Origin of the sequence: Janthinobacterium sp. SUN211, from assembly GCF_030587315.1 — a bacterium.
Taxonomy (GTDB): Bacteria; Pseudomonadota; Gammaproteobacteria; order Burkholderiales; family Burkholderiaceae_D; genus Janthinobacterium; species Janthinobacterium kumbetense.
In genome coordinates this window covers 1-57671 of the sequence record NZ_JAPWIC010000011.1, presented here as the reverse complement: position 1 = coordinate 57671, position 57671 = coordinate 1, and the positions used below count along the sequence as shown (strand labels likewise).

Here is a 57671-nt window from a genome sequence, read left to right as displayed (position 1 = left end):
AGTTGTAGTAATGCGGGCATGGATACTCCTTGTACGTGCAGACAGGGCTGGCGAACCCGCGCGGCGCAAAGGCGCTGTGGCGGGAGGGGCGAGGCCGTGCACAGCACGGCAGTATCAATGGCGCATGTCGAAGTGTCCGGAATGAATAGTGGAAGAAACCGGAGTTTAGCAGAAGATGAAAGCTATTGCCCGATGCGGGCCACGCGGAATTTTTGTCATATCGATCAGCATTTGTCGCACAGATTCAATCTTATTCTCCACGGCTGCGGTATTTTTCATCTTGTCGCAAAGCAAGAATTTCATCGTCTGCCCATCGCAGCGGTGGAACCCGATGCTGGAGCGGCATTCGATGGCAAGACGATGTTATGCGCGAGTCATGCAATGGCTTCGCAGCAGGACTTTTCTTATCAGCATGTTTCCCTGAGGAAATTTCCAATAGAGACGCCTTTCCCGAATCCGCGCAAGGATGCAAGCGGAAAAGAGGGGCGATTTATTTATGATTAGCAAATGAAGAGGTGTCGGTATGTTTAATTATCCACGTAGTGGCCCGGCGCGGCGCACAAACCAGCTGGCGATGGCAGCCGCTTCGTCGCCTGCGCTGCCTGCCATGCGTCCCGCCATCCTGGCATGCCTGCTGGGTATTTTCTCCCCTGCTGCCCAGGCAGGCCTGGGCGACGTCATCTCGCCGGCCCAAGGGCCCGTCGCCGATGCCAGGGCCATGCATGCGCGCTCCTTTTCAGCCGTCCTGGACGCATCGGCCTCGACGAGTTTGCCGTATTCCAGCCACAGGATCGTCCTGCCCGATGGAGGTGTCGCCACGGAGTTTGCGGATGCCGGCGGCTTCGTATTCGCCGTGTCGTGGGCCGCCCCAACCATGCCTGACCTGGCATCCCTGCTGGGCGCCTACAAACCCTCCCTCGATCGCGCCCAGGTCGCCCAGCGTTCGTCGCGGATTCGTTCGCCGCGCCTGCTCAATGCCACCGCCGGCGACTGGACCATCGTTTCAAGCGGACACCTGCGCGCCTATTCGGGCTACTCCTACCTGAGTTCCCGGCTGCCGGCAGGCTTCGACCTGGCGACACTGCGCTAAGCGCCTCCCCCAATTCACCCCCTCAAGGATTCCATGAAAACGCCCCCCTTCGCGCACCGCTTCCGCCTGCCATTGATGTCCGCGGCATTTGCCCTGTTCGCCACCCTCGCCCTGAGCGCCTGCGGCGGCGGGTCCGGCTCGTCAGCCCCTCCTTCCGTGCAGACTAACCCGCCCGTGACCCCGCCCGTGGTGGTGCCCCCCGTCGTCAACCCGCCTGTGGTGGTGGAGCCTCCGGTCGTCACCAATCCGCCCGTCACCCCCGTCGATCCGCCGATCATCATCAAGCCTCCGGAAAACAAGCCCGGCGGCTCGCCGTTGAATCCGGTCGCCGCCGTCATCGGCGACGACAATGTCGCGCCTATCTATGTCGATGCCGGTCCCGCGAACGGCAACGGCAACACGCCGAACGCGATCTTTGTGGATGTCAAAATTTGCGCTCCGGGCAACACCAACAACTGCGCCGTCATCGACCATGTCCTGGTTGACACCGGCTCGGTCGGACTGCGCGTGTTTGCCGCCGACATGCCCTCCCAGCTGCTGGGCAGTCTGGCCAGTGCCACTTCAGGCGGTGAACCGTTGGGCCAGTGCATTTCCTTCATTTCCGGCACCACCTGGGGCAGCGTCCGCAAGGCCGACATCCGCATGGGCGGCACCAATCAAGGCGGCAAGCTGGCCACCAACATGGCCATCCAGATCATCGCCGATCCGGGTGCCAAATTTGCCAGCATCCCTGCATCGTGCCAAACCCAGGGCACCATGCTGAAAACGGCTGCGGACGTGGGCGCCAAGGGCATCATTGGCGTGGGCTTGTTCGCGCAAGACTGCGGCTCCGCGTGCACGGTCTTTGCCGCGCCCGTCTACTACGCGTGCTCCTCGGTTCCATGCCGCCAAATTCCAGTGCCGCTGGCGGACCAGGTTGGCAATCCCCTCACGGGCTTTGGTGCCGACAACAATGGCAACATCATCATCCTGCCCCCCTTGTCGAACCACGTTGCCGAGCGCGCCGAGGGCATGCTGATCTTCGGCCTGGGAACCCGCTCGAACAATGCCCTGCCAGCGGGCAGCTCGGTACTGGGCGCCACCAATCTCGGCTACTTTTCGTCGGACTTCAATGGCCGTACCTTGAGCAACAGCTTCATCGACAGCGGCTCGAGCATTAACTTCTTCCCGGCTGGCGGCAACTTCATCTCTTGCAGTGGAGCAATCTCCTCCTTCTTCTGCCCCGGCGGCGCCCTGTCGCTCACGGCCTCGAACACTGGCCGCGCCGGCACGGTCTCGAGCGTCTCCATCCTCACCGTGGACGCATTGGCCGCGTTCACCGCGCATCCGACCGCCCATGCGTTCGAGGGCTTGGCCGGCGCCGTGGGCGCGCCTTACCTGACCTTGAACATGGGGGCGAGCTTCTTCTTTGGCCGCTCGGTTGGCATGCTGATCGATGGCCGCTCTGCAGTGGGGGTGAGCGCCACGGGACCCGCCTTTACGCATACGCCTTAGCCCTCCAGCCGCCGGCCGCCAGCGGAAGACGCTCCCGGCCGGGACTCCTAGCGCTGGCCCAGCGTCGTGTCGCCGAACAGGTGCTTGTACTCGCGCGGCTGCGAACGCCAGTACTGCGGTGGCGCCTGCACCTGTGCGCCCAGCTGGGCCGCCGCATGCCAGGGCCAGCGCGGGTCGAACAGGATGGCGCGCGCCAGCGCCACCATGTCGGATTGACCTTGCGCAATGATGTCTTCCGCCTGCTGCGCTTCCGTGATCAAACCCACGCTGATGGTGGGCAAGCCGCTGTCGCGCTTGATGCGCTCGGCAAACGCCACCTGATAGCCGGGACTCACGGGAATTTGCTGCTGTGGCGAAATGCCACCGCTGGAGACGTGGATGAAGTCGGCGCCCAGCTGCTTGAGTTCCTGCGCGAAGCGCACGCTTTGTTCGATTTCCCAGCCGCCCTCGACCCAGTCGGTGGCGGAAAGGCGCACGCCCACGGCCACGCTGTCGGGCACGGCGGCGCGCACGGCTTCATACACTTCCAGCGGAAAACGCATGCGGTTTTCCAGGCTGCCGCCGTACACGTCGGTACGGTGATTGGACAGGGGCGAGAGGAACTGGTGCAGCAGATAACCGTGCGCCGCATGCAGTTCGATGCCTTCGATGCCGAGCGCATGCACGCGCTGGGCGGCCGCGACAAACGCGCCCTTGATCTGCAACAAACCCATCTCATCGAGGGCGATCGGCACGGTTTCGCCGGGAGAGTGGGCGATGGCGGACGGCGCCACCGTTTGCCAGCCGCCCTCGGCCAGGTGCACGCAGGCGCCGCCCTGCCAGGGCGCGCGGCTCGACGCCTTGCGTCCTGCGTGACCCAGTTGCACCACCAGCGGAATCGGCGCGTGGCGGCGGATCGCCTGCACCACGTTGGCCAGCGCCGCCTGGTTCGCGTCCGACCACAGGCCCAGGTCTTCGGCCGAGATGCGTCCCTCGGGCGAGACGGCCGTCGCTTCCGTCATCAGCAAGCCCGCCCCGGACAGGGCCAGGTGGCCCAGGTGGATCATGTGCCAGTCGGTGGCGTTGCCGTTGTCGGCCGAGTACTGACACATGGGCGCGATGGCGATACGGTTGGCCACGAGCAGCGGCCCCAGTGCATATGGCGTGAATAACTGGCTCATGGCGGACTCCGGAAAAGGGAATGCACCGATTCTACTGTGCTTTGGAAAGCGCGGCTTACACCTGCTTACGTTTGATACAGCGCAAGGGCTAGCCTTGGACCGGCGCGACCGTTAATCTGGACACATCAACAACAGCGCAACACCTTGCCCCCCCAGGAGAACACATGAACACGACGACTACCGCCAGCCGCATCCACCCCTTGATAGCCGGCGCCGCCATTTCCGTGACCGTCCTGTGCCTGGTGGGCGCGGCGTCCATCGCCGGCATCCTGCCCAATTCGCGGGCGAACGTGCCTGCCACGCCAGCCATCCCTGCCGACGTGGCCGCCATGACGCCGGCCAGCGCCGCTGCCCTGGCAGCGCCCGTGGCGGCCCCGCTCGCCGCGCCTGTCGTCGCGCAAGCTGCCCCGGCACCAGCTCCGGCGCCCGTCGTGCACAAGCGCGTCGTGCACCACACGCAAGTGGCGCAGGCGCGTCCTGCCTACAACGATAACAATGATGGCTACCGCGACACGGCTTACCGCGAACCCGTACGCCAGCCGCAGCCAGTGCCTGCACCGGCGCCGGCACAACCGAACTACGTGGGCATCGGCACGGGCGCCGTCATCGGCGGCTTGATCGGCAATCAGGTCGGTGGCGGCCGCGGCAAGGCGCTGGCGACGGTGGCCGGCGTGATCGGCGGCGGCATGCTGGGCAACGCGGTGCAGAATCAGGTTCAGCAGCAGCCACAGCGATAAAAAACCTGCTGCGCGTCGCGCTTTGCGGCCTGCGATGCTCACTGTGCTTCAGCACAGTTGCGCTTCTCGGCCACAAATCATCGCCGCTCGCGACGGTTTTTCAGGCCTGTCAATCGTAAGGGCCAAGATAGTCGAGCTTGCCCACGGCCACGCCATTGTTTCTCAGGATGGCATGGACCATGGAGACGTGGAAATAAAAATTCGGCAAGGCAAAGCTGAGCAGGTAATTGTCGCCCGAGAATTTCTTGCCCTCGTCGGTCCAGTTCAGCACGACTTCCTTCTGTGCGCTGCCCGCCATCTGGCCCGCATTCACGCTGTCGATGTAGGCGATGGTGTTGGCGATGCGCTCTTGTAACTGTTCGAACGACGCTTCGTTATCCTCGAACTTCGGCGCCGGCACGCCGCTCAGGCGTTCGACCGACATCTTCGACGTGTCGCTGGCGCGCTGCACCTGCGCCGTCAGATCCAGCATGTCGGGCGCCAGCTGCGCGCCCAATAAAATCTCGGGCACGATGCCATCTTCCTCCACATGGGCTTGCGCCTTTTCCAGCAAGGCCGAAACGACCCGCAAGCCGCGGATGAAGACGGGAATGGTTGCCTGATACATGGACACGGACATGGCGGACTCCTGAGAATGAACGATGAGCCAGTGTACCCGAGGCGCCGTCTTCCGGCAGCGCGCACCATGCCACTCCTGTGCGCCAGCGCACCGAGCGGCCCAGTTGCCCTTACTTGTCCAGGTTCACCTTGCCATCCGGCGCATGGCCGGGCTGTTCCGCCGCTTCCGGCTGCGGTACTGGCTGCGGCTGCGGCGCCGGCTTGTCCTTGCGCTTGCCGCCGAAAAACTTGACGATGGCCGCACCGCCGCCCACCACGGCCAGGATCAGCACTTTCTTAAAGGCCAGCAACAGCGCCAGCAGTTTGCCAAACAGGCCCAGCTTGCTGGCCACGCCGCCCGCCACCAGCGCCGCCAGGCCATATTCGGCCACCTTGTCCGTCTTGCTGTCGAAATCCGTGTAGCGGTTACCCTCGGTAAATTCCGTGAACGCCGTCACTTGCTGCATCTCTTTCTTGATCGCCTCGATCTGCTGCATGCTGGCGATCGCGTTCAGGTTCAGCACGCCTTCGCGGCCCAGCACGCGCACGTTGTAGTTGAGCGAGTGTTCGCCGCCATCGACCATCAAGTCCTTGGCCCAGTACAGCTTGTGCGTATCCTTGGCATAGCTGGGTTTTTCCGCCCAGCCCATCAAATGGATACCGGGATAGCCCTGCTTCTTGCGCTCCGCATTGTTTTCCAGCACGGATGCCTGCATATCCTTGAGCAATTCGTCGTACTTGATGCTGTCCGCATCGTCATCCTTGATATGCCCTTCCTTTTCATATGTGACGATGACACCCCAGCTGTCGCGCTCGAGCACGCTGGTCTTGGCGGGCACGATCATGCCCAGCGACTCCATGCCCGGTGGATTGCCCCAGGCATCGACCAGCACGCGCTCGGCGTCCGTCGGCGACAAATAACGGAAGTTGGCGGGCAAATCCAGGGTGGCGATGCCGCCAGGCAAGGTGATCTTGCCGCGCTGCAAGTGCAACTGGGCGAGGAATTGCTCGGCCGTCATTTCCGGCGCAGAAGCCTTCTCATCGGCGGGGGCGGCAGCCGTCAGGCCGGAGAGGGTCAGGCACAGCAGGGCTGTCAGCAGGCGTTTCAACATGAACGGTCCAATAAATTGCAAAAGGGAAAATATTTTAAACCAATTGATTGCTTAATGGATAATTATTTCTGTGCAGCATCTTTTTTGCAAAAAAAACGCCAGGCGGGTTTCCCCGGCTGGCGCCTGATGCTATGCATGACTGAAAGATCAGGAAGTACGCACCACCATCAAGCCCGCGCGCAAGCCCACGCGCACGTCCGGGTTCGGGAACACCACCAGCTCTTCCGCGTGCTGCACCGTGTAGACATGGTCGCCATCGCTGGCGATCACGGCGTGCTGCGGCAGGGACGTGAAATTCTGCGTGCTGCGATCAAACGCCATGCGGAATTCATCGCTGTGCTTGATGATTTCCTGCGCCACCTTGAACACGTGCGGTTGCGCCTTGACGGGCTGCGCAGGCAAGCCGCGCAGCAAGCCATCGAGCGCCCGCGACACATCGTCGAACAGGGACAAATCGTTCTGCCCCAGGGTACCCACGCGGCCCAGCTCCACCGTACTGGCGGCCGCGCCGAAATGCTCGGCCGAGTAATAACTGTAGGTGCCGGCCGACTGCGGGTTCATGATGATGGCGCCGATGGCCGCCTGGCCCAGCCAATCGATCAGCTGTGCCTTGGCGTCGTCGGCCACCAGGTCGGGCACGATGGCAAACGTGGGGTACACGGAAGGCCGGATGGCCGTGTGCAAGTCCAGGTGCCAGCGCACGGGGCCCGCCGCTTCAAAGAACGCTGCTGTCGCAGCGATCATTTCATCGGCACGCGCGCTTTCCGCCGCTTGCGCCAAACTCCCCCGCACGGGGCGGAACATGCGATTCAGGTCGGCGTCGATGAAACGCTTGCCGGCCCGGATCGCATCGACATTGCCCACGCAAACGAGCAGGTCGACGGCCAGTGTCGACGCATCGCGCGACAGGGCGTCGAGCAGATGCGCCAGCACTTCGATCGGCCCCGTTTCGTCGCCATGCACGCCCACCGAGACGGCCACGCTGGCGCGCCCCGCATCGGCCTGCGGCTTGACGACTTGCAGCATGCCGGGCGCCGGCAAGGCCACCGTGAAACCGGCGTTGGCGAACAGCTGCGCCACGCCGCTGAAATCGGCCTGCGCCAGCGCCTGCACGGCTGGCGGCAAGCCGCCAGCGCTCGCTACTACCTGGGTTACTACCTGCGTCATTACACCGCCGCTTCCGCTGTGGGTTTCGCCGTGATTTTATTCACGGCTTCCGACAAGGTCCACACGTCCAGCATGGCTTGCTCCAGTTCCGTCGCCGCCACATAGGCCGACAGGCCCAGCGCGCCCGTCACGGCATCGACAGCCTGGCCTGCATTGCCTTGCTCTGCGCGCGCCAGCACCTGCGTCAGCAGACGCTGTTGCGTGCGGCGCAGCGCTTGCTGCGCGTAGTTGCGCAACTGCTCCTGCGACTTGCCTTGCGCGGCCAGCTTCAAGCCACGCTCCAGCGTGCCGATACCCGCCTGGCTGCGCAGGGCCAGGCCCACTTGCAGGAAGGCCGCCAGGTCCATCGCCGCAGGACGGGGCACGGACAGGGCCGGGAACAGGAAGCCGGCGACGACTTCCAGCGCATCGACCGCATCCCACGCCTGCACGAAGGCTGGCGTCAAGCCCGGCACCAGTGCCGCTTCCGACTTGATGCCGACGGCTTTCAGCAGGTCGCGCTTCGATTCCGCGCCAAACAGGCGCGTGAGTTCGGCCAGGCCGGCGCCGCGCAACTGTTCGGCAGGCACCGACAGCACGCCGGCGATCATCGTCTGCTGCAGCACGCGCGTTTGCGCATCGACCTTGATCGACACGTCGCGTGGGATCGTCAGCGCGTCCGCATCGAGCGCGTCGAACACGGGCGCCAGGTTCAGCGCCACCCAAGCCTGCCCCCAGGCCAGGATCACGGTCGATTCGTCCACGCCGTGTTCCGCCGCCAGGTTGCGGATCATCAGCGGACCGCAGCGGTTGATCACTTCATTGGCCAGCACGGTCGCCAGGATGGCGTTGGCCAGCGGGTGGTCGAGCGCCGAACGCGTTTCCACCAGCAAGGACGGGAAGTACGGCTTCAGGACCGGCTCGGCCCAGGTTTCACCGGTCAACGGCAGGCTTGAGAGGATGCGCTTGAAGCGGTTCTTCACGTTGGCGATCACCACGGCCAGTTCCGGCGTGGTCAAGCCACGGCCGTCGGCCTTGCGGCGCGCCAGTTCGGCCACCGACGGCAGTTGCTCCAGTTCGCGCGACAGGGCGCCCTCTTCTTCCAGGCTGGCGATCAGTGCGGCATAGCCATCCTGCACGGCGCTTTCGCTTTGCGCCTGCAATTCGCGCACCAGCAAATGCGTCTGCTGCGTGTTGTCGCGCAAGACCAGGCGCTCGACGTCGTCCGTCATCGCATACAGCTCGCGATTGCGGTCGGCTTCCGTCAGCTTGCCCGCATTGACTTCCACGTCCAGCCAGATTTTCACGTTGACTTCATGGTCCGAGCAATCCACGCCGGCCGAATTGTCGATCGCATCGGTAAAGATGCGACCGCCCGTCAGTGCAAACTCGATACGGCCGGCCTGGGTCGCACCCAGGTTGCCGCCTTCGGCCACGACTTTTACGCGCAGCTCATTGCCGCTGACGCGGATATGGTCATTCGCGCGGTCTTTCACCTGTGCGTGCGTTTCCGTCGAGGCCTTGATGTAGGTGCCGATGCCGCCGTTGTAGAACAGGTCCACGGGCGACTTCAGGATGCGGTGCATCAGTTCTTCCGGCGGCAGCGAGGTCTCTTGAATATCGAGCGCGGCGCGGATTTGCGGCGACAGTTCGATCGTGCGGGCGGAGCGCGGATACACGCCGCCGCCAGCCGAGATCAAGTCCTTGTTGTAGTCATCCCACGAGGAACGCGGCAAGGCGAACAGGCGCGCGCGTTCGTCGAACGAGACGGCGACGTCCGGTGTCGGGTCGAGGAAGATGTGACGGTGGTCGAATGCGGCCACCAGTTTCAGCTGGCGCGACAGCAGCACGCCATTGCCGAACACGTCGCCCGACATGTCGCCCACGCCGACCATGGTGATCGGGGTGGTATTGAGGTCGTGGTCCATTTCATAGAAGTGGCGCTTCACGGCTTCGAATGCGCCCTTGGCCGTGATGCCCAGTTTCTTGTGGTCGTAGCCGTTCGAACCGCCCGAAGCGAACGCGTCGCCCAGCCAGAAACCGCGCTGCACGGCGATGCCGTTGGCGATGTCCGAGAAGGTGGCCGTGCCCTTGTCGGCGGCCACCACCAGGTACGGGTCGGCGTCGTCGAAGCACACGGTGTCGACTGGCGGCACGATATTGCCAAGCGAGCGGTTGTCCGTCACTTCCAGCAGGCTGGAAATGAACAGGCGGTAGACGGCTTCGCCTTCGGCCGCGATGGTTTCGCGCACGGCGTCCTTCGGCATCATCTTGCAGACAAAACCGCCCTTCGCGCCGGCCGGCACGATGACGGCATTCTTCACCATCTGCGCCTTGACCAGGCCCAAGACTTCGGTGCGGTAGTCTTCCATGCGGTCGGACCAGCGCAAGCCGCCACGGGCGACAGGGCCGCCGCGCAGGTGCACGCCTTCGAAGCGGCGCGAGAAGACGAAAATCTCGCGGTAAGGACGCGGTTCCGGCACCAGCGCCAGGCTGCTGGTATCGAACTTGAAGATGATCTTGTCGCCGGCTTGATTGTTCTGGAAATAGCTGGTGCGCAGCGTGGCGGCCATCAGGTCGGCCAGCGCGCCGAGGATTTCCTCGGTATCGGCGTGGTTCACGGAAGGCAGGCCGGCCTTGATGGTAGCGATGGCCTCCAGGGCTAGCGCGTGCTGCGCGTCGGACAGCGCCGGATCGAAGCGCTGCAGGAAAGCGTCGACCAGGGCTTTGACCTGGGCCGGCTGCTTGCGCAGGCTTTCGGCAATGTAGCGCACCGAGAATCGGCTGCCCGTCTGGCGCCAGTAGCTGGTGTAGGCGCGCACCAGCTGCACTTCACGCGTCGACAAGCCGCCTTCGATGACCAGGCCATTCAGGCGGCCATCTTCGGCCGTGTCGTTGAACAGCGCGGCAAACAATTCCTGCGCCACGGCGACGACGGATGGCTGCGCCAGTTTCGCCGCGCTGGCGGCATCGACCGTCAGGCTGGTGACGAAATAGCGCGTGCCGTCGGACAGCGAAACCGAATACGCCTGTTCGCGGTCGATCGCCACGCCCGCATTGTGCAGAGCCGGCAGGATGGTCGACAGCGGCGGCACCTTGTTGGCCGAGTACAAACGGATCGTCGTAACGGCGCCCGTCTCGATGCGCACGGCCACATGCGCCGGATCGGTGTTGCGCAGGATGGTGTCGAGGTCGCGGAAGGCGACGGCCGGCGCGGTGGCGGCCACGTAATCGAGCGGCAAGGTAGCGCAGAGTTTACGCAGGCTGGTGCGCAGGGCCACGTCGGGCACGGCGTCGGCCACGGCGGCAAAACCGTTATGCCAGCCATCGAGCACGCTCAGCAGCGGCTGTTCGATGTCCGTTTCCAGATCCAGCGGGTAGCGCGCGGCGTGGGCGATCAGGTAGACGCGCGCCAGGGGGCCGTCGGCCACCAGGGTCTGCATGCTCACATGCGTGGCGCCGGAACTGGCTTGCAGGGCTTTTGCCAGGCTCGATGCCACGCTGGCGCTGTAGCGCTCACGCGGCAGGTAGACCAGCACGTTCAGGTGGCGCGCATACACGTCGCGGCGCGCGAAGACCTTGGTACGCGGCTGCTTGTACAGCGAGACGACGGCGCCGCACACTTGCGCCAGCCAATCGAGGTCCGCTTCCAGCGCTTCCGTGCGCGGCAGGGATTCGAGGATTTCGCGGAATTTCTCGGCGCGGAAGCCTTGCTGGCGCACGCCTGCCAGGCTCAAAACCTTGGCCACGCGGCCGCGCGCAAACGGCAGCGCCGCCAGCGGGGTAGAATTACCGGCGCGGGTGAACAGGCCGACGAAGCAATGCTCGCCCAGGATCGCGCCTTGCGCATCCATGTCGCGCACGCCGATGAAGTCCAGCTGCTGGTCGCGGTGCAAGGTGCCCGCCACGTCGGCCTTGACGATGGACAGCGCCGAGTCGCGCTTGGCCAGGGTGTCGAAGTCGCCCGGGATGTTCGCCAGGCAGGTGCCGTAGACCGGGTGCGCCGTATCCTGCAGCACGCCGACGCGGCTCGGGATGTCGCGTTCGAGTTCGCGCACGCCCGGCTTGACGCGGTAATAGGCGTAGCCAAACACTTCAAAGCCGCCGCTGCGTGCCCATTCCAGGAAGGCGGCCACTTCCGCGCCTTCTTCGCCATGCTGCGATGCAGCCGTGGCGACGGCGGCCAGGCGCTCGCTCATGGCGGCGCTATCGCGGCGCACGATGGCGGCGTCACGCGCGACCGTCTCCAGGGCGGCGACCAGCGCGGCCAGGGCGGCCGGCGCCAGCTCTTCGTCGAGCAGCACCAGCACATACGATTCGAGCGGGTCGCCCGGCTGGCGCACCGCTTCCACGCTGCCGTCGGCGGCGCGGCGCACGGGCAGCACGGTGTTCATCACGCCGCGCACGGCCAGGTGCTGGCGGCGCATGGCCATGACGATGGAGTCGACCAGATAGGGCATGTCTTCATTCAGGATCAGCAAGGCGCTCGCCATGCCGCCACGGCCATCCGCATAACGCAGGGTGGCGATCTGGCAGCCGTTGCCGGTGCGCTTGGCCGCTTGCGTGAAGCCGTCGACCAGCACGGGCGCCAGGCTGTCCGGCGCGATGTCGGCCAGGTCTTCGGCGTCGAGCGAGTCGAGCCATGCCTGCACCAGTTGCACGACAGGCGCTGCCGCCTTGCCTGCATTGCCAGCCGCGTTAATCAACTCCAGCGTTTGTGTACGCAAATCTTGTGGCGTGTGATTCATCTTGCATCTCCATTACGGTAATGTGAATGTCCAACGCTGTCGTTCGGGCTTGTGGCTGGGCGGCAGCGGTGTCAAGAGACGGGGGTCGCCCGTCCAATTCTGTCTGTGCTACGGATAGTCTGTCTCGGATTTTTTCTGTGTATTGTCTATCGCCTACAAGTCGTACAATCCTGGTAAGTTGAGGATGATCGTCAATTCTTCAAGCGCCGCATGCACTTCCAGCGCCAGTTGCGGATCGGCCAGGTCGCCCGGCTCCAGATGGTCGCGGTAGTGTTTTTCCACCCACTGCACCAGCCGATGGTACAGCGTTTCCGTCATGATCACGCCCTGGTGCATGGCGCGCGCTTCGGTTTCCGTCAGGGCCACGCGCAAACGCAGGCACGCAGGCCCACCGCCGTTGCGCATGCTCTGGCGCAGATCGAAATGTATCAGTTCATCGATGGGACCACCGCTGGCCACCAGGCCATCCAGGTAGCGCGACACGGCGCGGTTTTCCTGGCACTCCTGCGGTATCACCAGCGCCATCTTACCGCCCTCTTTCGTCAGCAACTGGCTGTTGAACAGGTAGCTGCTGACGGCGTCCGCGATCGGCACCTGACCCGTGTCCACGCGCAGCGCCTGCAAATCGGCCCCCGTGGCGGCGACGGCGCGGTGCAGCTGCGACAGGCTTGCCTCTTCATCGGCAAACGCCTGCTCGTGATAGAACAGCACATTGCCATTGCCGACGGCGATGACGTCGTTATGGAACACGCCCTGGTCGATCACGTCAGGATTCTGCTGCACGTACACGGTGCGCTTCGCATCCAGGCCATGCAGGCGCACCACGGCTTGCGACGCTTCCAGGGTCTGGCGCGCCGGATAGCGCTTCGGCGACGGCGCCGATGGGTCGAACTCCACGCGACCATACACGAACAGTTCAACCGATGGCGCGCCGTGGCTTGCGCCCAGGCGCGTGTGGTTGGCCGCACCCTCGTCGCCAAAGGCCGGCGTCGAGGGCAGCGCCTCGTGCACGGCGAAGTGCCTGTCGTCGCTGAAAATGGCGCGCAGGCTGCGCGCCGACTGCGCGTGCTCGAAGGCGCGGTGCAGCTTGTTATTCAGGTTGGCGGCCGTGAAATGCACGCGGCCATCCTGCGTGTCGGCCGACGGACTGACCGTGGCGGCATTCGCCGTCCACATGGGCGAGGCGGAATACGCGCAGGCCAGGATGACGGGCGACTCCTTGTAGGCGCGCGCCAGCACTTCGGCGTCCGTCCCAGTGAAACCGATGGAGCGCAGCAGGCGGAAATTCGGCCGGTCCTGCGGCGGCAGCAAGGCTTGCGCAAAGCCGCGCGCGGCCAGGGCGCGCATCTTGGCCAGGCCCTGCAAGGCGGCCTGCTTCGGATTCGAAGCGCTTTTCACATTGCTGAACGAGGCCACGTTGCCGAACGATAGTCCGGCATAGTTATGCGATGGCCCGACCAGGCCGTCAAAGTTGTATTCGCGCGTGCTGTGCATGGGATTTCCTTAAAAATTCAGGCCGGGCGACAGCTTGGTCGGCATTTCCAGCGCGCTGTTCTCGATCGAAGCGACCGGGTAGGCGCAGTAATCGGCCGCGTAATACGCGCTCGGACGGTGGTTGCCCGACTTGCCGATGCCGCCGAACGGCGCCGTGCTGGCCGCTCCCGTCGTCGGACGGTTCCAGTTGATGATGCCGGCGCGAGCGCGCGTTTGAAAAGTTTGCCACAGGGCCGGATCGTCGGACAAGAGCGCCGCGGCCAGGCCAAATTCGGTGGCGTTGGCCACCTTCAGGGCCGCATCGAAATCGGCCACGCGGATCACCTGCAGCAGTGGACCGAACCACTCTTCGTCGGGGATACCGGCGGCATCGGTGACGTCGACGATACCTGCCGTGACAAAACCCGCCTGCGGATTGAGCTGGCGCATCTGCAGCAAGGTGGTGCCGCCCTTGGCGACCATATCCGCCTGCGCCTGTACCAGGCGCGCGGCCACGGCACTCGACACCACTGGGCCCATGAATGGCTGCGGCTGCGCGTCGGAAGCGCCGATGCCCAGTTTCGCGGCCACTTCCACCAGGCGCTCGACAAACGCGGCACCGGCGGCGTTGTCCTGCACCACCAGGCGGCGCGCACAGGTGCAGCGCTGGCCGGCGGAGACAAAGGCGGAGAAAATCGCGTGGTGCACGGCCGCGTCCACGTCCTTCACGTCCCACACGACGAGAGCATTGTTGCCGCCCATTTCCAGCGCCAGCATCTTGCCCGGCTGGCCGCCGAACTGGCGGTGCAGGCTGATGCCCGTCTGGCAGGAACCCGTAAACAGCACGCCGTCAAGGTGCGCATTGGCGCCCAACGCGACGCCCGTGTCGCGCCCGCCGTTGACGAGGTTGACGACGCCATCCGGCAAGCCCGCCTGCTGCCACAGCTGCACGGTTTTGATGGCCGTGCGCGGCGCATATTCGCTGGGCTTGAAGACGATGGTGTTACCGGCGATCAGGGCCGGCACGATGTGCCCGTTCGGCAGGTGGCCGGGGAAATTGTACGGGCCGAAGACGCCGAACACGCCATGCGGACGGTGGCGCAGCACGGCGTCGCCGTCGGCGATCTTGCTTTGCGTGATGCCCGTGCGCGCGTTGTACGACTGCACCGAGATATCGATCTTGTTGGCCATGGTGGCCACTTCCGTGCGCGATTCCCACAGCGGTTTGCCCACTTCTTCCGAGATCAGCAGCGCCAGCGCTTCGGCGTGCTCCTTCAGCAGCTCGCGGAAGCGCACGCAGATGGCGATGCGTTCTTCGACGGGCGTATCGGCCCATGCTTCAAAGGCGGCGCGGGCGGCCTGGCAAGCCTGCTCCACTTCGTTTTCCGTCGCTTCCAGGCTGGCCCAGGTCTGCTTGCCGTTCGACGGGTCGATGGTGACCAGTTCGCGGCCCGTGCCTGGCAGCCAGGCGCCGTTGATGAAGTTCGATGCTGCGGTAGACGAATTAAATACGTTAGACATGGGGATGCTTCCTCGGGTTGAGTGACAAGGTGCGCACGGTGTCGCCGTGATGGCAGCGCAGCAAATGCAGTTCATCGTCGTCCAGCGCGATCTTGCCGCTGTGCGGATTGGCGCTGGTGACGATCATGCGGAAATCTTTCAGGTCGGTATTCGACACCAGGTAAGGCTCGGCCTGGACGGCATCGCCGCACACTTCAGGCGCAGCCTCGGCGTCAAGCACGGCCGGCATGCTGTCGCGCATGGCGCGCAGTTCGGACACGCGCGCCTGCAGCACGGGACCGGCGTCGAAAATGTCAACATAGCCCTCGAAGTGCAAGCCTTCCTGCTCCAGCAGGCGGCGCGCGGGCGCCGTGCTCAGATGCACCTTGCCGATGACTTCCTGCGCTTCGTCGGGCAGGTAGGCCACGTACATGGGCTGGCGCGGCATCAACTCGGCGATGAAGGATTTTTTGCCGAGGCTCGTCAAGTCGTCGACGTGGTGGAAATCCATCTTGAAGAAGTGGCGCCCCAGGCCCTCGTAGAATGGCGAGCTGCCGTCCGGCGCCTGGTAGCCGCGCATCTCCGCGATCAGTTTTTCCGTGAACAGGTGCGGGAACTGGGCGATGAAGAGGAAGCGGCTTTTCGACAGCAGCTTGCCGTTATTGCCGCTGCGGTAATCGGGATGCAAAAACAGCGAGCACAGTTCCGTGCTGCCTGTCAGGTCGTTCGACAGGTACAAGGTTTCCATGCGCGTAAACACGTCGAGTTCGCGGCTGGAATGGACCAGGGTGCCGATGCGGTAGTTATAGAACGGTTCTTCCAGGCCCACGGCGCCCTTGATGGCGCACACCCCGGCCAGGCGGCCGGTATCCGTATCCTCCATGACGAACATGTAGTCGCGCTTTTCGGGCGGGATGGTTTCGGCGAACGAGGCGCAGGCGATGGCCAGGCGGTCGCCCAGCATTTTCATGTCCGGCTTGAGGGTGGTCATGCCGGTGCCGACCTGGCTGGCCAAGCCGTACAGGGCGTCCAGGTCAGAAGCGTTGATGGCGCGTACTACTAGCATAATGTTCTCTCGGTTAAATGCGCACGCAAATGACGCTGTCGCCTTCGGCCACGGCCAGCGCCTCCAGCAGCTCTGGCGGCAAGCCGACGGTGTCCTGCGCTTCGAGCGCATCGCAGGTAAAGGTGACGGCGCGGAAGTTGCGCTCTGCGCCCGAAGCGACCGCGTAATGCACTTTCAGGCCCGTGCGGCTGGGCGTGACGCCTGCGACGACGCGGCGCGTGAGCGAGCCCGTAAACGAGCGTAGCGCATGCTTGTGCGCCTGCAGGATCGGTCCGCCATCGAAGATGTCGATGTAATCGTCGGCTTCAAAGCCTTCTTCCGTCAGCAGATTGAAAGCCAGTTCGCCGCTCGGGTGGATCTGGCCCATGGCCGCCTGCGCGTCGCCGGGCAGCAGCGGCACGTACACGGGGTAATGCGGCATCAGTTCGACGATCAGGGTGCGGTTGCGGGCACCGCCGATGACTTTTTCGGCATCGAGGAAATCCATCTGGAAGAATTTTCGGCCCAGCGCATCCCAGAACGGCGACTGGCCGTCGGCATCCGTGATGCCGGCCAGCGGCACGAAGAAGCGGTCGCCGAAACGGTGCGGCGCCAGCACGGCAAACAGCAGCCGCGCGCGCGACAGCAAGGCCGCTTCCAGGCCCGCCTGCTCCATGTTGCGCACATAGAAACCGGACAGCTGCGAATACGCCGTCAGCTCCGAACACAGGGTCAGCGCATGCACGCTGTGGCTGATATTCAGGTCGCGCGAAACTTGCTGGATGACGTCGTTGCGAAAGGAAAAATAGGTGCCGTTCGAGCCGGCCGAGGCAAAGATGGCGGCCGTACCGGCGATGCTCTTGTCGAGCAGGGATTCAAGCACGAAGAGATACGATTCTTCGCTGGGGATGTCGACATGGGCGGCAAACGAGGCGATGGAGCGCTCGACGGAGGCGGCGATTTTTTCGCGCGTCTTCGGCAGGGTATGGACACCCGGCATGGTTACCGCGGCCAGCGCTTCGAGGGCTGCAATATCCGCAATTTCTACCGGACGGACAACATACATGGGTACTCCTTCAATGCTGACGATACATGGGCTGAAAACCCGGGTAGAACCAAGCCGGCCCGCAGCAAAGCGGCGGGCCGGTGATCAAACAGGGCGCGAGGCTAGCCTCAGGCTTTCAGCATGCCGTCGATGGCGACGCGCAGCAGACGGCCCGCTTCGGCGATCTGTTCGTCCGAGACGATCAGGGCCGGCGCCAGGCGCACCACGTCCATGCCGGCGATCAGCACCATCAAGCCTTGCGCTTCGGCCGCTTTCTGGATGTCTTTCGCGCGGCCTTTGAAGGCATCGCTGACGACCAGGCCCAGCAGCAAACCGCTGCCGCGCACGACGGAGAACACTTGCGGGTAATCCGTGATCAAGCCTTGCAGCATGGCGATGGTGTTGACGCTCGCTTCTTTCACGCGCGCCAGGAAGGCCGGCGTGTTGATCGTTTCCAGCACGGTCAGGGCCACGGTGGCGGCCAGCGGGTTGCCGCCGTAGGTGGTGCCGTGGGTGCCGACGGCCAGGGTTTGCGCCAGTTCATTCGTGGTCAGCATGGCGCCGATCGGGTAGCCGTTGCCCAGCGCCTTGGCGGCCGTCAGGATGTCCGGCGTGACGCCGTAGCCCATATAGGCGAACAACGCGCCAGTGCGGCCCATGCCGCTCTGGACTTCGTCGAAAATCAGCAGGGCGCCCGTCTTGTCGCACAGGGCGCGCAGCTCCTTGAGGAATTCCGGATTACCTGGCACCACGCCGCCTTCGCCTTGTACCGGCTCGACGATCACGGCGCACACGTCATCGCCGATGGCGGCGCGCGCCGCTTCGATGTCGTTGTAGGCGATGTGGTCGATCGACGGCGGCAGCGGCTCGAAGCCTTCCGTGTACTTGGCCTGGCCGCCGACGGAGACCGTAAACAGGGTGCGGCCGTGGAAGGAGCTGAAGCACGAGATGATGCGCGACTTGTGCGCGCCAAACTTGGTGTGCGCATACTTGCGCGCCAGTTTCAGGGCCGCTTCGTTGGCTTCCGCGCCCGAGTTGCAGAAGAAGGCGCGGTCGGCGAAGGTCGCTTCCGTCAAGGCCAGCGCCAGGCGCAGGACGGGCTCATTGGTGTAGCCGTTGCCCAAATGCCACAAATTATTGATTTGCTTGGTCAACACGTCGACCAGGGCCGGATGGCAATGACCCAGGCTGTTGACGGCGATGCCGGAGGTGAAATCGAGGTAATGCTTGCCTGACTGGTCCCACAGATCCAGTCCGGAACCGCGCACGGGCACCATGGCAGCAGGGGCGTAGGTAGGAACGAGGACCTGGTCAAAGGTTTCCCGGGTGACTGGACGAGCCGTTACGGTCGAATCAAGCTTGGCATTCATAGCATTTCCCCATCAATATGTTAGGTACTCCGCAGCTACGACAGCTACGTGTGTACTGCATTATAAAAAGCGGGATGCTAAAACTCTTTTGAATCTGCGACAAGGATTTTCACAATTCATCACAGCTGCCTTGACACGGGGCTAGGCCGGCGGCATCAGCTTGCGCTGCCGCTCTTCACGGGGGGTGTTGCCAAATAAAGTGCCAAACGCCGTGGAAAAGTGGGAACCGGAGGAAAAGCCGCACATCAGGCCCACTTGCACGATGGAATAATGTGTATCGAGCAATAGTTGCCGCGAGCGCTGCAGGCGCAGCTCCAGGTAGTAGCGCGACGGCAGGCTGCCCAGGTATTGCTTGAACAGCCGCTCGAGCTGGCGCCGCGACAGGCCCACCAGGCTGGCGATGTCGTCGGTCGACAGCGGTTCTTCGATATTGGCTTCCATCAAGGTCACCGCTTCGGACAATTTCGGCTGCAGCACGCCGAAACGCGCCTGCAGGGCCACGCGCTGGCGCTCTTCCTTGCCGCGCACCTTGTCCACGCACAACGCCTCCTTGACGAGCGCCTGCACGTCGGCGCCAAAGATGGTCTCGATCAGGGTCAGCGAAAAATCGATGCTGGCCGCGCCGCCGCAGCAGGTGACGTGCGGACCGTCGATATCGAACAAATGCGGCGTCAAGATGGCCCGTTCGGCCTTCGCTTCCGCATCGGCGTACAAGGCCCACGGCAAGGCGATGCGCACGCCATCCATGACGCCCGCGTCGGCCAGCCACAGCACGGCAGCACCCACGCCGCCCCAGAATGGCGCCGAGCGGCAGCGTTCGATCACGGCCCGGCACAGCTCGGCGCGCAGCGGCGCCTCCGTTTCATCGGCCACCAGCAGTGCGATATGCCAGTTGCCGCCCTGCGCGGCCACCTGTTCCGGCGTGCGCACGTCCAGCTGCAGTGCCTCCGGTCCCAGCGCCCGCGCGCACAGGCGCAGCGGCTGCACCAGGCCTGCCCAGGTAATCGATTCGGCATCGCCGGCATGCACCAGCAGCAAACGCAGCGGTTTGTCGAGGCCGATACGGGAAAGATTAGCGAAGGACATCGGCGAGGCGGGCCAGGGGGCAAGGGCTGAGTTGCCCACATGATACCGGACTTCCGCCCCATCGAGCCCCTCATGCAAGGGCACATCCTGGCGCGGCGGAAAAAAGCGGGGCGGAAGGATATAATCCCCCCCATGGGTGAACGATATTTAAAAAGTATCCGGCTGCTGGCCGAATGCATGCAAGGCTTCGAGCGGTTTTCTGGCGACTTCGTGCGCCAGTACGGCTTGACGCATGCGCAATTCGACATCATCGCCACGCTCGGCAACACCTGTGGCATGTCCTACAAGGAACTGGGCCAGAAAACCCTGATCACCAAGGGTACCTTGACGGGCGTGGTGGACCGGCTGGAACAAAAGGGGCTGGTAATCCGCGAACGTTGTCCACGCGACAAGCGTTCCTATTACGTGCGCCTGAGCTGCGAGGGCGAACACGTGTTCCATGACGTGTTCCCCAAACTGACAAAACAGGGCCAGCGCCTGTTCGACGGCTATACCGAAGACGATTTCATGCGCCTGGAAATCACCCTGGCGGGCTTGAAGCACGCCATCGCCAACGGCCACGGCTGACCATACACCAAGCACAGACATTCAAACAAGACAAAGGAAACCAAGTTGAAAACCACACTGCTCGAAGGCAAAAAGCCAGCTCATTTCGATAAACACATCATCGGCAACCTGCTGCTCAACGCCAGCACGCCGGAACTGGTGCGCCAGGAAAAACTGATCATCGGCGTGCGCAACGAAGACGGCGAAATCTACCGCCTGATCGGCGCCACCAAGCACAACAGCTTCATGAACGCCGTCGAGGAATTGTTCGACCTGGGCCTGACGGATGAACTGGAAGACAGCGACGAGCTGGTTGAAGGCTGCGACGCCATCTTCAGCGAAGCTCTGTAGCAGCGCTTTCGACAGGACCTGCTGCGCGATGGTCCTGTCCAGCGCTGTGACGAACGCTGTCGTTAAAAAAAGGCATGCCACCGATACAGGGGCATGCCTTTTTTCGTTTACGGGGGCAGTTGCTTGCCTTTTGCCAAGCTGTTTGCGAAAAGATCATGGTTAAAAAGTTCCGCACGGAAATATTGCGAGTATAATTTTTTCAATGAACAGACTCGACGCCTTTAAAAGCATCGCCGCACAAGCCGCTCGTGGCGAGCTGACCTTTCCTGCCAATGTGGACGCTTCGCTCAAGCTGCAAGAGGCGCTGGCCGATCCCGACTGCCATATCGAAGCCGCAGCCAAGCTGGTGCAGGCTGACCCGCTGCTGGCCGCGCGCACGGTGGCCATCGCCAATTCCGTGGCGTTCAACCGCTCCGGCAATGAAATCACCAGCGTGCGCAACGCCGTGCAGCGGCTCGGCGTGCGTACCCTGCAGTCGGTGGTGGCATCGCTGATCGTGCGCCAGCTGGGCAGCACCATCACCGATCCCGTGCTGCAAGCGAAGGCCAACCAGTTGTGGGAGCATACGGCGCATGTGGCGGCCCTGTCGCAGGTACTGGCCCGCCGCGTCACCAAGGTGGACCCCGATACGGCCCTGTTTGCCGGCATCATGCATGAAGTGGGCGGGTTTTATCTGCTGTCGCGCGCGGCCGAATTCCCCGGCATCCTCGACGGCGAACCAGAGGACTGGGTCGAACATGGCGAACAAGCCATCGGTCATGGCGTCCTGACCAAACTGAAGGTGCCGGAAGCGGTGATGGGCGCCATCGATGCGCTGTGGGAAGGCTTGCGCGCCATCCCGCCCGAATCGCTGGGCGATACCCTGCTGCTGGCGAATGACCTGGCGCCTGTCTCGTCGCCCCTCAACGAAAGCCCGGCCGCCATCGCCGTGCGGGCCGCCCGCGCCGCGCGCAGCATCGATTGCCTGATCGGCGACGATGCGACCTTGTCGAGCATCATGGAAGAATCGGACGATGAAGTGCAGTCGCTGCTGAAGGTGCTCGTGCACTAGCCTGCCGGCTTGCTGGCCGCTGGCGGCGGTGCCGCCGGCTTGACCGTGTCGACGATCAGCACATGCTTGTCCATGGCCTGCGTTCCCTGCTTTTGCTGGGCGACTTGCGTGGCAACCGCCCTGGTACTCAACAGGGGTTTCGGATGGCGTGGCATGAACATGGCGTACCTGCTGGCAGTGGGATAGGCCCCATATGTGCAGCAAGTATCAAATTATCAAGCCACCCTCAAACACCGGACAAAAAAAACCCGCTCGAAAGCGGGTAAAGTCCAAAGCTAGGGATGTCCTGAAAGAGACAGCCCTATCTTATGCGGTGCGCCGCGCCAGCTCCGTGCGCTGGCACACTTAGCGCGCAGATTATCCCGGCAATAGCTGCACGTCTGTTTCCTGCCAGGCGCGCAGCTGCCGCACGCGGGCAAACCACGCCTGGATATGCTGGTACTGCGCCAGCGGCAGCCGCACGGCCTCGCTGTACATCAGCGGCGCGGCCACGGCGAAATCGGCCAGGGTCACGTCTTCTCCGCTGAGCCAGCCGCGTCCCGCCAGATGCGCGTCCAGCACCACGGCGCACTCACGCAGATCGCGCTCGCCGCGCGCCTCTTCCAGCGGATCCGCCGGACCATTGCCCGTCATGCCCTTCCAGGCGCGTTCCCAGGCCAGCACGCTGATGGCGGGCGCGAAGTGCTGCGCGGCCCAGAACAGCCAGCGGTTGACGTCGGCGCGGGCTTGCGGCGCCTGCGGATAAATCGTCTGGCCCGGCACCTGCTCGGCCAGGTATTGCATGATGGCGCACGATTCCCACAGCAGAAAAGTGCCATCGGCCAGCACGGGGACCTTGCCGTTCGGATTCAACTCGGACAGACGGCGGCGGTCATCCGCATTCATCAGGTCGACTTCCGCCAGTTCCAGCGGCAGGCCGAGGTGGATCGCCGTCATCAGGGCACGGCGGGCATTCGAGGACATGGGGTGGTGGTACAGGCGCATGGCAGATGGCTCCGGTGAGTGAAGAAGCCACCATCGTAGTCGCCGTCACTGACAGTTTTTGTCAGGAGCGGATGTCAGGATTCCGGGGCGCTAGCTTTCCGGATCAATCTCGTGCGCCTTGCGCCAGGCATCCAGCAGCACATGGCGCCGCGTGGGATAGCGTTCGTCATGCTGCTGCACGCTGGCGATGCGGTCGATGCGGAAATGCCGGTAATCGCCACGCAGCTCGCACCATGCGGCCAGCAGGCGCTTGCCTTCGAAAAACGCCAGGGCAAACGGCCACACCGTGCGCGAGGTGGCGCTGCCATGCTCATCCTGGTAGCCCAGGGTGAGCTTTTGTTCGTAGCGGATGGCCTCGCGCACGGGCTGCACATAGCGGTCGGCCGGCTGCGTGCCATCGGCGGGGTGTCCCAGCGGTACCCACAAGCTGGTCTCGGCCATGCTGTCGCGCAAGTCGCGCGGCGAGGCGGCCGCGATCTTGGCCAGGGCATTGCTGGCCGCCTGCGCCAGGCCCGCATCACCCTGCCGGCGCACCCAGCGCGCACCCAGCACCAGCGCTTCCAGTTCATCGGCGCCAAACATCAGCGGCGGCAAGAAGGCGCCACGGCGCAGCACATAGCCGATGCCGGCCTCGCCCTGCAGGGGGGCGCCCAATTCGGCCAGGGTCTGGATATCGCGATAAATCGTGCGCTCGGAAACGTCCAGCTGCTGCGCCAGCTGGGCCGCCGTGACGGGCACGCGCCTGGCGCGCATGGCGTCCATCAGCAGGAACAGGCGGCCGCTGCGGCTCATGGACAGGCCTGCAAAGCCTGGTCGCCCATGACCAGGGCCGACAGGGCCGGCACGTACAGATAGCCGTCGGACGCCAGGCGCGCCGCGCGCGTCCCCTCTTGCACGCCGGTGATGCCGTAGCAGCGCTGCAGCCGGCCGGCGGCTGGCCACCAGTAGACGGCCGCCTCCTGGTCGGGAAAGCGCTGACGCACGCTCTCGGCCTGCTCCGCCACTTGCCGGAAATCGCGGTAAAAGGCGGGCGAGATGCCCAGCTCCGCGGCAAACGCCGTTTCCAGCGCTGCCGTCTCTGCCAATTGGGCCGCCAGCGTCGCCGTTTCACGGTCAAGCGCATCGGCCGGCACGCCCGCCTCGACCAGGCTGCGGCGCATGCGCTCCGGGCCAGCCTGCGCGCGCAGGAACGCCGATTCCTGCAGCGCCAGCACGGCACCGGCGGGGATATGCACATGGCGCGCGGCCGGGAAGACGTACAGCGCGCAGCTGCCCGCGCAGACGGTGTCGACGGACAAGTCCCACTGCTGCTGACGCAGGTAGCGCCCCAGCAACATGGCCGCCTGCGGATCGCCGCCGTCGCTATTCACGCGCAACAACACGGTGCCCGGCGTGGCCAGCAGCCGCACCTTCTCCACATCACCGCCAGCGATGGCGCCGCGCAGGACGATGACATCGCCGGCCACCCGGCTGACATCCGCCGCGCCGGCCAGCGCGTTCACGCCCATCATCGCCGCCATCCATAAAAAACGCTTCATCATCATCCATCACAAAAAAAAACGACCACCGCGAGGGGTGATCGTTCTTGGGTTCGCTGTGCAAAAACCTGCGTTTACACCACGGCGCCGTCGGTTTCGTCTTTTTCCTTGATCGGCTTGATCAAGTCTTCGCGCTTGACGCCCAGCCACATGGCGATCGAGGCCGCGACGAACACGGAGGAGTAAATACCGAAGCAGATACCGATGGTCAGCGCCAGCGCGAAATGGTGCAGGGTCTGGCCGCCGAAGACCAGCATCGACAGCACCATCATCTGGGTCGAGCCGTGGGTGATGATGGTACGCGAAATGGTGCTGGTGATCGCGTTGTCGATCACTTCATGCACGGAAGCCTTGCGCTGCTTGCGGAAGTTTTCGCGGATACGGTCAAAGATCACCACCGATTCGTTGACGGAATAACCGAGCACCGCCAGGATGGCCGCCAGCACCGTCAGCGAGAATTCCCACTGGAAGAAGGCAAAGAAGCCCAGGATGATCACCACGTCATGCAAGTTGGCGATAATCGCCGACACGGCGTATTTCCATTCGAAGCGCACGGCCAGGTAGATCATCACAAACACGACAACCATCACCAGCGCGTTCAAGCCGTTCTGCGTCAGTTCCTCGCCCACTTGCGGGCCGACGAATTCGACTTTCTGCAGTACTACCGCTTCGTTGCCGGCAGGGTCCACGCAGGCGGTCTTGATGACGTGCTCGCCCTTGTCGGTGACGGTATCGATGCCCTTGGTCGTGCCTTGCTCGGCCTTGCACAGCGTTTCAAACACGCGCTGCGAGGTATTCGCGGCAGTCACGCCCTTTTCCACCGGCAGGCGTATCATCACGTCGCGCGCCGTATCGAAGCTGGTCACGCCCGGCTCTTCATAGCCGAGGCCGATCAGGGTGCCGCGTATGCCTTCAAGGTTGGCCGCTTTCGGGTATTTGACCTCCATCAGGGTGCCGCCCTTGAATTCCACGGACAGGTGCAAGCCCTTGTGGAACAGGAAGAAGACGGCGGCAATGAAGGTCACGGCCGAAATGACGTTGAAAATCAACGCATGGCGCATGAAGGGAATATCTTTTTTGATCCGGAAAAATTCCATGAAATCCTCTGAGTTCTATTCTGTGCGTCCGGCGGCTGGGCCGCAGGACGCTATCGCTGTTGACGCTATTCGGTAAGTCGGAGCCCTGGCTTATTTGCTCGTGCCCGGTACCCAGACCGTGCCGATCGACAAGGTCGTCAGCTTTTTCTTGCGGCCATACCAGAGGTTGACCACGCCGCGCGAGACGAAAACGGAGGAGAACATCGAGGTCAGGATACCCAGGCAATGCACAACAGCGAAGCCGCGCACGGGACCGCTACCGAAGGCCAGCAGTGCCAGGCCGACGATCAGGGTGGTCACGTTCGAATCGAGAATCGTGGCCCAGGCGCGGTCGAAGCCGGCGGCGATCGCCGCTTGCGGCGTATTGCCGGCGCGCAGCTCTTCGCGGATACGTTCATTGATCAGCACGTTGGCGTCAATCGCCATGCCCAGCGCCAGCGCGATAGCGGCGATACCTGGCAAGGTCAGCGTCACCTGGATCATCGACAGCAAGCCGACCAGCAGCAGCAGGTTGGTGGCCAGGGCCAGTACGCTGAAGGCGCCGAACAGCATGTAATAGGCGATCATGAAGATGGCGATGGCGATGAAGCCGTACAGGGTCGAGTGGAAGCCCTTGGCGATGTTTTCCGCGCCCAGCTGCGGTCCGATCGTGCGTTCTTCGATGACGGTCATCGGTGCGGACAGGGCGCCCGAGCGCAGCAGCAGCGCCAGTTCATTCGCGTTTTCCGCGCCGCCCATGCCTGTGATCTGGAAGCGCGAACCGAGTTCCTGCTGGATCGTCGCAACCGACAGCACTTCCGGCTTGCCTTTTTCAAACAGCACGATGGCCATGCGCTTGCCGACGCGTTCGCGCGTCGCTTCGCGCATCTTGCGTCCGCCGTCGCCATTCAGGTCGATCGACACGGCCGCTTGCTGATTCTGGTCGAAGCTGGCCGTGGCGCTGGAGATATAGTCGCCCGTCAGGATCACGTCTTTCGCCAGCACGACAGGGACGCCCTTACCGACGGTGAACAGTTCCGAGTTGAACGGGATGGCGCTCGACAGTTCTGTACCAGGCACGATGGTTTCATCGACCAGGCGCACTTCCAGGGTGGCCGTGCGGCCGATGATGGCCTTCGCGCGGGCCACGTCCTGCACACCAGGCAATTGCACCACGATGCGGTCAGGGCCTTGCTGCTGGATCAGCGGCTCGGCCACGCCCAGCTCGTTGACGCGCTTGGACAGGGTGGAGATATTCTGTTTTACGCCTTCGTCGATGGTTGCCTTCAGGGCCGCCGGTTTCAGGGTGATGTTCAGTTTCAAATCGCTGCCTTCGCCCGCATCGGCGAACGCCAGCTCCGTCATCTGGTCGGACAGGACATTTTTTGCCTTCAGGCGCGTCTCGGCGTCACGGAAGTTGATTTGCACGCTGTCGCCCACGCGCTCGATGCCGGCGTGGCGGATATTCTTGTCACGCAACACGCTACGCGCGGCGGACTGGACGCCCTGGACTTTCTTGTTCAGTACGGCTTTCGCATCGACCTGCATCAGGAAGTGCACGCCACCGCGCAAATCCAGGCCCAGGAACATGGGCAAGGCATGCAATTTTTGCATCCACATCGGCGTATTGGCTTGCAGGTTGACCGTCACGATGAACGCGGGATCGGTGGAATCGGGATTCAGATCCTTTTCCAGCACCAGTTTTGCCTTGAACTGGGTATCGGGATCGGCAAAACGCACGCGCACGGAGGCGAGATTGCCGGCGCCATCCATGGTGACGCCTTCCGACTTGACGTTCTCTTTCGTCAATATTTGCTCGACTTGCGTCATCAGCTCGCCCGTCACTTTGACGGTCGACTTGCCGCTGGTTACTTGCAGCGCCGGTGACTCACCGAAATAGTTGGGCGCCGTATAGAGTGCGCCCAGCAATAAGGCGACGACGATAATGATGTATTTCCAGGCAGGATAGCGATTCATAGTGATTCAGCGTTCAGTGTTGAGCGTCGGAGGCGTCGCGAGGGGCGGCCGATAGCCGCCCCGGATCTGTCATTGCCGAGGCAATGACAGCGAGGAATTACAGCGCCTTCAGGGTGCCTTTAGGCAGCAAGGTGGTGATGGAGCTCTTTTGCACCGTGATTTCGGTGCCGGCCGCCACTTCGATGGTGACGTAAGCGTCCACTACCTTGGAAACACGGCCCAGCATGCCGCCGGCGGTGACGACTTCGTCACCCTTGGCCAGCGCGTCCATCATCGCCCGTTGTTCTTTGGCGCGTTTTTGCTGTGGGCGGATCATCAGGAAATACATGACCACGAACATCAATACCAGCGGCAGGAAGCTGGTCAGGTTGCCGCCGAGGCCCAGGGCTTCGGTTGGGGCTTGCGCATAAGCGTTGGAAATGAAAAACACGGTGACTCCAGTTCTAATCAGTTTGAAAAAATAGCGCTGTATTCTAGCATTGGCTATACGTCATAACCCGAATTGCAGGCATGGCAACTTTAAATGGGGCTAAAAAAGCATTATGCAATGCTTTATCGCCCCAGTCCAAGCACCAATACACAAAACTTCCGGCCATGCCGCGGCCAAGGCTCAAGCTAAGCTTTTCTTAAGTTCCGCGTGCGCGTTCCGCATGGAATTGCAGGGTAAACGCGTGGAAACGGTCTTCGTCCAGCGCCTCGCGCATCTGGCGCATCAAGTCCAGGTAATAATGCAGGTTGTGGATGGTGTTCAGGCGCGCGCCGAGGATTTCCTTGGACCGGTGCAAATGGTGCAGGTACGCGCGCGAGAAATTGCGGCAAGCGTAGCAGCTGCAGGTCTCGTCCAGCGGCGCCTGGTCTTCCTTGTACTTGGCGTTCTTGATCTTGATGTCGCCAAAACGGGTAAACAGCCAGCCATTGCGGGCGTTACGCGTCGGCATGACGCAGTCGAACATGTCGATGCCGTTCGACACGCCCGCCACCAGGTCTTCCGGCGTGCCCACGCCCATCAGGTAATGCGGCTTGTTGGCCGGCAAGCGCGGACCCACGTGGGCCAACATGCGCATCATGTCTTCCTTCGGCTCGCCGACGGACAGGCCGCCGATGGCGATGCCGGGGAAATCGATCTCTTCCAGCTTGGCCAGTGACTCGTCGCGCAGCATTTCGAACATGCCGCCCTGCACGATGCCAAACAGCGCATTTGGGTTTTCGCCGCGGTGGAACTCATCCTTCGAGCGCTGCGCCCAGCGCAGGGACATGCGCATGGACTTGGCCGCTTCCTCGATGGTGGCCGGACGGCCCTGGATTTCGTACGGCGTGCATTCGTCGAACTGCATGACGATGTCGGAATTCAAGACGCGCTGCACCTGCATCGACACTTCCGGCGAGAGGAACAGTTTATCGCCATTGATGGGCGAATTGAAATGCACACCCTCTTCCGTGATCTTGCGCATGGCGCCCAGCGAAAACACCTGGAAGCCGCCCGAATCCGTCAAGATCGGCTTGTTCCAGCCCATGAAGCCATGCAAGCCGCCGAATTTCTCCATGACGGTGTTGCCTGGACGCAACCACAGGTGAAACGTGTTACCCAGGATGATCTGCGCGTCGATCTCGTTGAGTTCCAGCGGCGACATGGCCTTCACGGAACCGTAAGTGCCCACTGGCATGAAGATCGGCGTCTGCACGATGCCATGGTTGAGTTTCAAGGTGCCGCGGCGTGCCTTGGTCAGGCCGCTCGTGTCGGTCTTGAGTAATGTAAATTCCAGCATGTCAGTCTTTCACGGGAGTATCAAGGTTCAGCGCAGCGCGCGATTGCGTGGTGAGCAGCATCGCGTCGCCATAGCTGAAGAAACGGTAATTCTGCGCGATCGCATGCGCGTAGGCGCTGCGGATCGGCTCATAGCCAGCAAAGGCCGACACCAGCATCAGCAGGGTCGATTTCGGCAAATGGAAGTTGGTGATCAGGCGCGTTACCGTTTTAAATGCATAGCCGGGCGTGATGAACAGGGCCGTATCGGCGCTGCCCGCCACCAACTGGCCGCTTTGCGAGGCCGATTCCAGCGCACGCAGGCTGGTCGTGCCGACGGCGACCACGTCGCGCCCGGCAAGCTGGGCGGCGCGCACGGCGTCGACGGTTTCCTGCGGCATGGTGTACCACTCGGTATGCATCTTGTGTTCGGCCAACACCTCCGTGCGCACGGGCTGGAAGGTGCCGGCGCCCACGTGCAGGGTCACATAGGCAAAGTTGACGCCCTTCGCTTTCAGCTGGTCGAGCAGGGCCTGGTCGAAATGCAGGCCGGCCGTCGGTGCCGCCACGGCGCCGGGCACCTTGTTGAACACGGTCTGGTAGCGCGTTTCGTCAAATTCGTCCGCATCGTGCTCGATGTAGGGCGGCAGCGGCAAACGGCCATGCGCCTCGATCAGCTCGAACACGTCGGCGTCGAAGTGCAGCGTAAAAAATTCGCCGGCGCGCTGGCCGACGGTCACGTCGAAGGCATCGGCCAGGCGGATGCGGCAGCCGGGCGGTGGCGACTTCGAGGCGCGCACCTGAGCCAGCACGGTGCGGTCATCGAGCACGCGCTCGACGAGGGCCTCGATCTTGCCGCCGCTTTCCTTGACGCCAAAGAAGCGCGCTTTGAGCACGCGCGTATCGTTCATCACCAGCAGGTCGCCCGCCTGCAACAGCCCGACGATATCGGCAAAGCTGCGGTCAACCAGGGCGTCGCCGTCCAGATGCAACAGGCGCGAGGCGCTGCGCTCGGCCAACGGAGTTTGCGCAATGTTTTCTTGCGGCAAATTAAAATCGAAATCGGAAAGCGAATACATGCGTTTTGCTTCAAAAGTACGTCAAAAATGATTAGGAGTGCGCAATGGAACATCTGGCACTATACTGTGCGCCTATACAGGCATTACAATAATCCGCCGCAACAACTACGACTGCGGTACGCACAGGGTGTGCCGGACAACCCTCTATTTTACGCTAGCGGCACCAAAACCTTGCATATGTCCGATCCAAAGCCCGATCTTCCTCCCGCAGCCAAGCCCGCCGCGAAGCCGAAAGCCGCCAAAAAAGTGGTCAGCACGGAAAGCCGGCTGGCCAAACTGGGCTTGCGCACGGATATGGACCTGGTGCTGCACCTGCCGATGCGCTACGAGGACGAAACCAAGGTCTACACGATACGCGACGCCTGCCTGCGCGGCGGCGAGTCGTGGCAAGTCGAGGGCGTCGTCACCAAGTGCGAAGTCAATTTCAAGCCACGCAAGCAATTGCTGGTGACGATCGCCGATGAAACGGGCAATTTGCTGCTGCGCTTCATGAATTTCTATGGCAGCCAGGTCAAACAACTGGCCGAAGGCACGCGGGTACGCGCGCGCGCCGAACTCAAACACGGCTTTTTCGGCGCCGAGATGGTGCACCCGACGTATAAAGTGGTCAACGAAGGCGCGCCGCTGCCCACGGCCCTGACGCCCGTGTACCCGTCCGGCGAAGGCCTGTCGCAGCACGTCCTGCGGCGCGAAATCGCCGATGCCATGCGCCGCATCGACTGGCAAGACACCTTGCCCGATCATCTGCTGCGCGAGATGCAGCTATCGCCGTTCCGCGCCGCCGTGCACCTGCTGCACTATCCGCCGCAGGATATCGATGAAAGCGCGCTGATGGACCGCTCGCACCCGGCCTGGGTGCGCATGAAGTTCGATGAGCTGCTGGCGCAGCAGCTGTCGCTGAAACGCGCCCAGCGCGCGCGCCGCTCGAAAGGCGCCGCCTCGCTGCCCGTCGTCGGAACTTTATCGAAGGCCTTCGGCGCCGCCCTGCCCTTCAAGCTGACGGGCGCGCAGGCGCGCGTGCTCGAGGAAATCCGCGCCGACCTGCGCCAGCCGTATCCGATGCAGCGATTGCTGCAAGGCGACGTCGGCAGCGGCAAGACGGTCGTCGCCGCCCTGTCGGCCACGCAGGCCATCGACAGCGGCTACCAGGCCGCGCTGATGGCGCCCACGGAGATCCTGGCCGAGCAGCACTTCCGCAAGATCGCCGCCTGGATGGAGCCGCTGGGCGTGAAGGTGGCCTGGCTGACGGGCAGCCTGAAGAAAAAGGAAAAGACGGCAGCGCTGGCCCTGATCGAATCGGGTGAAGCGCAGCTGGTGATCGGCACGCATGCGCTGATCCAGGAGAATGTGCTGTTTGCCAAACTGGGCCTGGTCATCGTCGACGAGCAGCACCGCTTCGGCGTGGGCCAGCGCCTGACCTTGCGCAACAAGGGCGACAGCGCGGCCGTGCCGCACCAGCTGATGATGTCGGCCACGCCGATTCCGCGCACCCTGGCCATGACGTATTACGCCGACCTGGAAGTGTCGGTGATCGACGAGCTGCCGCCCGGACGCAGTCCCATCGTCACGCGCGCCATCGACCAGAACCGGCGCGACGAAGTCATCGCCCGCGTGTATGCGGCCGCACTGGAAGGCCGGCAGGTGTACTGGGTCTGCCCGCTGATCGAGGAATCGGAAGCGCTGCAGCTGCAGACGGCCACCGACACCTACATGATGCTGGCCGAAGCCCTGCCCGCGCTACAGGTGGGTCTCGTGCACGGCCGCCTGAAGCCGGCGGAAAAGCAGGAAGTGATGGACGCCTTCATCGCCGGGCATATCCACGTGCTGGTGGCTACCACCGTCATCGAGGTGGGCGTCGACGTGCCGAACGCCTCGCTGATGGTGATCGAACATGCCGAGCGCTTCGGCTTGTCGCAGCTGCACCAGCTGCGCGGGCGCGTGGGCCGCGGCTCGGCGGCCAGCGTCTGCCTGCTGCTGTACCAGGGTCCGCTAGGCGGCGTGGCACGCCAGCGCTTGATGACCATGCGCGAAACGACGGACGGTTTTGAAATTGCCCGCCGCGACCTGGAAATCCGCGGCCCCGGCGAATTCCTCGGCGCGCGCCAGTCCGGCCAGGCCATGCTGCGCTTCGCCGACCTGGAAACGGATCAATGGTTAGTAGATCAGGCGCGCGACGTGGCGCACGACCTGCTGCACGCCACCACGACGGCCGCCGCGGCCACCGTGGAAGCGCACCTGGCACGCTGGCTGGGCGGGAAAGAGGAATTCCTGAAAGTCTAGGAGCGCCCTACATGCACATCCAGAAGCGGTTCGCCAGGTCCAGCATGAAATCGGGCCGCAGATAGGCCAGGAAGACGAGAGCCAGCAGCGCGGCGCCAGCCAAGCGCCATAGCCATGTGCGCCAGCTGGCCATTACGCGGTCACCTCCACGCGCTTGACGGCGCGCTCGTCGATGGGCAGGTTGATCAGCGCAGCCAGCAAGCCCAGGCCGATGGTGATCATCCACACGACGTGGTAGCTGCCCTGGTGCTCGTACAGATAGCCGCCCAGCCACGCGCCAAGGAAACTGCCCACCTGGTGCGAGAAGAACACCATCCCGGCCAGCATCGACAGATGCTTCACGCCGAAGATGCCGGCGATGATGCCGTTCGTCAGCGGCACGGTCGACAGCCACAGCACCCCCATGCCGGCGGCGAACAGGTACACGGACCACGCCGACAAAGGCGCCAGCAGGAACACGGTGATGACCACGGCGCGCGTCACGTAGATGGCCGACAGCAGGTAGCGCTTGGCGATCTTGCCACCGAGTTTGCCCGCATAGTAGGAGCCGACAATGTTGAACAGGCCGATCAGCGCCAGTGCCGTGACGGCGATATTCGGATTCATCAGGCCCTGGTCCTTCAGGTAGGCCGGCAAGTGCACGCCGATGAACACCAGCTGGAAGCCGCACACGAAATACCCTGCCAGCAGCAGCCAGAACGAACGGCTGGCGATGGCTTCGCTGAAGGCGGCGCCCACGCTTTGCTGCGGGCCGCTGGCGTGCGACACGGGCGGCTCGCGCAAGTAGAAGGCCATCGGGATCATGGCCAGCAGTACCAGCGCGGCCAGCACATAAAAGGCGTTTTGCCAGCCCACGGCGGAAATCAGTTGCTGCTCGACCGGCATCATGAGGAACTGGCCGAACGAGCCGGCCGCCGACGAGATGCCGAAGGCCCACGAGCGCTGCTCGGGCGGCGCGCTGCGGCCGATGATGCCGCTGATGGCGCCAAAGGCAGTGCAGGCCAGTGCCAGGCCGATGAAGATGCCGGAACCGACGATGAACAGCGTGGGCTGCGTCACGAGCGCCATCCACACCAGGCCCGCCATGTAGCTGATGGCGCCGACGATGACGACGCGCATGGTGCCGAAACGGTCGGCCGCCATGCCGGCGAACGGGCCGAAGACGCCCCACATCAGGTTTTGCATGGCCAGCGCCAGCGAATACGTTTCGCGCGTCCAGCCATTCGCTTGCGAGATCGGCTGCATCCAGAAACCCAGGCCATGGCGCACGCCCATCGCCAGGGTCAGCACGACGCCGCTGGCGATGAGGACAGTTTTCAGGCTGGGACGGGATGAATGCAATGTCATGGGATTCCTGTTCACGCCTGGTCGGCTCGGTACACGAGGCCGATCTGGCCACGCATGGTGTCAAGGTTGTGCATCAGCGCCACGCTGTCCGCGTGCAGCATGACGGGACTTTCCAGCAAGCCGGCGCGGATGCAGCGCATCGCTTCGATCGCTTCGTGCGCATAGCCGTTGCCCAGATGGGGCGCGGCGACGACACGGCGCTCGCCATCCATCGTTTCGACGATCAGGTGGTCGGGTTTGTAAAAACGGTTGGGCAGCCGAATCCGGCCCAGGCAGCCGGAAATGGTCATTTCCGTCGGCGTCTGCGCGCGCAGGCTGCAGGCGCAGGACGAGGTGCCCCCGCCCGCGTGCCGCAGCGAGAACACGACCTGCTCATCGACGCCTGTGGCGCCCATCTCGGCCAGCGCCTGTACCTGCGATACGGGGCCGAGGAAGAAGGCCGCCATCGACAGCGGATAGATGCCCACGTCGAGCAGCGCGCCGCCGCCGAGTTCGGGATTGAACATGCGGTGCTCGGGCGGGAAATTGGCGACAAAGCCGATGTCGGCCTGCACCTGCTGCAGCACGCCGATTTCGCCGCTGGCGATGATGCGCTGCGCTTCCTGCACGGAGGGCAGAAAACGGCTCCACATGGCTTCCATCAAAAACAGTTTTTTGTCGCGTGCCATATCGACCACGGCCTGCGCTTCGCGCGCGTTCATGGTGAACGGTTTTTCGCACACGACGTGCTTGCCGGCGGCCAGGCACAGCAAGGCATTTTCAGCATGCAGGGTGTGCGGCGTGGCGATGTAGATCACGTCCACGTCCGGATCCATGGCCAGGGCCTGGTAGGAACCGTGGCAACGCTCGATGCCGAATTCGGTGCCGAAGGCCTGTGCGCCAGCCTCGCTGCGCGAAGCCACCGCCACCAGTTGCGCACCGGGTGCATCGCGCAGGCCATTGGCCATCGCGCGGGCGATCTTGCCGGTGCCGAGGATGCCCCAGCGGACGGTATTTTCCATGCTATTGCTCTCTTTCTGCGCCAGCCACCTTGCGCTTCGGGCGGAACACCGCCGCGTCATTGTAAAAATCGTCGTCCTGGCCCTCGCACCAGCCGGGCAAACCGAGCACGGGCAGCGGCGTGAAGTCCGCCGTGGTGAGGCCTTGCTGCGCAAGGTCCTGCGCCACCCGCTCGTCGAGCCAGGCGCGGCGTGCCGCATCGTCCAGGGTGAAATAGGCGTCGCCGGCGAAGATCACGCGCGTATGCGCCGTGATGGCCTTGCGCGGCACCACCAGTTTTTCCATCAGCGCGTGGCCGAACAGCCAGACCTCGGCGTCGCCGCCGGCGTCAAACTTGTCGCGCTGCGCAATGAACGCGCTGCGCCAGTCATGCCCGCGCAACGCCGCTTCCAGTGCGCGCCCCGCATCGCTGTCGCGCAGCACCAGCAGGGCGGAATTTTCGTCAAAAATCGTCGCGCCATCGCGTGCGGGACCGCGCGATTTGCCGACGCCGGACAGGGCGATCTGCGCCGCCTGCAGCGCGTTCAATTGCCGCTTGATGCGCGGGAAAGTGAGCCACACGAGCGCGTTGAAAAAATCGTGCAGATTGTCGCGCGTGGGCACGCCGCCCGTCGCGCCGATGAACTCCTCGTAGGCGACGCCTTCGGGCAGGTCCGCTTGCGGCACGAAAGCCAGCGGCAGGCCGGAGGGATTGCGCAAGTCCAGCGCCCGTGCCCGGCCGTTCAACGCGGCGATCACCGTGTCGCGCTGCAGGTCCAGCTGCCGTCGCGCCGGCAGCACCGTGGCAAACCAGGGGCGGGTCCAGTCTATCGATGGCAGCATGGAGTGATTACACCATTTTCCAGTTGATCTGCTCGCCCGCATTGAGCGGAATCACATGGCTGTCGCCCAGCGGCAGCGAAGCTGGCAAAGTCCAGCTTTCGCGCTTCAGGGTGATGGTGTCCGTGTTGCGCGGCACGCCGTAGAAGGCGGGGCCGTGGAAGCTGGCGAACGCTTCCAGCTTGTCGAGCGCGCCGGCCCGTTCGAACGCTTCGGCATACATTTCCATCGCGTGCAGGGCCGTGTAGCAGCCGGCGCAGCCGCAGGCCATTTCCTTGGCGCCTTGCGCATGCGGTGCAGAATCCGTGCCGAGGAAGAAGCGCTCGTCGCCGCTGGCGGCCGCCGTCATCAGCGCCAAGCGGTGCTCTTCGCGCTTGAGGATCGGCAGGCAGTAGTAATGGGGACGGATGCCGCCCTTGAAAATCTCGTTGCGGTTGTACAGCAAATGGTGCGCCGTGATGGTGGCGGCGATGGGACCTTCCGCTTCGGCCACGTACTGCGCCGCATCCTTGGTGGTGATGTGTTCGAACACGACGGACAGGGCCGGGAAGGCGCTGCGCAGCGGGCGCATCACGCGCTCGATGAAGACGGCTTCGCGGTCGAAAATATCGATTTCCGGATCCGTCACTTCGCCGTGCACGAGGAAGGGCATGCCCACTTCCTGCATCACTTCGAGCACCTTGTAGCAATTTTTCAAATCCGTCACGCCCAGGTCGGAATTCGTCGTGGCGCCGGCCGGATACAATTTGACGGCCTGCACGATGCCGCTATCCTGCGCGCGGCGGATTTCGTCGGGCGAGGTGTTGTTCGTCAGGTACAGCACCATCAGCGGATCGAAGTTCACGCCTTGCGGCACGGCGGCCAGGATGCGCTCGCGATAGGCGGCGGCATCGGCCGTGGTGGTGACGGGCGGCTTCAGGTTCGGCATGACGATGGCGCGGCCGAACTGGCGCGCGCTGTGCGGCAGCACGCTGGCCATGACGGCGCCGTCGCGCAGGTGCAAATGCCAGTCATCCGGACGGGTGATGGTGATGGAAGCGGGGGTGTGATCGAGTGTGGACATGGCGGCTGCTCTCAGGCGGTCATTGCGGATAGCGCCATTTTACCAGCCGCGGGGCCGTCCCGCCGGCCAGGATCACCTGTATGCGCGGCCTCCCGGACGGCAAAACGGCCGGTATGCGCCGGCCGTTTTCAATATCAAGAGTACACGCGCATCAGGATTTGGCCTGCGGCTCTTCCTGCTTCGCCACCCAGGCGCGAATATCGGCCAGCATCCGGTCCAGCGCGGCGCGGTCGTACACCCGACCACGACTGACCACCAGGCGGATCTGGCGCGTGGCGCCGATGTCCTGCAGCGGATTCGCGTCGAGAACCAGCAGGTCGGCCGCCTTACCTGCCGCCACGCTGCCATAGCGATCCAGCTTGCCCAGGAAGCGGGGGCCGTTGATGACGGCAGACTGCAAGGCTTGCTGCGGCGTCAAGCCATACTGCACGTACAGGCCGATTTCATCGTGCAAGGCCTGGCCCGGGTAGTCGAAGGAATTCAAAAAGCCCGCATCCGTGCCGGCGATGATGCTCACGCCCTGCTGCTGCAAAATCGGCAGCAGCTTTGCCGATTGCTCGAACTGCGCGTGACGCAGGGCGATCGCTTCCGGGCCATCCTTGGCGGCGCGCTGCACGCGCCAGTCGTAGGTGGCGCGCAAGCCCTTGCCGATGTATTGCAGGGCCGGATCGTGCGTGTGATCTTCGCGGTCCAGGTAAGCCGTCACGCGCGAACCCCACAGGGTAGGCACGATGGCCGTGCCGCGCGCAGCCAGGTAGCTGAAGGCCTTGCGCGCCGTCGGCTCGTCGTAGCTTTGCACGCTTGCGTGCATGGCCTCCTTGCCCGTCATCGCGCCGGCGGCCACCTTGTCCGTCAGCTCCTGCTCGCGCGGCGTGGTGGCGCGCAGCAAATACGATTGATGTTCGATCGTGCCCAGGCCCGCATCGGCCATCTGCTCCAATGTGAGCTGCACAGGGATATGGCCCGAGGTGCGCATGCCCCGTTCGCGCGCCTGGCGCAGCGCTTCCAGGTACAGCTCAGGCTTCAGCGTGTTTTCCGTGATCTTCACGAAGTCCACTTGCTGCGCCTGCAGGCCGTCGAGCGCGCGCGTGACTTCCTGCGGCGTGCCCACTTCGATGGTGCCCTTCCACAACGGCTTGATGCCTTCGAGCTTGGCGCCCGACGTGAAGATGGTCGGCCCTTGCAACTGACCTGCGTTGATCTGCCGGCGCCATGCCAGCACCGTGTCGGGCAAGTCGCCCGAGCAGTCGCGCACCGTGGTGATGCCGTGCGCCAGGTACAGGGGCAGCAACTGCTTGTTCTCGTCGATCAGCTCGGGGCCGCCGCCAAAGTGCACATGCGTGTCCCACAGGCCCGGCATCAGGTATTTACCGGGCAGGCGGATGGTCTGCTTCGGCGCGTAGCTGCGCAACTGCGCGTCGTCAACGACGGCGACGATGCTGTCACCCTTGAGCAGCACGGTCTTGCCGTTGACGGCGCGACCGCCAGCAACGTCGATCAGGGTGGCGTCGCGCAGGGCGATGTCAACGGCGATCTTGTCGGCCGCGTGGGCATGAGCGAGCAGGCCCAGCGCCAGCATGGCGCCGGCTATTTGTTTCATGACAGGCATTCGTACTCAACTTCAAAAAAATTAATGGATGATCTTGGCGAGGAAGTCGCGCGCGCGGTCCGAGCGCGTCGTGTTGAAGAAGTCATCCTTGCTGCAATCTTCGATGATCTTGCCCTGATCCATGAAGACGATACGGTTGGCCACACGCTTGGCAAAGCCCATTTCGTGGGTGACGACCATCATCGTCATGCCTTCCTGTGCCAGGCCCACCATCACGTCGAGCACTTCGTTGATCATTTCGGGGTCCAGCGCCGACGTGGGTTCGTCGAACAGCATGGCGATCGGATCCATCGACAGCGCGCGGGCGATCGCCACGCGCTGCTGCTGGCCGCCCGACAGCTGGCCCGGGAATTTATCCTGCTGCGACAGCAGGCCCACGCGGTCCAGGTATTTCAAGCCCTTGGCATTGGCTTCGTCGGCGCTGCGGCCCAGCACCTTGATCTGGCCGATGGTGAGGTTTTCGCGGATCGACAAATGCGGGAACAGCTCGAAATTCTGGAACACCATGCCGATGCGCGCGCGCAGTTTCGACAAATTCGTTTTCGGATCGTTGACGCTGATGCCGTCGACGATGATCTGCCCCTGCTGGATAGGCTCAAGGCCGTTGACGGTCTTGATCAGGGTCGACTTGCCGGAGCCGGAAGGGCCGCAAATGACCATCACGTCGCCCTTGGCGACATTGGTGGTGCAGTCGGTGAGTACCTGGAACTGGCCATACCATTTGCTGACGTTATTGAGTTCAATCATCTTGTTCTTTCTTTTTCGGTTAGCGAATGATGGCGACGCGTTTCTGCAGGCGTTTTACCAGGAACGACAAGGCATAGCACAGCACGAAATACACGACGGCGACAAACACGTACATCTCCACCAGGCGGCCGTCGCGCTGGGCGATCTTCGAGGCGGCGCCGACAAAATCGGGAATCGACAGCACGTACACGAGCGACACGTCCTGGAACAGCACGATGGTTTGCGTCAGCAGCACGGGGATCATGTTGCGGAACGCTTGCGGCAGCACGATGCTGCCCATGGTTTGCCGGTAGTTCATGCCCAGCGCCTGGCCGGCCCACACCTGGCCACGCGGGATCGACTGTATGCCGCTGCGCATGATCTCGCAATAATAGGCTGCCTCGAACATGATGAAGGTGATCAGCGCGGAAGAAAACGCGCCCACTTTCACGGGTTCGTTCGCGCCGATGACCCAGGCGGCGATGTACGGCACCAGGAAGTAGAACCAGAAGATCACCAGCACCAGCGGGATCGAGCGTATCAGGTTGACGTAGCTCGACGCCACGCCCGAAACGATGCGGTTGCCGGACAGGCGCATCAGCGCCAGCAAGGTGCCCAGCACGATGCCGCCGACCATGGCCAGCGCCGTCAGTTTCAGGGTGAAGACCATGCCGGTCTGGAACAGGTAGACCCACGAGCGGGAGATGACATCGAAGTCGAAATTACCGAACATATCAGTGTCCTCCCGTCTTGGCGCCGGCGACGATGAAGCCCGGGATGGCGACCTTTTTTTCGATCAGGTGCATCAGCACGACCACCAGCAGGTTGACGACGACGTAGATGATGGTGGCGGCCGAAAACGCCTCGAACACCTGGAAGGAAAATTCCTGGATGGCGCGCGCGCTGGCCGTCAGTTCGATCAGGCCGATGGTCAGCGCCACGGAACTGTTCTTGATGATGTTCAAAAATTCGCTGGTCAGCGGCGGCATGATGACGCGCGCGGCCATCGGCAGCAAAATGAAGCGGTAGGTTTGCGGCAGGGTCAGGCCCAGCGCCGTGCCGGCCAGTTTTTGCCCGCGCGGCAGCGCCTCGATGCCCGTCGTTACCTGCACGGCCACGCGCGAGGAAGTAAAGAATCCCAGGCACAGCACGGCCGTGACGAACGGCGCATTCGGCAGCGACTTGACCCAGGCGCCCAGGTCAGGCGGCAGCAGCTCCGGCATGACGAAATACCAGAGGAACATCTGCACCAGCAGCGGCACGTTGCGGAACAATTCGACGTAGGCATTGGCCACGCCCACCAGCCATTTGTTCGGCAAGGTGCGGATGGTGCCGATCACCAGGCCCAATATCAGCGCCATGATCCACGCCGCACCGGCCGTGGCCAGGGTCCAGACGAGGCCGGACCACAGGGTGTCCATGTACGTGCCCACGCCATCGGGAGAAATCTCCCAGAAAATGCGCCAATTCCAGTTGTAATTCATGATCATCCTTCCATGCAGCTCAAGGAAAGCGGCTTGTCCGCCACCCGTCCCGTAAATAAAACGGGAGGCTTGCGCCCCCCGATTTGTTACGCACTCTTGTTATTTTTTCCGTTTGTCCGAGGTCTTCTGCGCTTCCGGTACGGCCGCATAAGCAGCCGGGTCGCCCGAATCGGTCGGATTCGTGAAGACCGCCTTCAATTGCGGCGGCATGGGGAATTTCAGATTGATGTTTTTCGGCGGGATCGGCGAAGTAAACCATTTCGCGTAGATGCGGTTGATATCGTCGCTCTTGTACAGGCGGATCAGCGCATCGTCGACCACTTTCTTGAAGGCGGGATCGCCCTTGCGCAGCATGATGCCGTACGGCTCGACCGACAGCGCTTCCTTGGTGATTTCGTAGTCGTTCGGGTTTTTCGAGTTGGCCACTTGCGACGCCAGCAGGATATCGTCATTGGCTTCGGCCACCGCACGGCCCGTTTCCAGCATCAGGAACGATTCAGGGTGGTCCTTGCCGACGGCAATCGTCATGCCCAGGTTTTTTTCCTTGTTCAAAATCGTCATCTGCTTGATGGTCGACGTGCCGGCCGTGGCGACCAGGGTCTTGCCGCGCAAGTCTTCCAGGGTCTTGATATTCGAGGTTTTTTTCGACAGCACGCGGTTGCCGATGACGAACATGGTAGGGGCGAATGCCACCTGCTGCTGGCGTTCCAGGTTGTTCGTCGTCGAGCCGCATTCGAGGTCGATGGTGCCGTTGGCCATCAGCGGGATGCGGTTGGCCGACGTGACGGGGCTCATCACCACTTTCAGTTCGCTCAGGCCCAGGTGCTTTTGCAGGGCCGTGACGACTTTCATGCACAGGTCGATCGAATAACCCTGGTATTGCTGCTTGTCATCGAGATAGGAGAAAGGCACGGAGCCGTCGCGCACGCCGAGGGTAACGGAACCGGCTTTCTTGATCTTGGCCAAGGTGCCGGTCAATTCCTGAGCCTGGACTGGCGACATGCTGCTGATGACACCGACGCTGAGCAGCGTGGCGATGATTTTGGTCAATTTCATAAATTCTCCTGGGCGGACAAACCGGATGGACTCCGAACGAAACAACTGTGGTGCAGACGCCACCAATGGAATTAATTTTATTTCATTTTCAGCGCTGGACTAGCCGTTTTCTGCGATTGCCCGCAAATAGGCGCTATACGCGCGCCTGAATCGGCACGGCTGTAGCATTTTTCCTACTGATTTCGCCTTCCCGATTTATTTTGCCGGCGCCAGCCCCGCCAACTCGTCCTCTTGCGCCTCGTCGTCCATATTTGCCTGCTGGCGTTGCCACATCTGCGCGTACAGGCCATCGAGCGCCAGCAATTGCGGATGCGTGCCCCGCTCGACGATGCGGCCATGGTCGAGCACCAGGATTTGCTGGGCATCCGCCACCGTCGACAGGCGGTGCGCAATGACCAGGGTGGTGCAGTTTTTGGCGATGTCCTTCAGCTGCGACTGGATCGCCTGCTCGGCCTTGGAGTCGAGCGCCGAGGTGGCTTCGTCGAAGATCAGGATAGCCGGGTCTTTCAGCAAGGTGCGGGCGATAGCCACGCGCTGCTTTTCGCCGCCCGACAGTTTTAGCCCTCGCTCGCCCACCATGGAGTTGTAGCCATCTGGCAAGCTTTCAATAAAATCATGGATCGACGCCGCTTTGGCTGCCGCCACGATGGCTTCCTTGCTGGCGCCCGGCTTGCCGTAGGCGATGTTGTATTCGATGGTGTCGTTGAACAGCACTGTATCCTGCGGCACGATGCCGATGGCTGCGCGCAGGGAATCCTGCGTGATGGCGCGCAAGTCCTGGCCATCGATGGTGATGCCGCCGCCATCGACTTCATAGAAACGGAACAGCAAACGCGACAGGGTCGACTTGCCCGAGCCGCTATGCCCCACCACGGCCGTCGTGGTGCCGGCGGGAATCTGGAAATCCACGTCGAACAGGATTTGCCGCTTGGCTTCATAGCTGAAATCCACATGCGCAAAGCGCACGGCCGCGCCCCGCGTGACGAGCGGCTTGGCTTCCGGCGTATCGGCGATTTCGCGGTTCTCGTTCAGCAAGGAAAACAAACGCTCCATGTCGGCCAGACTTTGCTTGATTTCGCGGTAAATGACGCCCAGGAAATTGAGGGGAATGTACAGCTGGATCATGAAGGCGTTCACCAGCACCAGGTCGCCCAAAGTCATCGTGCCGTTGATGACACCCACCGTGGCGCGCCACAGAATCAGGGTAACAGCCGTGGCGATGATCAGCGACTGGCCCGTATTGAGCAGGGACAAGGAAGTCTGCGATTTCACGGCCGCCGATTCATAGCGCTGCAAACCCTCGTCGTAGCGCTTCGCCTCGTAATCCTCGTTGCCGAAATACTTGACGGTTTCATAGTTGATCAACGAATCGATGGCCTTGGTATTTGCCTTGGAATCAAGGTCGTTCATGGTGCGGCGGAAATGCGTGCGCCAGTTCGTCACCAGCACGGTAAACGCGATATAGGACACCAGCGCCACTGCCGTGATCACGGTGAACCAGATGTCGTAGTGCAAGACCAAGTAGCCGAGCACGAGGGTGATTTCCACCAGGGTCGGCAGGATGTTGAACAGGGTGTAGGAAATGAGCGAGCCGACGCTGCGCGTGCCACGCTCGATGTCGCGCGTCATGCCGCCCGTTTGCCGGTTCAAGTGAAAGCGCAGGGACAAGGCATGCAGGTGGCGGAACACTTGCAGGGCGATGGTGCGCACGGCCCGCTGCGTGACGCGCGCGAACAGGAATTCGCGCAATTCCGTAAACAGGGTGGTCGACAGGCGCAGCAAGCCATACGCCACCAGCAAGCCGACCGGCAACACCAGCAGCGCTTGCGGATGGGCAGCCGTGATCGTCATGGCATCGACGAGTTTTTTCAGGATCAGGGGCACGCCCACGTTGGCCAGCTTGGCGCCCACCAGGCATAGGAGCGCCAGCAGCACTCGCCATTTGTAGACCCAGAGATACGGCAGCAAGGTCTTGATGGTGGCGAAATCGCTGTGGCTGGCGGAGGCTGGCGAGCGGGGCGGAGGGGGAGTCTGGGAACGGCGCATGGCGAAGGTCGGCTTTTTATGGTTCAATCGGGGCAATTGTAGCCTTTCATGAGAATAAAAGATGAGCACCTCCCCCGACCGTCCCGACAACTGCCTCGCCTCCGGCCTGCCCGCCGGAAAAATGCCGGAATTGCGCATGATGCCCGCGCCGTCCGACGCCAATGTGTACGGCGACGTCTTCGGCGGCTGGATCATGGCGCAGGTCGATATCGCCGGTTCCCTGCCGGCCACGCGGCGCGCCAACGGCCGTGTCGCCACCATCGCCGTCAACTCCTTCGTCTTCAAAAACCCCGTCTTCGTCGGCGATCTGCTGTCCTTCTACGCCGACATCGTCAAGGTTGGCAATACCTCGATCACCGTCAATGTCGAGGTGTATGCCGAACGCAACCGCCTGCAGGCGTGCATCGTGAAAGTCACGGAAGCCACCCTGATCTACGTGGCGACGGACTCCGACCGCAAACCGCGCAAAGTGCCGCCGATCGAGACCTTGCTGTCGCCTTGATTGTCGCTGTTACATTAATCCCACGTTTTATTTTCAGACGGCATGGATAGCCAGCGCCGCATCCTCCTGCAGAGCGCCGCCCGCATCGGTGCGCTGGCCGCGGCCGGCAGCGTGCTGTCCGGTTCCAGCGCGAGCGCTGCCACGCGCCTGAACGGCGCCGGCTACCCGTTTGCGCTCGGCGTCGCTTCCGGCTCGCCCTTGCCGGACGCCGTCGTGCTGTGGACGCGCATCTGCTACGACCCGCTGCATGCCAGCGCCACGCCCGCCATCGCCCTGAACGTGCGCTGGGAAGTGGCGGACGACGAGGCGTTCCGGCGCATCGCCGCCAAGGGGCAAGCCACGGCCACGCCCGCCCTCGCGCACAGCGTGCACGTCGATGTGGGCGGCCTGGCGCCCGGGCGCTGGTACTGGTACCGCTTCATGCTGGGCGACGCCGTCAGCCCCGTGGGCCGCACGCGCACGGCGCCCGAGCCCGGCTCCATGCCCGCCTCGCTGAAGCTGGCCGTCGCCTCGTGCCAGCATTGGGAATTCGGCGCCTACGCGGCGCACCGGCACATCGCCGCCGCCGCGCCCGACCTGGTGGCCTTCCTTGGCGACTACATCTACGAATGGGGTCCATACCAGCTGCAGCACCCGAGCCGGGCCGTGCGCACGCATGAAAGTTTTACTCTGGACGACTACCGCGCCCGCTATGCGCAATACAAGAGCGACCACGACTTGCAGGGCGCGCACCTGGCCGCGCCGTGGATCGTCACCTGGGACGACCATGAAGTGGCCAACGATTACGGCAATGACCGCGACGAATTGCTCACGCCTGCTTTTTTGCAGCGCCGCGCGGCCGCCTACCAGGTATTTTATGAACACATGCCGCTGCGCCTGCTGCCGCTGGGCCGGCGGGGCTTTGTCGACATGCGCATCTACCAGCGCTATGACTGGGGCCGCCTGGCGCGCTTCCACGTGCTGGACGACCGGCAATACCGCGCCTACCATGCGTGCGCCAAGCCGGGCCGCGGCGGCTCGAATTCCGTCACCACGCGTAACTGTCCCGACTTGCGCAAGCCCGAACGCACGATGCTGGGCGAGGAACAGCAGCGCTGGCTGCAAGCCGGCCTCGATGATTCTCCCGCGCGCTGGAACATTTTGACCCAGCAAACCCTGATGGCGCAATCGAGCCAGGTGCCCATCCTGCGGCCCGGCGACGAACGCATCTGGACCGATGGCTGGGATGGCTATCCCATGGCGCGCCAGCACTTGCTCGACGCCTTGCGCAGCAGCAAGGCCAGCAACCCGCTGGTACTGTCGGGCGACGTGCACACCTTTTATGCCACCGAACTGAGCCGCAACGCCATGCGCCCTGCCGGCAAGGATAATCCCGTGCTGGCCACCGAGTTTTGCGGTACCTCAATCACGTCGAGTTCCCGCCCGCAGGCACGCACGGAGCAGTACGTGGCGATGAACCCGCACATCCGCTACGGACGCAGCGACAAGCGCGGGTATATGTTGCTGGACATCACGCCGGAGAAAACCACGGCCCTGTTCCAGGGCCTGGAAAACGTGCGCGACAGCGCGTCGGCCATCGCGACACTGGCCAGTTTCACCGTCCAGGACGGCAAGGCTGGCGTACAACGCATCTAGCCTATGCTTTTCAAGGCGTCGCGGTAGCGCCGGCTGACGGGTACTTCGCCACCCGTGGACAGCACCGCGCGCGCATCGCCCGACTCCAGCGGCACGATGCTCCGCACAAAGTCGAGGTTGACGATGTAACTGCGGTGCACGCGCAGGAAGCGCTTGCCGTCGAGGCGGCGCTCGATGGCGGCCATGGTCGAGCGCAGCGGATAGTCGTGGCCGCGCACATGCAGATTCACATAATTGCCCCACGCCTGTATCCACTCGATCTCAAAGGCCGGCAGCAGAAAATCCTTGCCCAGCTTGCGCACCAGAAAGCGTTCCGGCTGCTGCACCGGTTCCACGGCAGGCCCTTCGTCGGGTTCGCCCAGCAGGGTCGCCTCGCCTTGCCAGCGCATCAACAGCAACTGGTAAAAGCCCGTGAACAATAAAATGGAGAAGTAAGTACGTACATCCTTGATATATTCATACGGCAACTCGCGCCACCAGTTACCGAAATCGTAGTCGCTGCCGGCGCTCCAGTAAGCCAGTTTGCGCAAGGCCACCATGGCCAGCACATGCACGAGGCTGTAGACCAGCGACGCGGCCAGGTGCCAGCGCAGGTTCTGGCGCTGGAAAACCAGGTGCAAGGGGCGAAACTGGTTAGCCAGGATCACCACCGGTACCAGCGCCAGCAGCACCAGGTTGCTGCTCCACTCCCACACGGCCACTTCCCAGAAGGGCGTATCGAGCCCGGCACGCACGCGGTCGGCCCAGCTGATCCAGCAGTTGAGCGACGTTTGCAGCAGATACAGGACGATCCAGAAAGCTGGCTCGGCGATCTGGCGCCAGCGTTGATATCGTTGCAACAAATCGGTGGAAGAGAGGCGCATGGTGACGGACAGTGAATAAGTTGCATGATTGTAAGGTCCCAAATCCGTCCCAGCGCCACCGCTCGTCACAAACAGCCCGCGATTGATCACTTTTCGCTGGTTCGCCCCCTGCGGCCTGCCTATGCTGGGGCATTCCCTGACCGACGGACCCCACGACCATGACCACAGATTCCCGCCGTTACGATATCGATGCCTTGCGCTTTCTTGTCTTCAGCCTACTGATCGTCTACCACACGGCCATGCTGTACCTGGATGGCGCCGCGTTCCACATAAAAAGTACTTACTTGACGGAAACATTGAACTTTCCCATGGTCTTTATCAACCGGTGGCGCATGGAAATCGTGTTCCTCATTTCCGGCGTGTCCTGCGCCATGATGACGCACACGTCCAGGGGCACTTTCCTGTGGCGCCGGTTCAAGCGCCTGTTGCTGCCCTTGCTGTTTGGCGTGCTGGTGGTGATCCCCGTGCAACCGTATTGCGAGGGTGTCAGCAACGGCCTGGTCGAGCCTGGCTATGGATCATTCCTGCTGCACTACTTTGGCGGCCATGCCTGGCCGGCCGGCGCATTTACGGGCTGGAAGACCAGTTTTACGTGGAACCATCTGTGGTATCTGGTGTATCTGTTGCTGTACACCATCGTGCTGGTGACCTTGCAGCCACTGCTGGCCAAGGCGAGACCGCTGTTTGCGGGCCTGCGCGGCTGGCGCCTGCTGGTCCTGCCCGCCCTGCCAACGCTGGCGGCAACGGCTTTCCTGAAGCTGCGCTATCCGGAAACCCATGCGCTGCTCAAGGACTGGTACGCGCACGCCATCTATTTCACCATGTATCTGTATGGCTGGTGGCTGGGCAATGACAAGGGAGGGTGGCAGGAACTGGCGCGCTTGCGCTGGCAGGCGCTGCTGCTGGCACCCTGCGCGTTTGCCGTGTATCTTGGTTTTGACCTGGTGGCTTCGGAAAACCTGCTGACCTGGGCCTCGTTTGGCTCCTGGCCCATGCGCAACCTGTACATGTGGCTGGCCATCTGCGCCATCCTGGGCTGGTCGCACACCTTGCTGAATAAACCGTTTGCCTGGCTGCCATGGGCGCGCCAGGCCGTCTTTCCCTGGTACATATTGCACCAGAGCGCGATCGTGCTGCTGGCCTACTGGCTGGTGCCGTTGCAGCTGGGCCCCGTGCTCGAGCCGCTGCTGATCTTGGCAGGCACGGTGGCGACCTGCTGGCTGGGGACGTCGCTGCTGATCAGCAAGGTGAGCTGGCTGCGTCCCTGCTTCGGCTTGCCCGCCCGGCCACGGCAAGCCGTGGCGGCGGACACAGCCCTGGCGGCGAGTTAAGCCGCTTTCTTTTCGTCGCGCAATTGACGGCGCAAGATCTTGCCGACATTGGTTTTCGGCAATTCATCGCGGAACTCGATGTATTTCGGCTTCTTGTACGCCGTCAACTCATGCTTGCAATGCTCGCGGATCTGTTCCACCGTCAGGTTCGGATCCTTGCGCACGACAAACACTTTCACGGCTTCGCCCGAGTTGGCATCCGGCACGCCGATGCAGGCGCATTCCAGCACGCCCGGGCACGACGCAACCACATCTTCCACTTCGTTCGGATACACATTGAAGCCGGAAACGATGATCATGTCTTTCTTGCGGTCCACGATCTTCACGTAGCCGCGCTCATCCATGACGCCCACGTCGCCCGTCTTGAAATAGCCGTCGGCCGTCATCGACTTGGCCGTCTCGTCCGGACGCTGCCAGTATCCCGCCATCACTTGCGGGCCACGCACGGCGATTTCGCCCGGTTCGCCCAGCGGCACTTCCACGCCATCGTCGTTCAAAATCGCCACTTCCGTCGACGGGAAAGGCAAGCCGATGGTGCCCGTGAATTCCGTGATGTCGACACGGTTACCCGTCACCACAGGCGACGTTTCCGACATGCCATAGCCTTCGATCAGCGGGCAACCCGTCAATTTCAGCCAGCGTTCGGCCACATTGCGCTGCAAGGCCATGCCGCCGCCATTGCACACTTTATAGCTGGAAAAATCGAGCTTGGCGAAGTCGGCATTGTTCAGCAGCGCGTTATACAGAGTATTAACTGCCGGGAAGACGACGATCTTGTGCTTGGACAACTCCTTGACGAAACCGGGGATGTCGCGCGGGTTGGGGATCAGCACGCTCATGCCGCCCAGGCGCATGCCCATCAGGGCGCTGACCGTCAGCGAATAGATGTGATACAGGGGCAAGGCACACATGAAGCCCATCGAGGTGGCGCGCATTTCCTTGGTCATCACGGGCGACATCCACGCCTCGTTTTGCAGCACGTTGGCGATCACGTTACGGTGCAACAACATCGCGCCTTTCGACACGCCTGTCGTGCCGCCCGTGTACTGCAGGAAGACGATATCGTCATGTCCCTGCTGTACCGGCGTCAAGGTCAAACGGGCACCCTCGGCCAGCATCTTGTTGAAGCTGATGGCGCCCGGCAAGGAAAACGCGGGCACCATTTTCTTGATCTTGCGCACGACGAAGTTGACGATGGTGCCCTTCAAGCCACCGAGCAAGTCGCCCATGGTGGCGACGATCACATGCTTGACCTGGGTATGCGGCAATACCTGTTCCACCGTGGTGGCGAAGTTTTCCAGCACGATGATCGCTTCGCTGCCCGAATCGATCAGCTGGTGCTGTAATTCGCGCGGCGTGTACAGCGGATTGACGTTCACCACGGTGTAGCCGGCGCGCAAGATCGCCGCCATGGCCACCGGATACTGCAACACGTTCGGCAACATGATCGCCACGCGCGCGCCCGCTTGCAGGCCCTTGCTTTGCAGCCAGGCGCCCATCTGTTGCGACAGCTGGTCAAGCTCGCGGTAGGTGAGGAATTTATCCATGCACACGAAGGCGTTGCGGTCCGCATATTTCTGGAACGACTCTTCCAGCAAATGCGTGACGGAACGGTATTGCGTGCAATCAATCTCTGCGGGAACGCTGTCCGGGTACGACTTCAACCAAATCTTGTCCATCTCGCCTCATCTTTATCTGTAATAGGGACGCGCCTCCTGGCGCATCCCACACTGTTTATGCTGCTATCTTTGTTTCGTCACGCAGAGCGCGACGCAAAATCTTGCCGACGTTGGTCTTCGGCAGTTCATCGCGGAACTCGATGTATTTCGGCCGCTTGTAACCCGTGAATTGTTCCTTGCAGTACGCGGCCAGCACTGCCTGGGTCAGGTTCGGATCCTTGCGCACGACAAACACTTTCACGGCTTCGCCCGAGTGTTCGTCCGGCACGCCCACGCAGGCGCACTCGAGTACGCCAGGATGGGCCGCGATGACGGCTTCGACTTCGTTCGGATACACATTGAAGCCGGAAACGAGAATCATGTCTTTCTTGCGGTCCACGATCTTCACGTAGCCGCGCTCGTCCATGATGCCCACGTCGCCCGACTTGAAGTAGCCATCGGGTGTCATGACCTTGGCCGTCTCGTCGGGACGGTTCCAGTAGCCGCTCATCACTTGCGGGCCGCGGATGGCGATTTCGCCCGTCTGGCCCAGCGGCACTTCCTTGCCGTCATCGTCGAGGATGGCGATGTCGGTCGAGGGCACGGGCAAGCCGATGGTGCCGGAAAACGCCGTGCTGTCGGCGCGGTTGCAGGTGGCGACGGGCGATGTTTCCGACAAGCCATAGCCTTCGATGATGGACACGCCCGTCACTTGCAGCCACTTGTCGTTGACGGCTTGCTGCACCGCCATGCCGCCGCCATTGGCGATCTTCAAGCCCGAGAAATCGAGCTTGGCGAAATCGGGGTGGTTCACCAGTGCGTTATACAAGGTATTGACCGCTGGCAGCAGGTTGAATTTGTACTTGCCCAGTTCCTTGATCAGGCCCGGAATATCGCGCGGATTCGGGATCAGGATATTCAGGGCGCCCACCCGCGTGCCCCACATCGCGCACGCCGTCAGCGCAAAGATATGGTACAGCGGCAAGGCGCAGACGACGATCATCTGTTCCTTGCTGTTCTGGTCGAGCGCCGCGCCCGACCACGCTTCGCTCTGCAGCACATTGGCGATCACATTGCGGTGGCTCAAGGTCGCGCCTTTCGACACGCCCGTCGTACCGCCCGTGTATTGCAGGAAGGCAGCGTCATTGACGCTCAGCTCGACGGGCGTGAGTTTCATGCGGCTGCCCAGCGCCAGCGCCTGCTTGAAGCGCATGGCGTTCGGCAAGGAATACGCGGGCACCATCTTCTTGACGTTGCGCACGACAAAATTGACGATCATGCCCTTCAAGCCGCCCAGCATTTCGCCCATGCTGGCGACGACGACGTGCTTGACGGCCGTCTTGCCCAGCACCTGTTCCAGCGTATGGGCGAAGTTTTCCAGCACGATGATGGCTTCGCTGCCCGAATCATTGAGCTGATGCTCGAGTTCGCGCGGCGTATATAAAGGGTTGACGTTGACCACCGTGTAGCCGGCGCGCAGGACGGCGGCGATCGCCACCGGATACTGCAGCACGTTCGGCATCATCAGGGCCACACGCGCGCCCTTCTTCAGGCCGCGGCTTTGCAGCCAGGCGCCCAGTTGGCGCGAATAGGTGTCGAGTTCGGCATAGGTGAGGAATTTGTCCATGCAGACATAGGCATTGCGATCCGCATATTTCTGAAACGCTTCTTCCAGCAAATGCACCAGCGAACGATATTGATCAGGATCGATGTCGGCGGGGACGCCGGGAGGATACGACTTCAGCCAAATTTTTTCCATCCTGTGCCTCTTGTCTCGAATAATCGTGGGGGAGCCGGCGCACCCTGCCGGCGCGGATCATTGCTGCGGATTCTGTCGTCCTGCAGTCAGTTTGAGCATTCTGACGAGCAATTGCTCTATGCTACTAATGCGATGCTATCGGGCGCCGGGCTTCCATGCAAGCGCTTTCAACAGTATTCGAGCGGCAACTCTAGGGGTATTTTGTGCTGCACTGCAACATGATAAATACGCTGTTGCAGGATCGTTCGCCTTGACGTCCGAGACAATCTTTACGGGTCACGGGCTGGACAATTGTTCCAGCGCCTGCCTGCGCTCAGGCTTCTTGATCTGGGCCATTGTGTGCACTGCAGCATAAAAAGCACGAAAGTTCTTTTTTTCTTCCAGCAATTTTTTGAAGGCCGGCAAAAATTCATTGTAGGTAGACACGGAAGCCAGGTGCGCATTGCTCAATGGCTGCTCGAACCAGCGGTCGTAACCGGCAAAACCACCCCAGTTTTTCTTCAGGACCTGATACGCTTCTTGCAATGCCGCAAATACCTGCGCCTTGCGCGCGCGCTTGTCCGCATCGCTGGCGTCGCTCGCATACACGGACTCCAGTTCGCCCCGGTATTTCAATAGCAAGGCCAGGAAATCCTGCCGCCGCGCCGCATACTGGGCATACGCCGCGCGCATGCTGTCGTTGCCCTCGCGCGCCAGCCAACGCTGCACGCCCGCCTCTTCCACGGCACTGGCAAACGACTCGTTGAAGGCCGAGTCGCCAGGCACGTACACCACCTGGTGCGCCAGCTCATGGAAGATCAGGCGCGCCAGTTCCGCATCGTTGTAGTGAATAAAGGTCGACAGCAGGGGATCGTCGAACCAGCCCAGGGTGGAATACGCGGGCACGCCACCCACCTGGACGTCGTAATGCTGGGCTCGCAACTCGTCGGCATACGCGAGCGCCTCCTCCTTGCTGTAATAGCCGCGATAGCTGACGCAGCCGGCGATGGGAAAACACCATTGCAGCGGCTGCAGCGACAATTCCGGCGTGGCCACCACGTTCCACAGCACAAACGGGCGCCGCAGCGCCGCATAGTTCTTGTAGCTGCCATTGTCGGGCAAGTCCAGCTCGCTGACGGCAAAGCGGCGGATTTGCTGCGCCTTGGCCAGACGCACTTTCAGGCGCGGCTCGGTAGCCGGATCATCGAGCCAGTCGCCGATAGGGCGCGCGCCGGACCACAGGGCATATTGCCCCTGCGCCGCTTGCGTGTAGTAGCGCAACTGCGTGCAGCCGCCCAGCAGCAGGCATACCGTGCCGACGAGCAAGCGGGCCGGCCAGCGCGCCATGGTCAGGCAGCCTTTTCCACTTCGACCAGCGTATCGTAGAAGGTCGGCGCGCGGCCCATGTCCGTCAGGCGCTGGCTGGTCACTTCGTTGGCGTTCTTGCCGTCGCTGGCGAGTTTCTTCCACCACACGGACAAGCCCACGACCAGGCCCCGTCGCGCCTTGTCCGTCACCCTGGCCTTGGCCACAAAGCTGCCGCGGTCATTAAATATGCGCACCATGTCGCCGGCCACGATGCCGCGCGCGGCGCCATCGTCGGGATGGATATCGAGGTGCGGCTCGCCTTCGGCCGCGCGCAGGCTTTTCACGTTCACAAAGGTAGAATTGAGGAAATTGCGCGCCGGCGGGGAAATCATGGCCAGCGGATAGCGGGCCGCCAGCGCGGGATTGCTGGCCAGCGATTCGTGCGGCGCGATATACGCGGGCAAGGGATCGAGGCCCGCCAGCGCCATGGCTTCCGAATACAATTCGCACTTGCCCGATGCCGTGGGGAAACGCCCCTCGGCAAATGGCGCTTCCGGCATGGCCAGCTTTTGCCAGCCCGTGCGTTTCAGCGATTCCCAGTCGAAATGCACGGCGCGCGCATCCGTCGCATCGAACGCCTTGGCCGCCAGCGCATCGTCGCTTTCCTGGAAGCACGGGTCATCAAAGCCCATGTATTGGGCCAGCAGGCGGAAGATTTCCGTATTCGCCTTCGCTTCGCCCAACGGCGCCACGGCCGCATTGTTCGCCATCATGTACAGGTGGCCATAGGTGGCATGCGTATCGACGTGTTCCAACTGCGTGGTGGCGGGCAACACGATGTCGGCGTAGTCGACGGTATCGGTCTGGAAATGTTCGAGCACGACCGTAAACAAGTCTTCACGGGCAAAACCCTGCGCCACTTTCGAGGAATCGGGCGCCACGGCCAGGGGATTCGAGTTGTAGACGATCACGGCCTCGACTTGCGGGCCAAACTCGGGCGACGCCGTTTTCAGCAGATCGTCGCCGATGGTGCTCATATTGATGGTGCGCGGCGTGCCTTTGAGCAAATCGGGGCGCTGCAGGGCCTTGCGGTTGATGGGGAAGGAACCCGAGCTCGACAGCTGCATGCCGCCGGCCGGATGGCGCCAGGCGCCCGTCAGGGCGGGCAGGCAGGCGATATTGCGCACGGCCATGCCGCCGCCATGCACGCGCTGCACGCCATAATTGGCCCGGATGGCGGCGCCCTCGCCGGAGCGGCACGCCTGGCCGTACAGGCGCGCCAAGTCAACCACTTCCGTGGCCGTGATGCCGCACACTTCGGCCACCCGCTCGGGCGGCCATTCCAGGGCCCGCTGTTTCAAGGCATCGTAGCCAACAGTGTAGCGCTCGATGTAATCATGATCGAGCAAATCTTCCACAATCAAGACATGCATCAAACCCAGCGCCAGGGCCGCATCGGTCCCCGGCAGCAACGCGACGTGCTGATGGCACTTTTCCGCCGTCAGCGAACGGTAGGGGTCGATGGCGATCAAGGTGGCGCCATTGCGCCTGGCTTCCTGCGCGCGCATCCAGAAGTGCAAATTCGAGGCGATCGGGTTGCCGCCCCAGATGATGATCAACTTGGCGTTCTGGAACTGTTCCAGATCCGTGCCTATGCTGGCGCCCACCGTGTAGCGGTAGCCCGTGGCGCCCGCCGAGGCGCAGATGGTGCGGTCCAGCAAGGAAGCACCGAGTTGGTTGAAGAAACGCGACGACATCGACTCGCCCTGCACCAGGCCCATGGTGCCGCAGTAGCTGTACGGCAAGATCGCCTGAGGATCGCGCGCGGCGATCGGTTTCAAACGGGCCGCGATGGTCTGCAGCGCTTCTTCCCAGCTGATGCGCTCGAACTTTCCTTCCCCCTTCTTGCCCACGCGGCGCAGCGGATGCAGCAGCCGATCCGCATGGTAGGTGCGCTCCGTGAAGCGCGATACCTTGGTGCACAGCACGCCCGCCGTAGTCGGATGGTCGGGATCGCCCTTGACGGCTGTTGCCACCCCGTCGGTCACGGTGACCAGCAAGGCGCAGGTATCGGGGCAGTCGAGCGGGCAGGCGGCGCGCACTTGGGTGGTGGTCATGGGGCAATCCAAAAACGTTGGGGGAAGGCGATACTGTAAACCATTCCGCGCGCTTGCTGTTGGCGCCGTGGCAAGCACGTCCGTGCGCTGGATTTACCCGGCAAACAAGGGCTACAATGCACTATTAGCCGCGTCTGTTTTTGATCAAACAAGCGTGGTCCGGCGCGCCATACATTGCTGCGCGCCAGCATCCACAGGAGAGTCCCATGAAACTAGTTGATCCGATCTTGGCGTTTCAATCCGAGTTGCAAGGTATCCGCCGCGACCTGCACGCGCATCCCGAGCTGTGCTACGAAGAACAGCGCACCTCGGACGTGGTCGCCGCCAAACTGACGGAATGGGGCATTCCCGTGGTACGCGGCTTAGGCCGCACTGGCGTGGTCGGCATCATCCAGCATGGCACGTCCAAGCGCGCCATCGGCTTGCGTGCCGATATGGATGCCTTGCCGATGCAGGAAATGAATACCTTCGAGCATGCTTCACGCCATCCGGGCAAGATGCACGCCTGCGGCCACGACGGCCACACGGCCATGCTGCTCGGCGCCGCCCATTACCTGGCGCAACACCGCAACTTCGATGGCACGGTCTACCTCGTCTTCCAGCCGGCGGAAGAAGGCGGCGCCGGTGCGCGCGAAATGATCGAAGACGGCTTGTTTACCCGCTTTCCCATGGATGCCATCTACGGCATGCACAACTGGCCAGGCGCGGAAACGGGTACCCTGAGCGTGGTGGAAGGGCCAATGATGGCGTCCAGCAATGAATTCCACGTCACCGTCAAAGGCAAGGGCGCGCACGCGGCCCAGCCGCACAAGGGCATCGACCCCGTCATGGTAGCCGTGCAAATCGCGCAAAGCTGGCAAACCGTCATCACCCGCAACAAGAGTCCGCTCGACACGGCCGTGCTGTCGATCACGCAAATCCATGCGGGCAGCGCCACCAATGTGATTCCCGATGACGCCAGCCTGGTCGGCACCGTGCGCACCTTCACCACACCCGTGCTGGACCTGATCGAGGAGCGCATGCGCGACATCGCCGTGCACACGGCCGCCGCCTTTGGCGCGGAAGTCGATTTCCACTTCAAGCGCAACTATCCGCCGCTGGTCAACCACGCGAAGGAAACGGCCTTTGCCGTCGAAGTGATGAAAAGCGTGGTGGGCGCCGACAAGGTCAACGCGAATGTTGAACCGACCATGGGCGCGGAAGACTTCGCTTTTTTCCTGCAGGAAAAAGCTGGCTGCTATATCTTCATTGGCAACGGCGATGGCGAGCACCGCGATGGCGGCCACGGCCTGGGTCCGTGCGTCTTGCACAATGGCAGCTACGACTTCAATGACAATCTGCTGCCCATCGGCGCCAGTTTCTGGGTCAAGCTGGCCGAAGCGAGCCTGCCCGTCACGTAAATCAGCTCAGCTTATCCGGACCGGTGCCCAGGCGCTGGCCCGGATTCAGCGCTTCCAGGGCCAGCAAGGCAGCCGCGTGGTCTGCCGTCGGGTGGCTGGCGGCAAGGGTTTCATAGCGCTGCGTCACCAATTGCGTCACCGGCAAGGTGACCTGGGCCGCTTCCGCTGCCGCGAGGATGTTGTGCATGTCCTTGATCTGGCTTTTCACCTGTCCACCGGCAACAAAATTGCGCTCCAGCATGCGCTGGCCATGCACCTCCAGAATCTTGCTCTCGGCAAAACCGCCACGTATCGCTGCCCGTACGGCGCTCGCATCGGCGCCGGCCGCCTGCGCCAGCAATAACGCTTCCGCCACGATATTCAGGGTGGCGCCGACGATCAGCTGATTGCATAGCTTGGCGACCTGGCCGCTGCCGGCCGGCCCCACCAGGGTCGGGCGCCCCATGGCCGACAGAATCACTGCAACCCGCGCGTAATCGCTGGTGCTGGCACCGGCCATGATGGCCAGGGTGCCCGCCTGTGCCCCGCCGACGCCACCCGACACGGGCGCATCGATGAAGGCATGGCCTGCCGCCTGCAAGGTGGCATGGAATTGCTGGGCTTCTGCTTGCTTGGTGGAACTCATATCGACCCAGAGCGCCCCTGCACGCAAGGCAGGCAGCGCCTCTTGCAGCACCTGCGCCACGATGGGACCGGCTTCCAGCATCGAAATGACCACATCCGCGCCATTGACCGCCCCGGCCACGGAAACGGCGGGCTGCGCCCCTGCCTCACGCAGGACTTGGGCCTTGCTGTGCGTGCGATTCCAAATTGTGACAGAATATCCAGCGCGCAGCAGGCACCGGACCATCGGATCCCCCATCAGACCGATACCGAGAAATGCGATTTTTGTAGAGAATGTCAATTGAACCTCTGAAATCAAACGGGTGGCGGGAACACTGTGCAAAACTGGATGTCTGCGCAAACAAGACGAGCCTTACGGCCAATTTTACGATGAAAGCCTCTATGTCCTTCAAGAAGAATATCCTCAAATCCATCGCTGCCATTACCGCGCTGATGGCAGCCAACGCCGGCTTTGCCGCTGACGACAAACTGATCGACTCCGTCTACGGCGAATATGCCAAGGGCGTGAAGGTACAAATGGTACGCGCCGGCGTGACCTCGAACTGGGATAAGGCCTGGTTCGTATCGAATGGCACACAACTGAGCGGTTACTGGGATGCCAGCATCGGCGGCTGGGATGGCAAGAGCTATCGCAATGTCCCCGGCCAGCATCAAAAGCTGTGGGACCTGGGCTTTACCCCCGTGTTCCGCTTTGAAAACACGAACAAGCTGGGCTTCTATGCGGAAGGCGGCATTGGCGTACACATGCTGTCCAAGCTGTACGATAACGACGATAACCGCCTGTCGACGCACTTCCAGTTCGGCGACCATATCGGCGTTGGCTATATCTTCAATAACAAATGGGAAGTCGCTGCGAAGATCCAGCATTTCTCGAACGGCGGCTACAAGAAACCGAATAGCGGCGTCAATTACATGAATGTCAAAGTCGCTTACCATTTTTAATGGTTATGACAAATGAACAAGGCACCGCGTAGCGGTGCCTTTTTTACGCCTGTCTGCTGACAAAACCAAACCGCCAGACGTAAAAAAACCCCAACCGGATCACCGGAAGGGGTTTTTTCGCATAACAAGCCTGACGATAACCTACTTTCACACTGGTTGCAGCACTATCATCGGC

The 57671-nt window shown here is 62.6% G+C and carries 51 protein-coding genes (1 of these 51 running past the window's edge); 13 read left to right on the top strand and 38 right to left on the bottom strand.

Annotated elements, in window-relative coordinates; translation table 11 throughout:
* A protein-coding gene (locus O3301_RS26930) for an ATP-binding cassette domain-containing protein (RefSeq protein WP_305057984.1) crosses the window boundary here: on the bottom strand, positions 1-20 show its 5' end (the start). 1564 nt of this gene lie to the left of the window's left edge; only the first 20 of its 1584 coding nucleotides appear in the window; its start codon is at positions 18-20; its stop codon lies beyond the left edge, outside the window.
* 97 nt (positions 21-117) lie between these two features.
* Between O3301_RS26930 and O3301_RS26925 the strand changes: the two genes are divergently transcribed.
* From O3301_RS26925 to O3301_RS26915, 3 genes are read left to right on the top strand one after another with little or no spacing between them, the layout of a single operon-like run.
* Complete coding sequence (locus O3301_RS26925) at positions 118-504, top strand: hypothetical protein (protein ID WP_305057983.1); 387 nt, start codon at positions 118-120, stop codon at positions 502-504.
* Between the two features lie 19 nt (positions 505-523).
* Entirely contained in the window at positions 524-1090 is a 567-nt protein-coding gene (locus tag O3301_RS26920; protein WP_305057982.1) for a DUF2844 domain-containing protein, read from the top strand.
* A gap of 33 nt (positions 1091-1123) precedes the next feature.
* On the top strand, positions 1124-2584 hold the full coding sequence (locus O3301_RS26915) for a DUF3443 family protein (protein ID WP_305057981.1): 1461 nt from the start codon (positions 1124-1126) through the stop codon (positions 2582-2584).
* Between the two features lie 47 nt (positions 2585-2631).
* Here the strand turns inward: O3301_RS26915 and O3301_RS26910 are convergent, their stop codons facing one another.
* Positions 2632-3744, bottom strand: a complete 1113-nt coding sequence (locus O3301_RS26910) for an NADH:flavin oxidoreductase/NADH oxidase (protein WP_289907263.1) — start codon at positions 3742-3744, stop codon at positions 2632-2634.
* A 164-nt stretch (positions 3745-3908) separates the two neighbouring features.
* On the opposite strand from O3301_RS26910, the gene O3301_RS26905 reads away from it, so the two are divergent.
* Positions 3909-4481: a glycine zipper 2TM domain-containing protein gene (locus O3301_RS26905; RefSeq protein WP_305057980.1), complete on the top strand. Its 573-nt coding sequence runs from the start codon at positions 3909-3911 to the stop codon at positions 4479-4481.
* A 109-nt stretch (positions 4482-4590) separates the two neighbouring features.
* Here the strand turns inward: O3301_RS26905 and O3301_RS26900 are convergent, their stop codons facing one another.
* From O3301_RS26900 to O3301_RS26855, 10 genes are all read right to left on the bottom strand, one after another.
* Positions 4591-5100 carry a DUF1993 family protein gene (locus tag O3301_RS26900; RefSeq protein ID WP_086138669.1) on the bottom strand — a complete coding sequence of 170 codons (510 nt, stop codon included), beginning with the start codon at positions 5098-5100 and terminating at the stop codon, positions 4591-4593.
* Between the two features lie 109 nt (positions 5101-5209).
* Entirely contained in the window at positions 5210-6190 is a 981-nt protein-coding gene (locus O3301_RS26895; protein WP_305057979.1) for a DUF2167 domain-containing protein, read from the bottom strand.
* A gap of 147 nt (positions 6191-6337) precedes the next feature.
* Positions 6338-7357 carry a succinylglutamate desuccinylase gene (locus O3301_RS26890; protein WP_305057978.1) on the bottom strand — a complete coding sequence of 340 codons (1020 nt, stop codon included), beginning with the start codon at positions 7355-7357 and terminating at the stop codon, positions 6338-6340.
* Positions 7357-12084, bottom strand: a complete 4728-nt coding sequence (locus O3301_RS26885; protein WP_305057977.1) for an NAD-glutamate dehydrogenase domain-containing protein — start codon at positions 12082-12084, stop codon at positions 7357-7359. Before O3301_RS26885 ends, O3301_RS26890 begins: the two co-directional genes overlap by 1 nt.
* A gap of 153 nt (positions 12085-12237) precedes the next feature.
* Entirely contained in the window at positions 12238-13578 is a 1341-nt protein-coding gene (gene astB / locus O3301_RS26880; protein ID WP_305057976.1) for an N-succinylarginine dihydrolase, read from the bottom strand.
* Positions 13579-13587: 9 nt separating this feature from the next.
* Positions 13588-15078 (bottom strand): succinylglutamate-semialdehyde dehydrogenase, encoded by a 1491-nt coding sequence (astD, locus tag O3301_RS26875; protein WP_305057975.1) that lies wholly within the window; start codon positions 15076-15078, stop codon positions 13588-13590.
* Positions 15071-16123: an arginine N-succinyltransferase gene (gene astA / locus O3301_RS26870; protein WP_305057974.1), complete on the bottom strand. Its 1053-nt coding sequence runs from the start codon at positions 16121-16123 to the stop codon at positions 15071-15073. The genes astD and astA overlap by 8 nt, the downstream gene beginning before the upstream one ends.
* Positions 16124-16136: 13 nt before the next feature.
* Entirely contained in the window at positions 16137-17168 is a 1032-nt protein-coding gene (locus O3301_RS26865; RefSeq protein ID WP_289912683.1) for an arginine N-succinyltransferase, read from the bottom strand.
* A gap of 107 nt (positions 17169-17275) precedes the next feature.
* Positions 17276-18517, bottom strand: a complete 1242-nt coding sequence (gene astC, locus O3301_RS26860) for an acetylornithine/succinylornithine family transaminase (RefSeq protein ID WP_289907249.1) — start codon at positions 18515-18517, stop codon at positions 17276-17278.
* 141 nt (positions 18518-18658) lie between these two features.
* The gene (locus O3301_RS26855; protein ID WP_289917809.1) at positions 18659-19603 is read right to left on the bottom strand and encodes a GlxA family transcriptional regulator; all 945 of its coding nucleotides are present in this window, start codon (positions 19601-19603) and stop codon (positions 18659-18661) included.
* Between the two features lie 132 nt (positions 19604-19735).
* Between O3301_RS26855 and O3301_RS26850 the strand changes: the two genes are divergently transcribed.
* The 3 genes from O3301_RS26850 to O3301_RS26840 all read left to right on the top strand — a co-directional run bounded on the left by O3301_RS26850 (position 19736) and on the right by O3301_RS26840 (position 21551).
* The gene (locus O3301_RS26850) at positions 19736-20170 is read left to right on the top strand and encodes a MarR family transcriptional regulator (protein WP_305057973.1); all 435 of its coding nucleotides are present in this window, start codon (positions 19736-19738) and stop codon (positions 20168-20170) included.
* Positions 20171-20215: 45 nt separating this feature from the next.
* Positions 20216-20500 carry a hypothetical protein gene (locus O3301_RS26845; protein WP_070220679.1) on the top strand — a complete coding sequence of 95 codons (285 nt, stop codon included), beginning with the start codon at positions 20216-20218 and terminating at the stop codon, positions 20498-20500.
* Positions 20501-20702: 202 nt separating this feature from the next.
* The gene (locus tag O3301_RS26840) at positions 20703-21551 is read left to right on the top strand and encodes an HDOD domain-containing protein (RefSeq protein ID WP_046684532.1); all 849 of its coding nucleotides are present in this window, start codon (positions 20703-20705) and stop codon (positions 21549-21551) included.
* Here O3301_RS26840 and O3301_RS26835 read toward each other — a convergent pair.
* The 9 genes from O3301_RS26835 to queA all read right to left on the bottom strand — a co-directional run bounded on the left by O3301_RS26835 (position 21548) and on the right by queA (position 29949).
* On the bottom strand, positions 21548-21712 hold the full coding sequence (locus O3301_RS26835) for a hypothetical protein (protein WP_305057972.1): 165 nt from the start codon (positions 21710-21712) through the stop codon (positions 21548-21550). The two genes, O3301_RS26840 and O3301_RS26835, sit on opposite strands and share 4 nt — an antisense overlap.
* 196 nt (positions 21713-21908) lie before the next feature.
* The gene (locus tag O3301_RS26830; protein ID WP_305057971.1) at positions 21909-22535 is read right to left on the bottom strand and encodes a glutathione S-transferase family protein; all 627 of its coding nucleotides are present in this window, start codon (positions 22533-22535) and stop codon (positions 21909-21911) included.
* A gap of 90 nt (positions 22536-22625) precedes the next feature.
* A complete protein-coding gene (locus tag O3301_RS26825) occupies positions 22626-23327 on the bottom strand; it encodes a YafY family protein (RefSeq protein WP_305057970.1) in 702 nt (233 codons plus the stop codon).
* Entirely contained in the window at positions 23324-24073 is a 750-nt protein-coding gene (locus O3301_RS26820; RefSeq protein ID WP_305057969.1) for a hypothetical protein, read from the bottom strand. The genes O3301_RS26825 and O3301_RS26820 overlap by 4 nt, the downstream gene beginning before the upstream one ends.
* 74 nt (positions 24074-24147) lie before the next feature.
* A complete protein-coding gene (gene secF / locus O3301_RS26815) occupies positions 24148-25170 on the bottom strand; it encodes a protein translocase subunit SecF (RefSeq protein ID WP_305057968.1) in 1023 nt (340 codons plus the stop codon).
* Between the two features lie 90 nt (positions 25171-25260).
* Positions 25261-27126, bottom strand: a complete 1866-nt coding sequence (gene secD / locus O3301_RS26810; RefSeq protein WP_099666209.1) for a protein translocase subunit SecD — start codon at positions 27124-27126, stop codon at positions 25261-25263.
* A gap of 97 nt (positions 27127-27223) precedes the next feature.
* On the bottom strand, positions 27224-27556 hold the full coding sequence (gene yajC, locus O3301_RS26805; protein ID WP_077408845.1) for a preprotein translocase subunit YajC: 333 nt from the start codon (positions 27554-27556) through the stop codon (positions 27224-27226).
* Between the two features lie 196 nt (positions 27557-27752).
* A complete protein-coding gene (gene tgt / locus O3301_RS26800; RefSeq protein WP_305057967.1) occupies positions 27753-28892 on the bottom strand; it encodes a tRNA guanosine(34) transglycosylase Tgt in 1140 nt (379 codons plus the stop codon).
* Position 28893: 1 nt separating this feature from the next.
* Positions 28894-29949, bottom strand: a complete 1056-nt coding sequence (queA, locus tag O3301_RS26795; protein ID WP_289900595.1) for a tRNA preQ1(34) S-adenosylmethionine ribosyltransferase-isomerase QueA — start codon at positions 29947-29949, stop codon at positions 28894-28896.
* Positions 29950-30126: 177 nt separating this feature from the next.
* Here queA and recG point away from each other — a divergent pair, with 177 nt between their 5' ends.
* On the top strand, positions 30127-32229 hold the full coding sequence (gene recG / locus O3301_RS26790) for an ATP-dependent DNA helicase RecG (RefSeq protein WP_305057966.1): 2103 nt from the start codon (positions 30127-30129) through the stop codon (positions 32227-32229).
* Positions 32230-32236: 7 nt separating this feature from the next.
* Here the strand turns inward: recG and O3301_RS26785 are convergent, their stop codons facing one another.
* From O3301_RS26785 to O3301_RS26735, 11 genes are all read right to left on the bottom strand, one after another.
* The gene (locus O3301_RS26785; protein WP_255206293.1) at positions 32237-32362 is read right to left on the bottom strand and encodes a hypothetical protein; all 126 of its coding nucleotides are present in this window, start codon (positions 32360-32362) and stop codon (positions 32237-32239) included.
* Positions 32362-33576 carry an MFS transporter gene (locus tag O3301_RS26780; protein WP_305057965.1) on the bottom strand — a complete coding sequence of 405 codons (1215 nt, stop codon included), beginning with the start codon at positions 33574-33576 and terminating at the stop codon, positions 32362-32364. Before O3301_RS26780 ends, O3301_RS26785 begins: the two co-directional genes overlap by 1 nt.
* A gap of 11 nt (positions 33577-33587) precedes the next feature.
* Positions 33588-34577 carry a Gfo/Idh/MocA family protein gene (locus O3301_RS26775; protein WP_305057964.1) on the bottom strand — a complete coding sequence of 330 codons (990 nt, stop codon included), beginning with the start codon at positions 34575-34577 and terminating at the stop codon, positions 33588-33590.
* A gap of 1 nt (position 34578) precedes the next feature.
* Positions 34579-35397, bottom strand: coding sequence for a DUF3025 domain-containing protein (locus O3301_RS26770; RefSeq protein WP_305057963.1), 819 nt, complete (start codon positions 35395-35397; stop codon positions 34579-34581).
* A gap of 7 nt (positions 35398-35404) precedes the next feature.
* Positions 35405-36457: a dihydroorotase gene (gene pyrC / locus O3301_RS26765; RefSeq protein ID WP_099666203.1), complete on the bottom strand. Its 1053-nt coding sequence runs from the start codon at positions 36455-36457 to the stop codon at positions 35405-35407.
* Positions 36458-36608: 151 nt separating this feature from the next.
* Positions 36609-38057, bottom strand: a complete 1449-nt coding sequence (locus tag O3301_RS26760; RefSeq protein WP_305057962.1) for an amidohydrolase family protein — start codon at positions 38055-38057, stop codon at positions 36609-36611.
* 30 nt (positions 38058-38087) lie between these two features.
* The gene (locus tag O3301_RS26755; RefSeq protein WP_099666201.1) at positions 38088-38813 is read right to left on the bottom strand and encodes an amino acid ABC transporter ATP-binding protein; all 726 of its coding nucleotides are present in this window, start codon (positions 38811-38813) and stop codon (positions 38088-38090) included.
* 19 nt (positions 38814-38832) lie between these two features.
* Complete coding sequence (locus tag O3301_RS26750; protein WP_152254769.1) at positions 38833-39525, bottom strand: amino acid ABC transporter permease; 693 nt, start codon at positions 39523-39525, stop codon at positions 38833-38835.
* A gap of 1 nt (position 39526) precedes the next feature.
* Complete coding sequence (locus O3301_RS26745) at positions 39527-40276, bottom strand: amino acid ABC transporter permease (RefSeq protein ID WP_077409318.1); 750 nt, start codon at positions 40274-40276, stop codon at positions 39527-39529.
* Between the two features lie 99 nt (positions 40277-40375).
* On the bottom strand, positions 40376-41332 hold the full coding sequence (locus tag O3301_RS26740; protein WP_099666199.1) for an amino acid ABC transporter substrate-binding protein: 957 nt from the start codon (positions 41330-41332) through the stop codon (positions 40376-40378).
* A gap of 195 nt (positions 41333-41527) precedes the next feature.
* Positions 41528-43378, bottom strand: coding sequence for an ABC transporter ATP-binding protein/permease (locus O3301_RS26735; RefSeq protein WP_305057961.1), 1851 nt, complete (start codon positions 43376-43378; stop codon positions 41528-41530).
* Positions 43379-43439: 61 nt separating this feature from the next.
* Here O3301_RS26735 and O3301_RS26730 point away from each other — a divergent pair, with 61 nt between their 5' ends.
* Both O3301_RS26730 and O3301_RS26725 read left to right on the top strand, forming a co-directional pair.
* Positions 43440-43880: an acyl-CoA thioesterase gene (locus O3301_RS26730; RefSeq protein ID WP_052139932.1), complete on the top strand. Its 441-nt coding sequence runs from the start codon at positions 43440-43442 to the stop codon at positions 43878-43880.
* A 42-nt stretch (positions 43881-43922) separates the two neighbouring features.
* Positions 43923-45515, top strand: coding sequence for an alkaline phosphatase (locus tag O3301_RS26725; RefSeq protein WP_305057960.1), 1593 nt, complete (start codon positions 43923-43925; stop codon positions 45513-45515).
* Here the strand turns inward: O3301_RS26725 and O3301_RS26720 are convergent.
* The gene (locus O3301_RS26720; protein WP_305057959.1) at positions 45512-46378 is read right to left on the bottom strand and encodes a LytTR family DNA-binding domain-containing protein; all 867 of its coding nucleotides are present in this window, start codon (positions 46376-46378) and stop codon (positions 45512-45514) included. The two genes, O3301_RS26725 and O3301_RS26720, sit on opposite strands and share 4 nt — an antisense overlap.
* Before the next feature lie 158 nt (positions 46379-46536).
* Between O3301_RS26720 and O3301_RS26715 the strand changes: the two genes are divergently transcribed.
* Complete coding sequence (locus tag O3301_RS26715) at positions 46537-47709, top strand: acyltransferase family protein (RefSeq protein WP_305057958.1); 1173 nt, start codon at positions 46537-46539, stop codon at positions 47707-47709.
* Here the strand turns inward: O3301_RS26715 and O3301_RS26710 are convergent.
* From O3301_RS26710 to O3301_RS26695, 4 genes are all read right to left on the bottom strand, one after another.
* On the bottom strand, positions 47706-49388 hold the full coding sequence (locus tag O3301_RS26710; RefSeq protein ID WP_289912664.1) for a long-chain fatty acid--CoA ligase: 1683 nt from the start codon (positions 49386-49388) through the stop codon (positions 47706-47708). The two genes, O3301_RS26715 and O3301_RS26710, sit on opposite strands and share 4 nt — an antisense overlap.
* A 55-nt stretch (positions 49389-49443) precedes the next feature.
* Positions 49444-51126, bottom strand: a complete 1683-nt coding sequence (locus tag O3301_RS26705; RefSeq protein ID WP_289912663.1) for a long-chain fatty acid--CoA ligase — start codon at positions 51124-51126, stop codon at positions 49444-49446.
* Positions 51127-51402: 276 nt separating this feature from the next.
* Entirely contained in the window at positions 51403-52452 is a 1050-nt protein-coding gene (locus tag O3301_RS26700; protein ID WP_289912662.1) for an aminopeptidase, read from the bottom strand.
* Positions 52453-52454: 2 nt separating this feature from the next.
* Complete coding sequence (locus O3301_RS26695; protein ID WP_305057957.1) at positions 52455-54530, bottom strand: molybdopterin-dependent oxidoreductase; 2076 nt, start codon at positions 54528-54530, stop codon at positions 52455-52457.
* A gap of 206 nt (positions 54531-54736) precedes the next feature.
* Between O3301_RS26695 and O3301_RS26690 the strand changes: the two genes are divergently transcribed.
* Complete coding sequence (locus tag O3301_RS26690; protein ID WP_099666191.1) at positions 54737-55930, top strand: M20 aminoacylase family protein; 1194 nt, start codon at positions 54737-54739, stop codon at positions 55928-55930.
* Position 55931: 1 nt separating this feature from the next.
* Here the strand turns inward: O3301_RS26690 and O3301_RS26685 are convergent, their stop codons facing one another.
* Positions 55932-56816 carry an NAD(P)-dependent oxidoreductase gene (locus O3301_RS26685; RefSeq protein WP_305058047.1) on the bottom strand — a complete coding sequence of 295 codons (885 nt, stop codon included), beginning with the start codon at positions 56814-56816 and terminating at the stop codon, positions 55932-55934.
* 119 nt (positions 56817-56935) lie between these two features.
* Between O3301_RS26685 and O3301_RS26680 the strand changes: the two genes are divergently transcribed.
* On the top strand, positions 56936-57496 hold the full coding sequence (locus O3301_RS26680; protein ID WP_289912660.1) for an acyloxyacyl hydrolase: 561 nt from the start codon (positions 56936-56938) through the stop codon (positions 57494-57496).
* Positions 57497-57671: the final 175 nt, after the last annotated feature.

Bases quoted from the DNA above. Each gene is read 5' to 3' on its own strand.
- O3301_RS26925 (WP_305057983.1), top strand. From the start codon at position 118: ATGGCGCATGTCGAAGTGTCCGGAATGAATAGTGGAAGAAACCGGAGT.
- O3301_RS26920 (WP_305057982.1), top strand. From the start codon at position 524: ATGTTTAATTATCCACGTAGTGGCCCGGCGCGGCGCACAAACCAGCTG.
- O3301_RS26915 (WP_305057981.1), top strand. From the start codon at position 1,124: ATGAAAACGCCCCCCTTCGCGCACCGCTTCCGCCTGCCATTGATGTCC.
- O3301_RS26910 (WP_289907263.1), bottom strand. From the start codon at position 3,744: ATGAGCCAGTTATTCACGCCATATGCACTGGGGCCGCTGCTCGTGGCC.
- O3301_RS26905 (WP_305057980.1), top strand. From the start codon at position 3,909: ATGAACACGACGACTACCGCCAGCCGCATCCACCCCTTGATAGCCGGC.
- O3301_RS26900 (WP_086138669.1), bottom strand. From the start codon at position 5,100: ATGTCCGTGTCCATGTATCAGGCAACCATTCCCGTCTTCATCCGCGGC.
- O3301_RS26895 (WP_305057979.1), bottom strand. From the start codon at position 6,190: ATGTTGAAACGCCTGCTGACAGCCCTGCTGTGCCTGACCCTCTCCGGC.
- O3301_RS26890 (WP_305057978.1), bottom strand. From the start codon at position 7,357: ATGACGCAGGTAGTAACCCAGGTAGTAGCGAGCGCTGGCGGCTTGCCG.
- O3301_RS26885 (WP_305057977.1), bottom strand. From the start codon at position 12,084: ATGAATCACACGCCACAAGATTTGCGTACACAAACGCTGGAGTTGATT.
- astB (WP_305057976.1), bottom strand. From the start codon at position 13,578: ATGCACAGCACGCGCGAATACAACTTTGACGGCCTGGTCGGGCCATCG.
- astD (WP_305057975.1), bottom strand. From the start codon at position 15,078: ATGTCTAACGTATTTAATTCGTCTACCGCAGCATCGAACTTCATCAAC.
- astA (WP_305057974.1), bottom strand. From the start codon at position 16,123: ATGCTAGTAGTACGCGCCATCAACGCTTCTGACCTGGACGCCCTGTAC.
- O3301_RS26865 (WP_289912683.1), bottom strand. From the start codon at position 17,168: ATGTATGTTGTCCGTCCGGTAGAAATTGCGGATATTGCAGCCCTCGAA.
- astC (WP_289907249.1), bottom strand. From the start codon at position 18,517: ATGAATGCCAAGCTTGATTCGACCGTAACGGCTCGTCCAGTCACCCGG.
- O3301_RS26855 (WP_289917809.1), bottom strand. From the start codon at position 19,603: ATGTCCTTCGCTAATCTTTCCCGTATCGGCCTCGACAAACCGCTGCGT.
- O3301_RS26850 (WP_305057973.1), top strand. From the start codon at position 19,736: ATGGGTGAACGATATTTAAAAAGTATCCGGCTGCTGGCCGAATGCATG.
- O3301_RS26840 (WP_046684532.1), top strand. From the start codon at position 20,703: ATGAACAGACTCGACGCCTTTAAAAGCATCGCCGCACAAGCCGCTCGT.
- O3301_RS26835 (WP_305057972.1), bottom strand. From the start codon at position 21,712: ATGTTCATGCCACGCCATCCGAAACCCCTGTTGAGTACCAGGGCGGTT.
- O3301_RS26830 (WP_305057971.1), bottom strand. From the start codon at position 22,535: ATGCGCCTGTACCACCACCCCATGTCCTCGAATGCCCGCCGTGCCCTG.
- O3301_RS26825 (WP_305057970.1), bottom strand. From the start codon at position 23,327: ATGAGCCGCAGCGGCCGCCTGTTCCTGCTGATGGACGCCATGCGCGCC.
- O3301_RS26820 (WP_305057969.1), bottom strand. From the start codon at position 24,073: ATGAAGCGTTTTTTATGGATGGCGGCGATGATGGGCGTGAACGCGCTG.
- secF (WP_305057968.1), bottom strand. From the start codon at position 25,170: ATGGAATTTTTCCGGATCAAAAAAGATATTCCCTTCATGCGCCATGCG.
- secD (WP_099666209.1), bottom strand. From the start codon at position 27,126: ATGAATCGCTATCCTGCCTGGAAATACATCATTATCGTCGTCGCCTTA.
- tgt (WP_305057967.1), bottom strand. From the start codon at position 28,892: ATGCTGGAATTTACATTACTCAAGACCGACACGAGCGGCCTGACCAAG.
- queA (WP_289900595.1), bottom strand. From the start codon at position 29,949: ATGTATTCGCTTTCCGATTTCGATTTTAATTTGCCGCAAGAAAACATT.
- recG (WP_305057966.1), top strand. From the start codon at position 30,127: ATGTCCGATCCAAAGCCCGATCTTCCTCCCGCAGCCAAGCCCGCCGCG.
- O3301_RS26785 (WP_255206293.1), bottom strand. From the start codon at position 32,362: ATGGCCAGCTGGCGCACATGGCTATGGCGCTTGGCTGGCGCCGCGCTG.
- O3301_RS26780 (WP_305057965.1), bottom strand. From the start codon at position 33,576: ATGACATTGCATTCATCCCGTCCCAGCCTGAAAACTGTCCTCATCGCC.
- O3301_RS26775 (WP_305057964.1), bottom strand. From the start codon at position 34,577: ATGGAAAATACCGTCCGCTGGGGCATCCTCGGCACCGGCAAGATCGCC.
- O3301_RS26770 (WP_305057963.1), bottom strand. From the start codon at position 35,397: ATGCTGCCATCGATAGACTGGACCCGCCCCTGGTTTGCCACGGTGCTG.
- pyrC (WP_099666203.1), bottom strand. From the start codon at position 36,457: ATGTCCACACTCGATCACACCCCCGCTTCCATCACCATCACCCGTCCG.
- O3301_RS26760 (WP_305057962.1), bottom strand. From the start codon at position 38,057: ATGAAACAAATAGCCGGCGCCATGCTGGCGCTGGGCCTGCTCGCTCAT.
- O3301_RS26755 (WP_099666201.1), bottom strand. From the start codon at position 38,813: ATGATTGAACTCAATAACGTCAGCAAATGGTATGGCCAGTTCCAGGTA.
- O3301_RS26750 (WP_152254769.1), bottom strand. From the start codon at position 39,525: ATGTTCGGTAATTTCGACTTCGATGTCATCTCCCGCTCGTGGGTCTAC.
- O3301_RS26745 (WP_077409318.1), bottom strand. From the start codon at position 40,276: ATGAATTACAACTGGAATTGGCGCATTTTCTGGGAGATTTCTCCCGAT.
- O3301_RS26740 (WP_099666199.1), bottom strand. From the start codon at position 41,332: ATGAAATTGACCAAAATCATCGCCACGCTGCTCAGCGTCGGTGTCATC.
- O3301_RS26735 (WP_305057961.1), bottom strand. From the start codon at position 43,378: ATGCGCCGTTCCCAGACTCCCCCTCCGCCCCGCTCGCCAGCCTCCGCC.
- O3301_RS26730 (WP_052139932.1), top strand. From the start codon at position 43,440: ATGAGCACCTCCCCCGACCGTCCCGACAACTGCCTCGCCTCCGGCCTG.
- O3301_RS26725 (WP_305057960.1), top strand. From the start codon at position 43,923: ATGGATAGCCAGCGCCGCATCCTCCTGCAGAGCGCCGCCCGCATCGGT.
- O3301_RS26720 (WP_305057959.1), bottom strand. From the start codon at position 46,378: ATGCGCCTCTCTTCCACCGATTTGTTGCAACGATATCAACGCTGGCGC.
- O3301_RS26715 (WP_305057958.1), top strand. From the start codon at position 46,537: ATGACCACAGATTCCCGCCGTTACGATATCGATGCCTTGCGCTTTCTT.
- O3301_RS26710 (WP_289912664.1), bottom strand. From the start codon at position 49,388: ATGGACAAGATTTGGTTGAAGTCGTACCCGGACAGCGTTCCCGCAGAG.
- O3301_RS26705 (WP_289912663.1), bottom strand. From the start codon at position 51,126: ATGGAAAAAATTTGGCTGAAGTCGTATCCTCCCGGCGTCCCCGCCGAC.
- O3301_RS26700 (WP_289912662.1), bottom strand. From the start codon at position 52,452: ATGGCGCGCTGGCCGGCCCGCTTGCTCGTCGGCACGGTATGCCTGCTG.
- O3301_RS26695 (WP_305057957.1), bottom strand. From the start codon at position 54,530: ATGACCACCACCCAAGTGCGCGCCGCCTGCCCGCTCGACTGCCCCGAT.
- O3301_RS26690 (WP_099666191.1), top strand. From the start codon at position 54,737: ATGAAACTAGTTGATCCGATCTTGGCGTTTCAATCCGAGTTGCAAGGT.
- O3301_RS26680 (WP_289912660.1), top strand. From the start codon at position 56,936: ATGTCCTTCAAGAAGAATATCCTCAAATCCATCGCTGCCATTACCGCG.